Annotated in this window: 46 protein-coding genes (1 of these 46 only partly in view); 32 read left to right on the top strand and 14 right to left on the bottom strand. The window is 38.7% G+C overall.

Annotated features, from left to right (window positions below):
- Nucleotides 1–763: 763 nt before the first annotated feature.
- Nucleotides 764–1,399 carry an isoprenylcysteine carboxylmethyltransferase family protein gene (locus J8L73_RS13260; protein WP_210999899.1) on the top strand — a complete coding sequence of 212 codons (636 nt, stop codon included), beginning with the start codon at nt 764–766 and terminating at the stop codon, nt 1,397–1,399.
- Nucleotides 1,400–1,469: 70 nt separating this feature from the next.
- Here J8L73_RS13260 and J8L73_RS13255 read toward each other — a convergent pair whose 3' ends face one another.
- From J8L73_RS13255 to J8L73_RS13245, 3 genes are read right to left on the bottom strand one after another with little or no spacing between them, the layout of a single operon-like run.
- A complete protein-coding gene (locus tag J8L73_RS13255; RefSeq protein ID WP_211017774.1) occupies nt 1,470–3,485 on the bottom strand; it encodes an EAL domain-containing protein in 2,016 nt (671 codons plus the stop codon).
- Between the two features lie 4 nt (nt 3,486–3,489).
- On the bottom strand, nt 3,490–4,017 hold the full coding sequence (locus J8L73_RS13250) for a YfiR family protein (RefSeq protein ID WP_210999897.1): 528 nt from the start codon (nt 4,015–4,017) through the stop codon (nt 3,490–3,492).
- Nucleotides 4,018–4,026: 9 nt separating this feature from the next.
- Nucleotides 4,027–6,087 (bottom strand): TonB-dependent receptor, encoded by a 2,061-nt coding sequence (locus tag J8L73_RS13245; protein WP_211017772.1) that lies wholly within the window; start codon nt 6,085–6,087, stop codon nt 4,027–4,029.
- 387 nt (nt 6,088–6,474) lie between these two features.
- Between J8L73_RS13245 and J8L73_RS13240 the strand changes: the two genes are divergently transcribed.
- The 3 genes from J8L73_RS13240 to J8L73_RS13230 all read left to right on the top strand — a co-directional run bounded on the left by J8L73_RS13240 (nt 6,475) and on the right by J8L73_RS13230 (nt 9,129).
- Entirely contained in the window at nt 6,475–7,491 is a 1,017-nt protein-coding gene (locus tag J8L73_RS13240; RefSeq protein WP_211017770.1) for a kelch repeat-containing protein, read from the top strand.
- Nucleotides 7,488–8,204 carry a Sir2 family NAD-dependent protein deacetylase gene (locus tag J8L73_RS13235; RefSeq protein WP_211017755.1) on the top strand — a complete coding sequence of 239 codons (717 nt, stop codon included), beginning with the start codon at nt 7,488–7,490 and terminating at the stop codon, nt 8,202–8,204. The genes J8L73_RS13240 and J8L73_RS13235 overlap by 4 nt, the downstream gene beginning before the upstream one ends.
- 127 nt (nt 8,205–8,331) lie before the next feature.
- A complete protein-coding gene (locus tag J8L73_RS13230) occupies nt 8,332–9,129 on the top strand; it encodes a response regulator (protein ID WP_210999893.1) in 798 nt (265 codons plus the stop codon).
- A gap of 231 nt (nt 9,130–9,360) precedes the next feature.
- Here J8L73_RS13230 and J8L73_RS13225 read toward each other — a convergent pair whose 3' ends face one another.
- Nucleotides 9,361–10,674: a M20/M25/M40 family metallo-hydrolase gene (locus tag J8L73_RS13225; RefSeq protein WP_211017753.1), complete on the bottom strand. Its 1,314-nt coding sequence runs from the start codon at nt 10,672–10,674 to the stop codon at nt 9,361–9,363.
- Between the two features lie 226 nt (nt 10,675–10,900).
- Between J8L73_RS13225 and J8L73_RS13220 the strand changes: the two genes are divergently transcribed.
- Complete coding sequence (locus J8L73_RS13220) at nt 10,901–11,431, top strand: GNAT family N-acetyltransferase (protein ID WP_210999891.1); 531 nt, start codon at nt 10,901–10,903, stop codon at nt 11,429–11,431.
- A gap of 232 nt (nt 11,432–11,663) precedes the next feature.
- The gene (locus J8L73_RS13215) at nt 11,664–12,044 is read left to right on the top strand and encodes a VOC family protein (RefSeq protein WP_211017751.1); all 381 of its coding nucleotides are present in this window, start codon (nt 11,664–11,666) and stop codon (nt 12,042–12,044) included.
- A 123-nt stretch (nt 12,045–12,167) separates the two neighbouring features.
- Here the strand turns inward: J8L73_RS13215 and J8L73_RS13210 are convergent, their stop codons facing one another.
- The gene (locus J8L73_RS13210) at nt 12,168–12,848 is read right to left on the bottom strand and encodes an SDR family oxidoreductase (RefSeq protein WP_211017749.1); all 681 of its coding nucleotides are present in this window, start codon (nt 12,846–12,848) and stop codon (nt 12,168–12,170) included.
- A 231-nt stretch (nt 12,849–13,079) separates the two neighbouring features.
- Complete coding sequence (locus J8L73_RS13205; RefSeq protein WP_211017741.1) at nt 13,080–13,760, bottom strand: SDR family oxidoreductase; 681 nt, start codon at nt 13,758–13,760, stop codon at nt 13,080–13,082.
- Nucleotides 13,761–14,042: 282 nt separating this feature from the next.
- Here J8L73_RS13205 and J8L73_RS13200 point away from each other — a divergent pair, with 282 nt between their 5' ends.
- The gene (locus J8L73_RS13200) at nt 14,043–14,900 is read left to right on the top strand and encodes a mechanosensitive ion channel domain-containing protein (RefSeq protein ID WP_211017739.1); all 858 of its coding nucleotides are present in this window, start codon (nt 14,043–14,045) and stop codon (nt 14,898–14,900) included.
- A 284-nt stretch (nt 14,901–15,184) separates the two neighbouring features.
- Here the strand turns inward: J8L73_RS13200 and astB are convergent, their stop codons facing one another.
- From astB to J8L73_RS13185, 3 genes are all read right to left on the bottom strand, one after another.
- Nucleotides 15,185–16,531 carry an N-succinylarginine dihydrolase gene (gene astB, locus J8L73_RS13195; protein ID WP_211017737.1) on the bottom strand — a complete coding sequence of 449 codons (1,347 nt, stop codon included), beginning with the start codon at nt 16,529–16,531 and terminating at the stop codon, nt 15,185–15,187.
- Nucleotides 16,532–16,943: 412 nt separating this feature from the next.
- The gene (locus J8L73_RS13190) at nt 16,944–18,047 is read right to left on the bottom strand and encodes an L-dopachrome tautomerase-related protein (protein WP_211017729.1); all 1,104 of its coding nucleotides are present in this window, start codon (nt 18,045–18,047) and stop codon (nt 16,944–16,946) included.
- Nucleotides 18,048–18,049: 2 nt separating this feature from the next.
- Complete coding sequence (locus J8L73_RS13185) at nt 18,050–19,060, bottom strand: zinc-binding alcohol dehydrogenase family protein (protein ID WP_211017727.1); 1,011 nt, start codon at nt 19,058–19,060, stop codon at nt 18,050–18,052.
- Nucleotides 19,061–19,170: 110 nt separating this feature from the next.
- On the opposite strand from J8L73_RS13185, the gene J8L73_RS13180 reads away from it, so the two are divergent.
- Entirely contained in the window at nt 19,171–20,070 is a 900-nt protein-coding gene (locus J8L73_RS13180; RefSeq protein ID WP_247659655.1) for a LysR family transcriptional regulator, read from the top strand.
- On the opposite strand, the gene J8L73_RS13175 is transcribed toward J8L73_RS13180, so the two are convergent.
- A complete protein-coding gene (locus J8L73_RS13175) occupies nt 20,059–20,517 on the bottom strand; it encodes a MarR family transcriptional regulator (RefSeq protein ID WP_211017725.1) in 459 nt (152 codons plus the stop codon). The two genes, J8L73_RS13180 and J8L73_RS13175, sit on opposite strands and share 12 nt — an antisense overlap.
- A 135-nt stretch (nt 20,518–20,652) precedes the next feature.
- Here J8L73_RS13175 and J8L73_RS13170 point away from each other — a divergent pair, with 135 nt between their 5' ends.
- The 5 genes from J8L73_RS13170 to J8L73_RS13150 all read left to right on the top strand — a co-directional run bounded on the left by J8L73_RS13170 (nt 20,653) and on the right by J8L73_RS13150 (nt 26,139).
- Nucleotides 20,653–21,081, top strand: coding sequence for an organic hydroperoxide resistance protein (locus tag J8L73_RS13170; protein ID WP_138612389.1), 429 nt, complete (start codon nt 20,653–20,655; stop codon nt 21,079–21,081).
- A 183-nt stretch (nt 21,082–21,264) separates the two neighbouring features.
- Nucleotides 21,265–21,618, top strand: a complete 354-nt coding sequence (locus J8L73_RS13165) for a metalloregulator ArsR/SmtB family transcription factor (RefSeq protein ID WP_211017723.1) — start codon at nt 21,265–21,267, stop codon at nt 21,616–21,618.
- Nucleotides 21,619–21,656: 38 nt separating this feature from the next.
- Nucleotides 21,657–22,667 (top strand): ArsJ-associated glyceraldehyde-3-phosphate dehydrogenase, encoded by a 1,011-nt coding sequence (locus tag J8L73_RS13160; protein WP_211017722.1) that lies wholly within the window; start codon nt 21,657–21,659, stop codon nt 22,665–22,667.
- A 29-nt stretch (nt 22,668–22,696) separates the two neighbouring features.
- On the top strand, nt 22,697–23,920 hold the full coding sequence (arsJ, locus tag J8L73_RS13155; protein WP_211017720.1) for an organoarsenical effux MFS transporter ArsJ: 1,224 nt from the start codon (nt 22,697–22,699) through the stop codon (nt 23,918–23,920).
- Between the two features lie 98 nt (nt 23,921–24,018).
- On the top strand, nt 24,019–26,139 hold the full coding sequence (locus tag J8L73_RS13150; protein WP_211017718.1) for a methyl-accepting chemotaxis protein: 2,121 nt from the start codon (nt 24,019–24,021) through the stop codon (nt 26,137–26,139).
- A 94-nt stretch (nt 26,140–26,233) separates the two neighbouring features.
- Here J8L73_RS13150 and J8L73_RS13145 read toward each other — a convergent pair whose 3' ends face one another.
- Nucleotides 26,234–26,821: a TetR/AcrR family transcriptional regulator gene (locus J8L73_RS13145; protein WP_211017716.1), complete on the bottom strand. Its 588-nt coding sequence runs from the start codon at nt 26,819–26,821 to the stop codon at nt 26,234–26,236.
- Nucleotides 26,822–27,132: 311 nt separating this feature from the next.
- Between J8L73_RS13145 and J8L73_RS13140 the strand changes: the two genes are divergently transcribed.
- Nucleotides 27,133–27,675: a carboxymuconolactone decarboxylase family protein gene (locus tag J8L73_RS13140; protein WP_210999876.1), complete on the top strand. Its 543-nt coding sequence runs from the start codon at nt 27,133–27,135 to the stop codon at nt 27,673–27,675.
- Between the two features lie 60 nt (nt 27,676–27,735).
- On the opposite strand, the gene J8L73_RS13135 is transcribed toward J8L73_RS13140, so the two are convergent.
- The gene (locus tag J8L73_RS13135) at nt 27,736–28,266 is read right to left on the bottom strand and encodes a hypothetical protein (RefSeq protein WP_211017714.1); all 531 of its coding nucleotides are present in this window, start codon (nt 28,264–28,266) and stop codon (nt 27,736–27,738) included.
- A 54-nt stretch (nt 28,267–28,320) separates the two neighbouring features.
- Between J8L73_RS13135 and J8L73_RS13130 the strand changes: the two genes are divergently transcribed.
- Nucleotides 28,321–28,698, top strand: a complete 378-nt coding sequence (locus J8L73_RS13130; RefSeq protein WP_211017712.1) for a DUF1294 domain-containing protein — start codon at nt 28,321–28,323, stop codon at nt 28,696–28,698.
- 52 nt (nt 28,699–28,750) lie between these two features.
- Here J8L73_RS13130 and J8L73_RS13125 read toward each other — a convergent pair whose 3' ends face one another.
- On the bottom strand, nt 28,751–29,107 hold the full coding sequence (locus tag J8L73_RS13125) for a PEGA domain-containing protein (protein WP_211017710.1): 357 nt from the start codon (nt 29,105–29,107) through the stop codon (nt 28,751–28,753).
- 153 nt (nt 29,108–29,260) lie between these two features.
- Nucleotides 29,261–31,234: a serine/threonine-protein kinase gene (locus J8L73_RS13120; protein WP_211017701.1), complete on the bottom strand. Its 1,974-nt coding sequence runs from the start codon at nt 31,232–31,234 to the stop codon at nt 29,261–29,263.
- A 493-nt stretch (nt 31,235–31,727) separates the two neighbouring features.
- Between J8L73_RS13120 and tagH the strand changes: the two genes are divergently transcribed.
- The 17 genes from tagH to J8L73_RS13035 all read left to right on the top strand — a co-directional run.
- A complete protein-coding gene (gene tagH, locus J8L73_RS13115; protein WP_211017700.1) occupies nt 31,728–33,038 on the top strand; it encodes a type VI secretion system-associated FHA domain protein TagH in 1,311 nt (436 codons plus the stop codon).
- A 15-nt stretch (nt 33,039–33,053) separates the two neighbouring features.
- Entirely contained in the window at nt 33,054–33,518 is a 465-nt protein-coding gene (tssJ, locus tag J8L73_RS13110; RefSeq protein ID WP_211017698.1) for a type VI secretion system lipoprotein TssJ, read from the top strand.
- 15 nt (nt 33,519–33,533) lie between these two features.
- A complete protein-coding gene (tssK, locus tag J8L73_RS13105; RefSeq protein WP_211017696.1) occupies nt 33,534–34,862 on the top strand; it encodes a type VI secretion system baseplate subunit TssK in 1,329 nt (442 codons plus the stop codon).
- A gap of 21 nt (nt 34,863–34,883) precedes the next feature.
- A complete protein-coding gene (gene tssL / locus J8L73_RS13100) occupies nt 34,884–36,164 on the top strand; it encodes a type VI secretion system protein TssL, long form (protein WP_211017694.1) in 1,281 nt (426 codons plus the stop codon).
- A gap of 9 nt (nt 36,165–36,173) precedes the next feature.
- Nucleotides 36,174–39,689: a type VI secretion system membrane subunit TssM gene (tssM, locus tag J8L73_RS13095; protein ID WP_211017692.1), complete on the top strand. Its 3,516-nt coding sequence runs from the start codon at nt 36,174–36,176 to the stop codon at nt 39,687–39,689.
- Nucleotides 39,671–40,399: a type VI secretion system-associated protein TagF gene (tagF, locus tag J8L73_RS13090; RefSeq protein WP_211017690.1), complete on the top strand. Its 729-nt coding sequence runs from the start codon at nt 39,671–39,673 to the stop codon at nt 40,397–40,399. Before tssM ends, tagF begins: the two co-directional genes overlap by 19 nt.
- Nucleotides 40,392–41,189 (top strand): protein phosphatase 2C domain-containing protein, encoded by a 798-nt coding sequence (locus J8L73_RS13085; RefSeq protein ID WP_211017689.1) that lies wholly within the window; start codon nt 40,392–40,394, stop codon nt 41,187–41,189. Before tagF ends, J8L73_RS13085 begins: the two co-directional genes overlap by 8 nt.
- Before the next feature lie 219 nt (nt 41,190–41,408).
- Nucleotides 41,409–42,524: a type VI secretion system protein TssA gene (gene tssA, locus J8L73_RS13080; RefSeq protein ID WP_211017680.1), complete on the top strand. Its 1,116-nt coding sequence runs from the start codon at nt 41,409–41,411 to the stop codon at nt 42,522–42,524.
- A 16-nt stretch (nt 42,525–42,540) separates the two neighbouring features.
- Entirely contained in the window at nt 42,541–43,044 is a 504-nt protein-coding gene (gene tssB / locus J8L73_RS13075; protein ID WP_211017678.1) for a type VI secretion system contractile sheath small subunit, read from the top strand.
- Nucleotides 43,041–44,531, top strand: coding sequence for a type VI secretion system contractile sheath large subunit (gene tssC, locus J8L73_RS13070; protein WP_211017675.1), 1,491 nt, complete (start codon nt 43,041–43,043; stop codon nt 44,529–44,531). Before tssB ends, tssC (J8L73_RS13070) begins: the two co-directional genes overlap by 4 nt.
- A gap of 36 nt (nt 44,532–44,567) precedes the next feature.
- Nucleotides 44,568–46,094, top strand: coding sequence for a type VI secretion system contractile sheath large subunit (gene tssC / locus J8L73_RS13065; RefSeq protein ID WP_211017673.1), 1,527 nt, complete (start codon nt 44,568–44,570; stop codon nt 46,092–46,094).
- 2 nt (nt 46,095–46,096) lie between these two features.
- Entirely contained in the window at nt 46,097–46,864 is a 768-nt protein-coding gene (locus J8L73_RS13060; RefSeq protein WP_211017672.1) for a type VI secretion system accessory protein TagJ, read from the top strand.
- 17 nt (nt 46,865–46,881) lie between these two features.
- Complete coding sequence (tssE, locus tag J8L73_RS13055; RefSeq protein ID WP_211017670.1) at nt 46,882–47,367, top strand: type VI secretion system baseplate subunit TssE; 486 nt, start codon at nt 46,882–46,884, stop codon at nt 47,365–47,367.
- Nucleotides 47,364–49,190 carry a type VI secretion system baseplate subunit TssF gene (tssF, locus tag J8L73_RS13050; protein ID WP_211017668.1) on the top strand — a complete coding sequence of 609 codons (1,827 nt, stop codon included), beginning with the start codon at nt 47,364–47,366 and terminating at the stop codon, nt 49,188–49,190. Before tssE ends, tssF begins: the two co-directional genes overlap by 4 nt.
- Nucleotides 49,187–50,176, top strand: coding sequence for a type VI secretion system baseplate subunit TssG (gene tssG, locus J8L73_RS13045; RefSeq protein WP_211017666.1), 990 nt, complete (start codon nt 49,187–49,189; stop codon nt 50,174–50,176). The genes tssF and tssG overlap by 4 nt, the downstream gene beginning before the upstream one ends.
- Before the next feature lie 22 nt (nt 50,177–50,198).
- Entirely contained in the window at nt 50,199–52,802 is a 2,604-nt protein-coding gene (tssH, locus tag J8L73_RS13040) for a type VI secretion system ATPase TssH (RefSeq protein WP_211017664.1), read from the top strand.
- A 250-nt stretch (nt 52,803–53,052) separates the two neighbouring features.
- Nucleotides 53,053–53,279, top strand: the 5' portion of a protein-coding gene (locus J8L73_RS13035) for a type VI secretion system tube protein Hcp (protein WP_024594574.1). 253 nt of this gene lie beyond the right edge of the window; the window shows 227 of its 480 coding nt (coding positions 1–227); its start codon is at nt 53,053–53,055; the stop codon falls past the right edge of the window.

Here is a 53,279-nt window from a genome sequence, read left to right as displayed (position 1 = left end):
GATGTGACGGGTTTTTTGCTGTCTGGCGTTTAGTAAATAGCCAAGAGCCCATGCCGAACTCAGTAGTGTCCGCTCTCGTACATCCTGTACTCCACGGCATTTGTATTCCTATACATCAAACAAAACAGCTCGAAGGCGAGCTCCGGCCAATGATAGTATCCCATTTGCTATGTGAAAGTAGGACATTCTACTGCGTAGCGCACCGACTTCAAATTGTAGAAAGCCCGACTAGCAATAGTCGGTTTTTTTACGTCTGCAGAAAAGTGAAAACAAAAACTGTAGCCAAGACTCTATACCGAACTTAGCAGGAAAGCAAAGCAGCTTGAAGGCGAGCCCCGACACAAAGGTAGTGTAGCATTTGTTATGTGGCTCTCTACCGCTGTGGGCACTACGACATCACCAGTACTTAAATAAGAGAAACCCGTTACAACTATGTGACGGGTTTTTTGCTGTCTGGGGTTTAGTAAATAGCAATATCCCATGCCGAATTTAGTAATGGCCGGTCTCGTACATCCTGTACTCCACTGCATTTGTATCCCTATAACTAAACGAAACATCTTTAAGGCAGCTCAATGCACAGTAACATTCTGCTATGGCACCGTGCTCTACAATATTAGCGAAAAGAAGAACCTAAAAGCGCGAGGGTTAGCAGTACACTTAATAAATTTATCTCAAAGTAATTACTTCCCTTGTTTGTATGGCGTATGAATACTAGTATGTGCATATTACTTTAGTATTAAATATGAATGAGAGTCCAACCTCCATGAACCAACCACTGCTTTTAGATGACTCTGCATCTCTTCTCGAGTTTACTCGAATATACCTCGCACTTTTTTATACTTTTGTCGCAGGTTTTTACACTTTCAGAATCATTTATAAGAATCGCTCTACGCCGAAAGGTGTTATTTTTCCTGGCGAGCAATTTTGCTCTAGTTGGTGGAACCATATGGTGTTTAAGTTTTTCAGAGCTGCTATATGGTTTGTCTGCGTGCTTAGAGTATTTATTCCTGAGATTGATGATTATCTCGGTTTGCTAAATGTGTTGAATGGCTGGCCAGGTGTTATGTTTGGAAATATTTTATTAACGGCTGGTTTTGTCCTGACAATGTTTGTGCATTTTCATATGGCCTCGCTTTGGCGGTCAGGAGTAGACCCTCATGGCCCAAGTGAGCTCAAAACGAATGGCCTGTATGAATTTTCAAGGAACCCAATGTACGTAGGTGTGGTAGCAGCTCAAATTGGTTTCTTTTTAGCGTTACCAAGTATTTTTAGTCTAATTTGTTTAGTGGTTGGCATGATTGCGGTATACAGACAAACTTTAGTTGAAGAAGCTCATCTTGAGCAGCACTTTGCTGGGGAATATAAAGAGTATAAACAATTAGTACCGCGTTGGTTGTGAGCCACTGCTTAATTAGCTATATATTACAAAGTAAATAACCTGAACTTAGTAATTTGAGCTCAGGTTACCTTTAGCCAATATCTTTCGTGATATATTTCTCTATAAACTCTTTTTTGGTAATTGCTTTTGAAAAAATATAGCCTTGAATGTAATCGCAGTGAAGGTGTTTCAATAGTTCATACTGCCTACTTGTCTCCACCCCTTCAGCCACTACCATAACATCTAAATTATGCGCCATTGTTATAATCGCTTTTACTAGTGCAATACTGTTGTCGTTTGACTCGATATCTTGAATAAAGGAACGATCTATCTTTAGAATATCAACGTCTAAGCGTTGTAAGTAAGCGAGCGATGAATAACCAACACCAAAGTCATCAATAGCTATATCAATATTTATACCACTTAAACGTTTTAATTGACGTTGTATTAATGAGTCGGGATCCATTAATGTATTTTCAGTGACTTCAATAAGTATGGTGTTGCTAGGTAGCTGATACTCTTCAGTTGCAGCTATCCAATCATCTACCCATTGCCCAGCCCTATCAATTTCTAAAGGTGATGTGTTCACACTAATTTGTATTGTTTTATCACTGAGCTTATTAAATTCGATAGTATCTTTAATTGCTTGAGATTTAACCCACTGCCCAATATGGCCTATTAAACCGTTTTTTTCTGCTACAGATATAAATTCGTTAGGACCGATTATACCGCGCTTAGGATGATTCCATCTAATCAAGGCCTCTGCTTTTGGTACTGACGAGCCGTCTATTGAAAAGATAGGTTGATAGAATAACTCAAATTGCTTCTGAGCAAGTGCAGTCCTTATCTCTTCAATCAATCGGCGCCTTTGTGTTGTTCTTTCTTCAATTTCGTAAGAAAAAAATTCATAACGATTACGGCCTTTATTTTTAGATAAATACATTGCTTGATCAGCTCGTTTTACAAGCTCCTCAACGGTTCTTCCATCAACAGGGTAAAACGTTAAGCCTATACTTGCTGTTACATAGACCGTTTCGTTTTTTATTTTTATACTTTCCATTAAGCTATTTTTTACTGTTTCAGCAATTTTTGATGCCTGCTTTGAGTCGCTAATACCCTCTAAAACTAAAGTAAATTCATCTCCTCCCAATCGAGCGACAGTGTCTTTATCCGTTACGCAATTTTGCAGCCTTGTAGCGACTTGGTGTAATAATAAGTCGCCGTAATCGTGTCCAAGGCTGTCGTTAACTTCTTTAAAACCATCTAAATCAATAAAGATAAGTGCAAATGTCATATCTTTTACATTTATTAAGCTTTGCAGTTTTTCGTAAAAATAACGCCTATTAGGTAAATCCGTTAGACCATCTTGGTAGGCATATTGGTGTAATTGAATATTGGCGCTTTGAAGCTCATTAGTTCTGAGCTTAACTTGGTTTTCCAGAGAGTTATCTCGCTGCTCAATGTTGTATAGCATGTCGTTAAAGCAGGCTGTGAGCTGACCTACCTCATCTTTAGATAGTTGTTTAGCACGTAGGCTGTAGTCATGGGATGTCGTTATTCTATTTGCGGTTTGCGCTAAGTAAAGTATAGGGTTTAAGAAGCGACGTCTTAATAATAAAGATAAAATTAAACTTATAGCAAAGGTAAAAACCATCAAAACCACTAAAAATTTAATATAAAAAGAAATTTTGTTTTGGATATAGCTATCATTTGCCCTAATTTTTAGTAAACCATAGTTATTTTTTTCAAACTTAAGTGGCGTGTTTACTTCAATATTATGATCAAGCGCTTGAACGGTTGATAGAGCGATAGCAAGTTGTTCATCACTTTGGTTATACACCGTTATACTGATTACGTCTGAGCGCATTAATATTGGATTTATCAGTTCTTGTACTGCTTCTAGATCATCAAACATAAGAGCGGTTGTGATATTTGGTGCTAGCATTTTCGAGAGAGAGTCTAGGCTCTCTACTTGCTCTTCTTTTGCGCTATTTATCTCATAAGCACTAAATACAATGGTAACTGTAGCGGTAGAGACAAGTGCAACGCTCATTAAAATAACTAATAATTTTTTACTGATCGTGTTTAGTGCAAATAATTTTCTCATTAAATTACCTTTGCACAACGCGAGCAAGACGTAATACTTTTGAGCTCATTGTTATGTTTGCTTCCTTGAGTTGTTTAGGTGCAATTTCAAAACGAATTTTCCCTCCTGAAAGAAAAAACCTAATATGCCCGCCGCTTTCTATAAATAAATCGCTTTCACCTATTACCATTATATTTTTTAGATTGGTGATTTTAGCTGATTGCCATTTTTCAAAGGAATTAGAAGTAACGAACAGGAGGTTGCAACCTTTTAAAGAGGACTCATTAAATGTAATAAGTTTATTATGCAGTGGTAAACTTTTTATAGTTCTGTTTTTTAGAGCACCATTAGCCACTTCTATAAAGTGTTCGTCGGAACTACATATAGTAAATTCCTTGAAAGAATTTAAAGGCTGCTCCCAGCTCCCAAACCGAGCAAAATTGTATAAGAAGCCTGCCTTTAGCATATATTCTTTTTCTGCAGCACTAGCACAAACACTAAACAGCGTCAGGTTTATTAAAATACTATGGATTAAGCTTCTTAGTTTAAACATTGTGCCTGCTTAGAAGGTTGCCGAAACAGTAAATGTTATGCATTCATCAATATAGTTTGGTAGCGTGTATGTTTCGTTACTATTATTATATTCAATGTGTGAGCCAGCAAATAGATTCTTACCGGATATTGCGGTGGCCCATACAGGGCTCATTTGCCAATTCCATGTAATATCTAGTGTGGTGTAATTTTCTGTATTGTATGCATCTGAGTTTTCTGCGCGCAGTGTTGCAAGTATATTGTGATTAGTTAAAAAAGTATAATTAGCCTTAGCAAATAGCTGCCTGTTTTTTGAGTCATAACCTATGGCAGGCTCTACTCTTGGCGGTAAGTCGTAAGTATATTTGGTGTAACTATACCCTAACTCAGTACTTAGTTTATCTAATGGTTGCCACGAGAGCAGCACATCAAACCCTTTCGTTGTTGTGTCTGCAACTGATGCAAAATCTAGGTCTACACGAGTTGTTTTTAAAGCTTGAAATACCTCAGGTATTCTTCCTGCAAGAAATAAATCAAGTATTGGAGAAAATTGTTCGTCGTGTTTATTCATATCTATTACAGCTACATTTTTAGCATCTGTATAATAAGTCGATAGATCCACTGACCAATCATTGTCGCTAAAGCGATAACCTAATTCGTAAGACAGGTACTTTTCTGATTTTACTTTATCATTACCATTTAAGTAGGTGGCAATTCGATAATTGTCTAAGGCTTGAACGCCTGAACTCATAACGGCAAGATCTTTTACTTTTATACCATTCACTTTAAAGTTATCGTTAAATTCAATTAATGTAGGGGTTCTAACACTTTGAGATACAGCACCCCACGTTAAGTGGTTTTGAGCTGGTTTATAGATAAATCTGACTGAAGGTTGATTTTCCCAGCCGGTTAAATCGTTATGGTCAGCTTTAGCGCCAATAATAAAATCAAGCTTATCTGGCGTTATATTGTATTGTGCTTGAATAAACACACCAAATTGCATGAGATCGTCAAAGTCTCTATCACTATCTAAAAATAAACTATCTGCAAATGAAATAGAGTTATAACGGTAATTTAATCCCCAATCGAGTTGTAAAGATTGGTATATAAAATTCATTTGATAATCAATATCTATCGACTCAAAGTCTTCTTTTATATAGTCTTGCGATCCGTTTTGTTTAAGCCAAGATAGCTGCAGCATTTGATTGGCATCTGGAGACATTCGGTTTTCTAGTCGAGCCATAATACGTGAGTCAGTTCGCTCCAACTCATCTGAAAATGCAATGTTCACGTTAGTGTCGTCTATCACGCCACGGTAATTTTGCCCGAGTGTTGAGTGGATATAATCACCTTGTATTAGGCTTGACCATTCGTCACTGTGGGTAAAGTCTGTTCTAAAGCCTAGTGAATGCTGTTTAGTTGTATCGCTAGGGGGGAGTGAAATCCCTTTTTTTGACTTTTTGGCGTTTTTTAGGTGGCCGTACCAACGATAACTACCCTGATTACTAATATCACCACCGTAGCGTAAATTTATATCAGCATTAATCTGGTTACCCGTTGTGACATTTGCAAAGCCACCTCGAGTATCAAGGCTATTTTTGGTAATAATATTAATAACGCCATTATTTGCATCACTTCCCCAAAGTAATCCGCCTTGGCCTCGTATTACTTCAATGCGTTCAATATCATATAAAGGCACATTCAGGGTTTCCCAATATACGGCTGCAAATTTTGGTGTATATAAACTTTGTCCGTCAATCATCACTAGTAGCTTACTAGAAAAGCGAGAAGCAATACCTCTTGATGAAATAGCCCATTGGTTATTATCGAGCTGTCGTACTATTAACCCAGGCACCATTTTTAGTGCTTCTGGCACTGATGTAGCACCTGAGTTAGTAATTTGTTCTTTACTTAATACATAAATAGATGACGCGGTATCAAAAGCCGATTGTGCTCTTTTCATGGCTGATGTTGCTTGTACATCCATTCCCATAAGGGCATCGAGGTCTAAATCTTCATCTTTGAAGGGGTCTGCTACAGCAATGGGGCAAATTAAAAGTAATGGCCATAAAAAGCGTTGTGATAATTTCACCAATATCTCCTGCACAATCAAAACAATCACTGTTTTATAAAATCTTTGGTATTACACAATGTTAACATGTATTAGCGCTCTAAAAGTAAAAAATCAGACTAAATAGTAATAAAGCGCTTTTACTTAATTTAAACAGCATATTATTTTTGTTGGTCACGTGGATCATAAGTGCACTTTTAGTTGTCACGGGAAAATATTAGTTAGCTTTATACATATCCCCTAAAAATATAATGCACCAAAGAGACGCTGCTTATTTAAGTCGTTATGCACTGTTGAAATATGTATGAAATTTCTAAAATGAAGTTTTGTCATAGGGGCATCATACTGGTTCATAAAGACAAAATAATTTACCCTAAGTATATTAATCACTATTAAATAATTTATCTTATGAGCTTTCTTTTTTCTGTCGCGTTAGCAAGCCTTCCTGCTTTACCCGAACCCGTTGCTAACAATGCCGTAGCTAAGGTTACTGTTGAAAACCAAAACTACTTTTTAAGTTTTATGGGGCTTGGTAAAAACAAACAACATACTGATGTACACAACAAGGTGTTTTCACTTAAATTAAGTGAGAGCGCATGGCAGCAACAAGCGAGCGTGCCTTCAAGTTTACCTTTAAAAGGGCGTTTAGCGAGTACTGCTATAGGCTTAGGTGAATACGCCTATATATTTGGTGGATATACAGTAGGCGGCGATCATAGTGAAATTTCAAGCCCCGATGTGTACCGTTTTGATATAAAAAGCAATACATACACACGCCTTGCAAGCATGCCGGTACCGGTAGATGACAGCGTAGCGCTAAGCTACAAAGAGCGTTACATATACCTTGTTAGCGGTTGGCATAACGATGGAAACGTAAATTTAGTACAGGTATACGATACCTACACCAACACGTGGCAACAGGCATCACCTTTTTTAGGTGAGCCAGTATTTGGTCAAGCAGCTGCTATTAGCGGTAACACCATTGTTATATGTGATGGCGTTAAAACCCAAGCAAACCCAGATTCACGCCGCTCGTTTACAGGTATTGCGCAGTGTTTAAAAGGTACTATTAACGCAATTAATCCGCTACAAATAGATTGGCGTACGTTACCTCATCCTACAGGTGAGTCGCATTATCGCATGGCTGCTACTAGCTACAATGGCAACATTTACATGATGGCAGGCTCTAACAACCCTTATAACTACGATGGTATTGGCTACAATAAAAAGCCAGCACCGGCAAGTAAACACGTGTGGCGTTTTAATATTGAGCAAGATAAATGGCAAGCTTTGCCGCCTTTAGCTGTAGGCAGTATGGATCACCGTGGATTACTTGAGCACAGCGGGGCTTTGTATCGTATTGGTGGTATGAACAATCAGCAGCAAGTAACGAGCGATGTAATAGGGTATGAGGTAACACAGTGAACACGCTTTATATTACAGGCGCAGGTGTAAGCGCTGCCAGTGGGATCCCTACATTTAGAGGCGAAGATGGCTTTTGGACCATAGGCAGTAAAAATTATACACCTATGGAAATGGCTACGCGAGCTATGTATCAAAACAACCCGCGAGAGTTTTTAGCTTGGTATTACAACCGTTTTGCAACGTATCGTAATCATGGTCCTAATGAAGTACACCACTGGCTTAGCGATAAAAACCTTATCACCCAAAATATAGATGGGCTTGATGGCAAAGCGGGTAACAAAAATTATATTGCAATACACGGCAGGCTCGATCAAATGACATTATTTCATGAACAGGGCGAAGCAGTTAAACCGCTAATGACCCCATGGGATAGCGTAGATGAAAGCCGCCTTCAAGAATCTCTTTTTGAGCTATTTAATATTCAAAACCAAGCACCTGAGCTAAATCATTCATATAAGCCGTTTGTTTTATTGTTTGACGAATACTACACCGATCTTTATAGAATAAGCGAAGCGCAACAGCGTATGCTAAATGCCGAGAAGATTGTATTTATGGGCACTTCATTTAGCGTTAATATCACTCAAATGGCAATTGAAATAGCGCAAAATTACAATATACCCGTTGAAGTGGTTGACCCTGAGCCTGCACACATTTTGCACACTAACGTTACATATAAAAAAATGAATGCGTTAGATTACATTCAATCTAATTAATAAGTGCTATATTTAAAAAGGATTGATAATGTTTTCTTAAATATTACAATCTATTCATATAATATTAACGGAGTATAAGTGTTATTATTATTTTGATTATAACAATACCAATACCAAAGAGATCTGAATGAGCGACTTAACTGCAATAGTAAACTTGTCAATATTACTTGTAGAACCTTCAGAGGTTCAGCAAAAAATAATAATAAAATCGCTTTTAGAAAGCGGTGTAAAACAAGTTGAAACTGCAACAACACAAACTCAAGCGCTTAGCTTATTAGCAAGTTATCACCCCGACTTAGTAATAAGCTCTATGTATTTATCAGACGGGACAGCCGACTCACTACTACAAGAAATACGGTCAAACCCCGTCACTGAGCATCAACCTTTTATGCTTATATCGAGCGAGCGTAATAAAAAATACCTTGAGCAATTACGTCAATCGGGCGTGTTGGCTATTTTACCCAAGCCTTTTAGCGCAAAAGCGATTACCCGCGCACTTAAAGCAACCTTAGATATAATAAGCGAAGAAGAAGTAGAGCTTGATCATTTTGATGTAACGTTACTGCGAGTTTTAGTGGTAGACGACAGCCGTTTTGCACGTAAGCACATAATACGCGTTTTAGCGGGCATGGGTATACCTGAGCCTGTAGAGGCTGAAAACGGTAAAGAAGCAATTGAGCACCTTAGTGAACAGTCGTTTGATTTAATCGTTACAGACTACAACATGCCGGAAATGGATGGCCGCCAATTAACCGAAACAGTACGTGGCTCAAATGCTTACTCGCATATTCCTATTTTAATGGTGAGCTCAGAGGCAAACGACACCCACCTAGCTAATATTGCACAAGCGGGTGTAGATGCAATTTGTGATAAACCGTTCGAACCGGCTACAGTGCGAGAATTACTGTATAAAATAATGTCTTAGCAGTTCAAAAAATGGCTAACATATCATAAGTTAAAGCAGCGGTAGTTAAACACGTAACTACTGCCGTTTTAACTTATGGATTAAGCACGTTAAACAACTGAAACGCTATAAAACATAAAATAACGGCTACGCGCTATCAAGTATTCGCCATCGCAAAGGAAATCTTAAAACCATTTTTAATTTTGGCGCAAACAACACTAAGCTACTTATTGGCAAACCGAAAGCCTGCGTTTATAACTGCCCTAATCTGTATATAAGTAACGCTGTTTTAGCAGTGTTTTTATTTAGAGAGGTTAAATCAGCGGTTTCGTTTTTAGTGTGCGCGCCACTGCCCATTAGGCCAAGGCCATCAAGCGCCATATCAACATGGTTTGCAGCAAACGAAATATCAGCAGCGCCGGCATTACGAGGGTTTGCAGCCACCACTTTGTTATAACCTAAGTCTTGGCTTGCTTGGCTATATAGCGCAAGCAGCTTTTTATTGCCCTCGGTAAGCCCCATTGGTGGGTAGCCATCTTCAAAAATAAGTTCAGCTTGGCTGCCATTTAAGCTTTTAGCCACTATTTGCTGCATCACTTTTTTAGCGCCCTCTACCTGCTTTGGCGAAAGCGCACGTAAATCACCCGCCACATGCACGGTTTGCGCAATAACGTTACTTTTACCAAACGCCGTGGCCGACGAGTTGGCACTGTCGTACTGTGCATCAGTGCCGCCCACAATAAGCCCCGGGTTAAAGGTTAAGTTAGGCTCTGTGGCAAGTTGCTCTCTAAAATCATTTAAAATACGCGATGCCTCGTAAATAGCACCATAACCTACACTGTCACTAAATATTTGCGATGAATGTGCAGCATTGGCCGTTACATTTAACGTCCAGCCGGTATAACCACGGCGCGCTGCCATCGCGGTTTTAATATTGTTATCGCCATTTTCATAGCCAAGCGCTACGTCAGCCCAAATTGCGCCATCAACAATAGCTTGTTTAGATAAGCTAAGTGGGCGACCGCTGCTTTCTTCATCGCCCGTAAGCAGTACTTTAATGCTCACGTTTTCAAGTAAATTAAGGGCTTGTAAGCTTTTAAGCGCGGTAATTATTATCGTATTACCGCCTTTCATATCGGCAACACCTGGTCCGCTCGCGGTGTGTTCATCAATTTGTTTATAAGTAGTAAAGTTATCGTGTTTGGCAAATACGGTATCAAGATGGCCGATCATCAGTATTTTTATTGCATCGGGGTTTTTACTCTTATAGGTTGCGAGTACATGCCCTGCACGGTTAAATGCGCTGCCATCTAACCACTCAACCTTAAAACCAATGGCTTTTAATTGCTCGCTTGCCAGCGCGCCTACCTTTTTTACGCCTTCAATATTCAGTGAGCCGCTATTAATGTTTACCGCTTGTTTTATCTCTTCAAGCGCTTGAGGAATATTTTGCTCAACCTGCTTTACTATTTCACGCTCGTTTTTATCAAGCGCCGCATGGCTTGTAAGCGGTAAGGTACTCGCAAGGGTGAGAATAAGTGCATGGCTAAATTTTAAAAATGACATAACAGCCTAATAATTGGAGAGTAGTTCAGCTAATATGAAGTAAAAATACAGAGTATTCAATAGGTGTAGTTTATGACTTTTATAAATAATAACGAGTTACAAGTTTAAAAGTCATGGAGTGTGCGCATTATAAAATTAAATAGACACCCATCCTAAGTTTTGCATTAAGTGAGCCGCCAGATTAAATAAAGTGGGTGTCATCTTAATTAAAAGGAGTTGAGTAAATTTGCTAGAAACTAAAAGGCTTTTGCTTCGTCCATTAACTAGTAACGATATTAAACCTTTATCACTAATTTTATCTGATCCTGAGGTTATGTTGTATTCTTTAAATGGTGTTATGGATGAAATAGCAACATCAAATTTTGTCCAATGGTGTCAAAAAAGCTATAAAGAATATGATTTTGGGCCTTGGGCAGTAATTGATAAGAATAATAACAAGTTGCTTGGTTTTTCAGGCCTAAATAAAGAAGCATATAATGATAAGCTAGTCGTAAATTTGGGATATAGGCTTGGCAGAGAACATTGGAATAAAGGCTATGCCACTGAAGCTGTTTGTGCAGTTTTAGAGTTTGCTTTCACTAATTTAAATATTTCAGAAATAATTGCGATTGTGGAGCCTAAAAATACGGGATCAATTAGTGTTATCGAGAAGCTTGGGTTTGGTGTGTATGAGCTGGGCCAATATCACAAAAAGACAGTTAAACGGTACACCTTAACCAGAAAACAGTGGCGATGCTTTAGTAACTCATCGGATTAGACGCTTTGCTACTGCAGCGCTTATGGTGTCAGGTAGGCAGCCGTCATATCCCAATGGAGAATACATTGTAGTGAGTGATTCATAATAAAACCCATTAAACTATTAACCATTTATAGTTTTCAATTTGATAGGCTAAGCCTTAGGCTTTTGTTTGTATAAAAAGTAAGATATTACATGGCAGTGCATAATCAACTGACAAACTTGTCACCTTTAATTTTTACAGGGAAGTTAGATGAACTTAAATCAAATTACATTACCCGTTACAGACATGGAAATTTCTACTAAATTTTATCGCGACTTAGGTTTTACTCAAATTGTAGATACCCCACATTATACTCGCTTTGAATGCCCAGATGGGGATTCAACTTTCTCATTGTCTTTAGATCGAGGTGAGTTTGATTGTGGCACGGTAATATATTTTGAACATGAACAATTAGATGAACTGGTTGAGGCTTTAAAAGTTAAAGGTTTTGTATTTATACAAGAACCTTCAGACCAGAGTTATTTATGGCGAGAGGCCGTACTGCATGATCCGTCAGGTCATAAAATTAAGCTATATTGGGCGGGTGAAAATAGGATTAATCCACCTTGGCGTGTCGAAGTACGCAGCTAATCAGACCTTTAATTATGCAGTGTTCAACTTTACGCTATTAAAATCTAACCTCAAAATACAAACAACCATCAGGTTTAATGCCATTGGCATTAAACCTGACAGCTCAAACTCAACCAATCAACGTTAATTAGTTGGCATTAAATAAATCTCGCGTACGCTGTTGCGCTGGTTTGCTTCTATTGCAAACATTACGGCGTCGGCTACATCTTGTGGGTCGAGCTTGTCGGGCTTAGCTTCATCAAAGAATGGGGTGTTTACCATGCCAGGGGCTATGGTGGTACAGCGACCATTCCACTCGCTCATTTCCTCAGCTAAGTTTTGTCCAAACCCGTAAGCAAACCATTTAGTTGCCCCGTAAATAGAGCCTTTAATTGGCTTACGGCCAGCAGCTGAGCTGGTTAATATAAAATGACCTTTGTTTTGGCGTAAATGGGGCAAGGTTGCTTTTGCCGTCCACAGCAGAGCTTTAATGTTTATGTCTATCATGGTTGACCATTCATCAGGATCGCCTTTTTCGGTGCCTGCGGTTGAAACGCCCATACCTGCATTGGCAAATGCGGCATCTAGTCGGCCAAATTTTTCGAGCCCTTTTGTTACTACGTTTTCAAGCTCGGTAAAGTCGGTGGCATCTGCGGGTACACTCAGTGCGTTATCTTCACCTAATGCTTGTACTAATTTAGTTAATTTGTCTTCGCTTCTGGCTGTAAGTATTACTTTGTGGCCGTTATTAACCAGTGTTTTGGCGGTTGCTTTACCTATGCCACTTGAAGCACCTGTAATGAGGACTATTTTTTCTTTCGCCATGATTATTTCTCCTATGTTTACATATTCAAAATGATAAGAACGGTTTAACCAATATTTGCTGTTTACTGTAACAGTACTGGGTTAACAGGGCTTGAATAAAGGAGCCTGTTTATCTTTTGAGGTTGAGTTTTCAGCTGTGTGCTTGGTATTTAAGCAATAGGCATAAACACAGCGCGATTAACTCTTTCTTGGATAGAGCCAATTTTAATTCTGAGAGGTCAGCAGGCCCCATTAATTGGTTGGCCTTAAGTGAATTTCTCTGATGTTATTGCGCTGGTTTGCTTCAAGTGCAAAGAGTACGGCGTCGGCAACATCTTGTGGGTATAATTTGTCGGGCCTTGCTTCATCGGTAAATGGGGTATTTACAGCACCTGGGGTTATGGTGGTGCAGCGCCCGCCCCATTCACTCATTTCTGCTGCGAGGTTTTGGCCAAAGCCATAAGTAAACCACTTACTTGCACCATATATTGAGCCTTTAACAGCTCTGCGGCCAGTGGCTGAGCTGGTTATAATAAAATGGCCTTTGGTTTTTCGTAAATGGGGGAGGGTAAGTTTAGCGCTCCACAGCAGGGCGTTTATGTTTATATCAAGCATAGTTGCCCATTCGTCGGGGTCGCCTTTTTCTATTCCTAATGTGTTTAGCCCTTTACCTGCGTTTGCAAATGTAGCGTCTAAGCGGCCAAATTTGTTAAGCCCTTTTGTTACTGCGTTTTTAAGCTCGGTAAAGTTGGTTGCATCTGCCGGTACGCTGAGTGCGCTATCCTCGCCTAATTCTTTAACTAATTTTGTTAATTTGTCTTCGCTTCTGGCGGTAAGTATGACTTTGTGGCCATGGTTAACCAGCGTTTTGGCGGTTGCTTTGCCAATACCGCTAGAGGCACCTGTAATAAGGATTACTTTTTTGTTCGCCATGACTATTTCTCCTATGTTTACATATTCAAAATGAGGAAAGTATTTACGGTAACTTTTGTACTAACACTAACAGGGTGTGGTTAACCTAAATTGAATAGTAACGTTAGAGGAACATAGCTTTTATTTAATGCTTTAATTTAATACAAAAACAATAGGTATAACTAATTTATAGCTATATACTCGCGCGGTTTTTTAGCCATTAAGGCTAAATTGTGGGTATGGCGCATTTAGCTTTGCTCATTTTTAAATTGTGCTGAGTGTCAGCCGTTTTTTGGAATATGTATGAAAGATAAACTTATTGTGTTTTGGCAAAGCCATTCTGAAACTATCATCACTTTAGGTTACAAAGTGGTATTAGCCATGGCTATTTTAGTTGCGAGTGCGCTTATTGCGCGTTCAGTAAAAAAAGCGATTAAAAACTCTAAGTCGCCATTAAAAAAAGTAGACGAAACGCTACTGCCGCTTTTATCGAGCATTGCGGGGTATTTAGTTTACATAATTGCTGGGCTGTTTATTTTAGATATTTTTGGCGTTAATACGGCAAGCTTAATAGCGCTAATGGGCGCGGCGGGTTTAGCGATTGGCTTGGCGCTTAAAAACACCTTAAGTAATATTGCCGCAGGCATTATGTTATTAATACTTAGGCCATTTAAAATAGGCGATTTTGTAGATGCGAGCGGCACGCTTGGCACAGTAAAAGAAATAAACCTATTTACGACCATTTTTAAAACCACCGACGGCCTTTATATCGCATCACCTAACGGTAAAGTGTGGGGCGGCAACATTAAAAATTTTACCCGTAACGGTAAAAGGCGCATGGATATAGTGGTGGGGATTTCGTACGCCGACTCTATTGATGTTGGCTTAAATGTACTTAAAAAACTCGCCGAAGCAGAAAGCCGATTACTTGCAGAGCCAGCACCTAAAGTAATGGTTACCTCAATAGGCGAAAGCGCAGTAAACATTCAATTACGTGCTTGGGCTGTAAATGGCGATTACTGGCAAACCGTGTGGGATTTAAATAAACGCGTTAAAGAGGCTATAGAAGGTGCGGGGCTGAGTATTCCGTTTCCGCAGCGAACGCTGCATATATCTGAGTCGATGGCATCGGCAATAACGGTTAATACCAATCCGCAATAATACTTAATCATTTTGCGGGGCTAAACGTGTCGTTACCTGCGTTAAAAAACTCTCATTTACGACTGCATGGATGCAGAAGGTAGAGCAATGCAGGAGCAATTGCCGAGAACAACTAAATAACGAATTTTTTGCCTAGTTATCAACATGTTTTTCCAGCCTCAAAATAGATCACTTAATTAAGCGAATTGGTATAATAAAAACCTTTAAATTCTATTAGAATAAGCACTAATAATAGCGAGCCTTGGCTCGCTATTTTTGTATTAGCCTTTGCGTTGGCTGAGGTATTAACCTTCTAATTGAAAGTCGTACACTGAGCCTAAGTTAAGCAGCTGGGTTAGTTCATCTAGTGCTTGGTAGCTTTCGGTAAGTAGGGCTGAGTCGGCAAAGTCGCTTGCACCTAGCTTATCGCGGTAGTTACGCTTTGCCCAGTCACAAAGCTGAGTGTATTTAGTATCGGTTAAAATAACCTCTGGGTTTACCGCAGCAAGTTCTTGCTCGTTAAGGGCTACACGTAAACGCAGGCAGGCAGGGCCGCCGCCATTTTGCATACTTTGGCGCAGGTCAAAAAACTGTACTTGGTTTACTGGGTTATCCGCTAAAATCATTTCTTCAATGTAGGCGTTTACTGCGTTATTACGTTGGCACTCTTGTGGCGCTACTAATAGCATTGAGCCATCATCTAGGCTTACTAATTGGCTATTAAATAAGTAACTGCTTACTGCATCGCTAATGCTTACTTTATCGGTAGGTACTTCAATTATGTATAGCTGCTTGCTGCCGGTGTAGGCATCGCGAATTTCTTGCAGGGCATCTTGTTGGTTTAAAAATGCTTGCTGGTGGCAAAGCAATACGTTTGCGTTACCTACTGCAATTACATCGTTATGAAACACGCCTTGGTCTATAACATCTGGGTTTTGCTGCAGTAAAATTTGGCTCGATTCTTTTAAATTATGTAATCGGCAAATGGCTTCTGAGGCTTCTAGTGTTTGCCTTGCAGGAAACTTAGCCGGTTTAGGTAATTGGCCGTTAAAGGCACTTGCACCAAATACAAACATTTCTAGCCCTTGCTCGCCGTGGCTGTCGCAAAGTCGGGTATGGTTAGCCGCGCCTTCGTCGCCAAAAAAGCCCTGATCGGGTAAATGCGTGTGGTGCGCAAAGTAGCTATCGTTATTAAACATGGCTTTTAGTAAGCGGGTAGTTGTAGCAGGCTCGAGTGAGCGATGAAACTTATTATTTAAATTAGCTGAGGTAAAATGCACTTTGCCATCGAGGGTATCTGGCGAGGGTGACACAGTAGCGGCATTGGCAGTCCACATTGCTGAAGCCGAATAACACGCGCGCAATAAAATAGGGTCGGCTTTAAATGCTTTATGAATAACTTGCGAGTCGTTACCGGTAAAACCTAAGCGACGTAGTACGTTTAAATCGGGGCGTGCATGGGGGGCAAACACACCTTGTGTTAGGCCTTTGTCGTGCATGGCTTTCATTTTTTCAAGGCCCTGTAACACAGCTTCTTGAGGGTTTGAAAAACTTGCCGCATTATTTAACGAGGCAACATTACCATACGATAAACCCGCATAGTTGTGAGTAGGGCCAACTAAGCCATCAAAATTTACTTCTAAGGCGTGCATACACGTTCCAATTATATTGTTTTTAGTAACTTAACAATACAATGCAATGGCCGCGCTTGCAAAGCCTATAAATACGAAATTTATCGGCTGTAAACTCGCTCTTTGTCGCACGTTGTATGGGTATTGCTCGGATCGTTTACCTGCCATACGCTAATGTCTAAACGCCATAGTAGGTAAAGGGTGTGGTATAGGTTAGCCATGGTATTTTCCTTGAAAGTTTCACTGAACACATATTTACTTTGAAAGAATTATGCCAACTGTTAATTGAATATTTTATGAATACAAATCAGATATTTATTAATACACTAAAAATAACGTTTGAGCGCTTAGCACCATTTTGGAGTTAAAGGGCTTAAAAGTTGCACCAAAAAGCCACGCAGCGGGTGCGTGGCTTATGTTTTATACGCTGTATTTAGCGCCCTACTTTACCTTTTACTAATGGGTCGAACGACAGCACACTAAATTTTCCTTGGCTGGCATTTTTACCTTCATTTAATACTGGCGAGCGATGTAGCTCATCGACAGTAAAATATATTTTATGATCGGCGCCATAACTAAAGCCATCTGGCCAGCTTAAGCGCTCGTCTTTAAATAATACCTGGTATTTACCGCTTGGTTTTACTACGCCAATTGCGCCGTTGGTTATGTCGGTAACATACACATTGCCGCCGCCATCAACAATAATGCCATCTGAAATGGGTTTAGTGCCGTAACGCGTTACTTTACTCTCAAGGGCGCTTGCGCTCAGGCTTTTATTGTTAATATCGCTGGTGGCAATACGGTAAATCGACGTGCCCGACATAGCGCCAAAGTAAAGCCACTGTTCGCTCGGGTCGAGGGTGATTGGGTTTACGCCTAAACGGGCTGGTTGGCCGCCTAGTTTCATGGTGCGTCCTTCAATGACCATGTCGATGTTTTCGGCTGTGGTGTATGGGCTATTTTGTAATACTCTGCGCGCCTCACCTGTTTTTAAATTTACGGTAATAATAGCGGCTTGGCTGCCTTGTGCGGTGTCGGCAATATATACAACACCGTGTTTATTATCGATAACTAAATCGTTTAAAAATGAGGTGTCGGTAATGGTGGGTTTAGCTAAGTAAATTATTTTATGCAGCTGCTCTTTATTAGTATCCCATCCTACTAAACGCCCAGCATGATCAGGGCCTGATGTATCAAGCATCCATAACACGCCATCGGCTGATACATTTATGCCAAGTACATCGTAAAAGCCTTTGCCGTTTTTATACGCGTATGCCCATTTTTCATTAGGGTAGGGCTTGGTGGTGCCATCGCTTAATAGCTCCATAATTTTTTGTTTTTGGCCGTAAAAACCATGTACCGATAAAAACTTACGACCCGATGGCGTAATTGCAATATTACCTGGTGGGTGCTGCGCGTCGAATGTAGCAACTGTTTTTAAATCGGTGTGCGTAGGTTGGGTATTCGCAAATGCACTGCTGGTTAAAAACGCGGTGCTACAGGCTGCTGCTAAAAGTATTTTTTTAATCTGATTCATGTTTAAAAGCCTTCTAAAACAAGTTTACCGCGTGAGGTGTACGATTCTAAAATCTGGTGCGCTTTATATAAATTAGCGGCGTTGATTGGGCCTAAATTTTGTCCAAGTGTGGTTTTAAGTGTACCTGAGTCTATCAGCTCACTAATTTCATTAAGTAAGGTGTGCTGCGCTGTTATATCAGCTGTAGTAAATAGCGAGCGGGTAAACATAAACTCCCAATGCACCGATATACACTTACGCTTAAATTTTAAAATATCGAACGATGCAGGGTCGTCTATTAGCGCAAATTTACCTTGAGGTTTAATACACTCCACTATTTGGTCTTGGTATTGGTCGGTATGGGTTAAGCCAATAACGTAATCAAACTCAGCTAATCCCAGTTCTTTGCGCTGCTCGTTTAAGTTTTTAGAATGATCAAGCACGTGATCGGCTCCTAACTCTTTAAGCCAGGTTACGCTTTGTTCGCGTGATGCCGTACCTACTACGTTTAGCCCAGTAAGTTGCTTGGCAAGCTGCACTAAAATAGAGCCAACACCACCTGCGGCGCCAATAACTAAAATAGATTGCTGAGTATTTTGTTTATTTTTAGGCACTTGCAGGCGATCAAACAGCATTTCGTAGGCGGTTATGCTGGTTAGTGGCAGCGCTGCGGCTTGTGCGTCGGTTAATGTTTTAGGTGCGCGCCCTACAATACGTTCATCAACTAATTGAAATTGCGCATTACTGCCTTGGCGCGATAAATCGCCGGCGTAAAATACGCGATCCCCCACATTAAATAACGATACCGACTCGCCAACGGTTTTTACAATACCTACGCCGTCCCAGCCTAATACTTTGTAGCCTTGTTCTGGCGCTACATTTGCACGTATTTTTGTATCTACAGGGTTTACCGAAATAGCCTTTACTTCAATAAGTAGGTCGTGCCCGTTAGCAGTTGGGGTATCAAGTTCAATTGCTTGTATAGAATTGGGTGTGAGTGTTTTAGTGTTTTTGGTGTAGCCAAATGCTTTCATGTGGGTTCCTGATGATTTGAAGTACTTTTTAATATGTGAACACTATAGCTCAGTTGAAAAATATAAAAAGACATGAAAAACTAAAGCACTTTCAAATTTTAATTGAAAATATGCGATCATTTAACGATATTCAAACTTTTATAGATGTAGCCAGTTGCGCCAGTATTTCTGAAGCCGCAAGGCAAAACGCACAAACCCCAGCGGCGGTAAGTGCGGCTATTAAGCGCCTAGAAAAAGACTTAGGAAACGTGCTGTTTATTCGCTCTACCCGCAGTTTACGCTTGAGTGTGGCAGGGGAGCAGTTTTTAAGTTACGCCAAAGACTCTCTTTCGCTTATTCAACAAGGGGTAGCTGCAGTACAAACCGCAGTAGGCGAAGTAACAGGGACACTACAGGTATCAGCCCCGTGCGATTTAGGGCGTAATAAACTAAGCGAATGGCTTAATGAATTTTTAGCGCAATACCCGCATGTAAAACTTAAATTGCACTTAAGTGACGAAGTAAGCGACATTTATAGCCAGTCGATAGATATTGCGCTGCGCTTTGGCGTACCAAAAGATTCGCAGTTAATTGCAGCGCCACTTTTTTTAAATAATGCGCGTATTTTAGTGGCCTCTGCTGAGTATGTAGCAAACAATGGATTGCTTACACACCCCCTTAACTTAACGCAGCACACTACCATTACGTTTATGCGCTTTGGCGAAGTGTTTAAAGAGTGGCGATTTTATAAAAATGGCGCGGTACAAAAAGTGCAGCTAAATTGCCAACACATAGTAAACGATGGCGAAATGGTTAGGCGCTGGGCGCTAGAGGGCAAAGGCATTGCGTATAAGCCGTACTTTGATGTCATTGACGATTTAGCAAGTGGGGAACTCGTTCATTTATGCCCTGACTGGCAAAGCGATCCGCTACCGCTTTATATGATGTACGCCGACCGGCGCCAAATGACCCCGGTGATCACCGCATTTAGGGCGTTTATTCAACAAAAAATAATCGCGTTAGTTGGCTAACTCATCGTCGCTTTTAGTATTTAAATCGTTTACCACTAAATCAAGCAGCTGCATAAGCTGTTTGGCTTGTGTGGAGTCTACACTTTCAAATTTACATAATATATTTTTTGGAATATCAGCGGCTTCGTTTTTAAGGGCTTGCCCACGATGGGTAAGCTGAATTAGGCGCTTACGCTTATCGTGCTCGTCTTTAATAACTGCTAGCAGAGACTTTTCGGTCATTTTTTTGAGTATTTGGGTCATAGCGCCACCATCAATAGCGGTTTTATCTATTAGCTGCGCTATGGTTACTTCATCTTGCTCCCACAGCGCCATCATTACTACATACTGCGGATACGTTAAATTAAGTGCAGCCAAAGGCTCACGGTAAGCGCGGGCAATGCTATTTGATGCCATATATAACCTATGACAAAGCTGATTTTTTAATTTTAATTGCTCAAACGACATACCCAACTCCTAACGCGTTAATACCTTAAACTCAAAAAACATTTTAATTTGCATGCAAAGTATTTGCAATCTCTAATTACTTGACCTATTATTTTGCATACAAACTAAATTGATTGATAAACTTTGGAGTTCACTATGAATGTATTACAAAACGTTGCTTACACAGCAAAAGCAACTGCAACAGGTGGCCGTGAAGGTGTAGCTAAATCTGACGATGGCCGTTTAGATGTAAACCTATCAACCCCAAAAGGGCTAGGTGGCGACGATGGGCAAGGCACAAACCCAGAGCAGTTATTTGCAGCAGGTTACGCAGCGTGTTTTATTGGCGCACTAAAATTTGTAGCCGGTAGCGAAAAAATTGATTTACCAAGTGATACGCACATTAATTCTGAAGTATCTATTGGCGCGATTGAAGGCGGTTTTGGTATCGCAGTAAAATTAGCTGTATCACTAGGTGATATGGATAAAGCGGCAGCGCAAGAGCTTGTAAATAAAGCACACCAAGTATGTCCATACTCAAACGCTACACGCGGCAACATTGAAGTAGAGCTTTCGGTTATTTAATTAACTGATTACTTAGCATTGTAATAGCCCAGAGGTTTGCCACTGGGCTTTTTTGTGTGCTGAAATTTAGCAAAGTTCATATTAATTAAACCCTTCTAAAAAATATACGGAAAATCGTATATTCACTATTTCATATGTTATCGTTTTGTTTTATTGTATGCACACTAACTAAACGAGGATGCTATGGAACAACTCAATCCACTTCAATTTTACAAATGTTTAGCCGACGATACGCGCTTAAAAGCCATGTTATTAATTAGCCATGAGCAAGAGCTATGTGTGTGTGAACTTGTTGCCGCGCTTGAGCTTAGCCAACCTAAAGTGTCACGCCATTTAGCGCAACTTAGGCAATTTGGCTTATTAAGCGACCGCAAGCAAAATCAATGGGTGTACTACAGCATTAATAAAGCCCTGCCAGAGTGGGCTATTAGCGTTTTAACACAAACACGAAACGAAAATTCTGCGTTTTTTAACGATGATTTAAATCGACTCAATGCAATGGGTAATCGCCCAGAGCGTGCAGCAAGCTGCTGTTAATTAAGCATATTGGCTTAACTTTACTAAAGGTATTTATTATGACAATTAAAGTAGGTATTAACGGCTTTGGCCGCATGGGACGTTTAACGCTGCGCGCAGCATTAGAATGGCCAGAAGTAGAATTTATTAAAGTAAACGATGTTGCAGGCGATGCTAAAACACATGCCCATTTATTAGAGTTTGACTCAGTACACGGGCGTTTAGCCCACAGCGTTACAGCAAACGAAAATAGCTTTAGTGTGGGTAAGCACACTATTGCCGTTACCAATAACAAAACCATTAACGACACCGATTGGTCTGATTGCGATGTAGTAATAGAAGCCAGCGGTAAAATGAAAACCACTGAGCTGTTAAATCAATATTTAGCACAAGGTGTTAAGCGCGTTGTGGTAACCGCACCAGTAAAAGAAGACGGCATTTTAAATGTGGTTATGGGTGTTAACGATGATTTATATAACCCAGATGAGCACAAAATTGTGACAGCGGCTTCGTGTACGACTAACTGTTTAGCGCCAATTGTAAAAGTACTACAAGAAAAAGTAGGCATTAAGCACGGCTCAATGACCACTATTCACGATATTACCAATACCCAAACGATTATTGATGCGCCACATAAAGACTTACGCCGTGCCCGTTCGTGCGGGTCAAGTTTAATACCGACCACAACAGGTAGTGCAACAGCCATTACGCATATATTCCCTGAGCTAAAAGGTAAGTTAAATGGCCATGCCGTGCGCGTACCTTTAACTAACGCATCAATTACCGACTGTGTATTTGAGCTTGAGCGTGGTGTAACAGCAACTGAGGTGAATGAATGGTTTGCTCAGGCGTCTAAAAACGAGCTTGCAGGTGTATTAGGTTACGAAGAAAAACCGCTTGTATCGATTGATTACAAAACCGATCCACGCAGTAGCATTATTGATGCGCTTTCTACCATGGTTATTAATAATACCCAGCTTAAATTATACGCTTGGTACGATAACGAATGGGGTTACGCTAATCGTACCGCCGAGCTTATGCTCAAAGTTGCTAAAAGTGACTTGGTTTAACCACTTGTAAGGTTTTAAGGGCGTAAACCATGTTTGAGCAACTTGCTAATTTACCTACAGCAATAAAACAGTATTTAATTATAACCGGTAATTACTGGGCATTTACCTTAACCGATGGCGCACTGCGTATGCTGGTGGTGCTGCATTTTCATCAGTTAGGGTATGGTGCGTTGGCTATTGCCATGCTGTTTTTGTTTTACGAAATTTTTGGTGTGATCACCAATTTAGTGGGCGGTTGGCTTGGGGCTCATTTAGGCCTTAATAAAACCATGAACTTTGGCTTGGCGCTGCAAATAATGGCGCTTGCCATGTTATGCGCGCCAAGTGAGTGGCTTACAGTGGCTTATGTTATGGCGGCGCAAGCGCTTAGCGGTATAGCCAAAGATTTAAATAAAATGAGTGCCAAAAGCGCCATTAAACATTTAGTGCCCGAGGGCGAAAGCGGCCAAGGCCAGCTTTATAAATGGGTGGCTATTTTAACGGGCTCTAAAAATGCGCTAAAAGGGGTGGGCTTCTTTTTAGGTGGGTTACTCCTTACGGTATTGGGATTTGTTGGGGCTTTAAAAGCACTTATTGTACTACTTACTATTGCGTGGATGATTAGCGTTGTATTTTTAAAAGGCGACATGGGCAAGGCTAAAAATAAGCCCAAGTTTAAAGAGCTATTTTCTAAATCTCGTGCAATAAATTTATTAAGTGCAGCACGGTTATGCTTGTTTGCCGCGCGTGACGTGTGGTTTGTAGTGGCTTTACCTATTTATTTAGCCCAGCAGTTTGATTGGAACTTTTGGTGGGTTAGTGGCTTTATGGCACTTTGGGTGATTGGCTATGGTGGCGTGCAATCGCAAGCGCCACGTATTACAGGCACCAGTAATTCAAACGTTGATACTGTTAAACATGCCTATTTATGGGTATTGCTGTTAAGTGGTGTAACAGCACTTTTAGCACTACTCATGCAATTTGATGTTGCTGTGCATGTCACCTTGATTATAGGTTTACTTATATTTGGCGGTATATTTGCAGTTAACTCATCAGTACATAGTTATTTAATTGTCAGCTTTGCTAAAAGCGATGGTGTATCGCTTGATGTTGGCTTTTATTATATGGCCAATGCAATGGGGCGTTTACTGGGCACCGTGCTTTCGGGGTGGGTGTTTCAGGTTTATGGTTTTGTAGCGTGTTTATGGGTGAGTGTAATTTTGCTTATTTTGGCCTCTATAGCCACTGCTTTTTTAGCCAGTAATAAAAGTTAAACGTTTGTATTAGTTTTTTATTAGTGTAACGATTTTAATAGCTTCATTTTTAAGATCTACTAAACTGTACCCGTAGTTTTAATTAAAGGGTAATTTAAGTGCAAGAAATCTCATTAGCAAAAAAGTTATTGTGGATAACCGTAGGTAGTACATTTTTAACAGTGCTGGTTCTCTCTGGCGTATTGTGGTGGCAAATGTCATCAAACAGTGAAGCGCTCGCAAAAGAATCTGAAGATTATATAGTGGCTGAGGTTGAGCAAAAGCTTAATGCAAATGCTGCTGCCTACGGTGAAAAAATAGCTGGTTTTATAAATGAAGCTTACCGAGTGCCTAATTCTTTAGCCGCATTGCTTGGTGATGCAGCTAAAACTCAAACTCTAAATCGCGATACTGTGGTGAACATTAATCGCTCTATTTTAGAGAAGAATCAATTTTTATCGTCTATTTATTCGCAGTTTGAAGCTAACGCATTTGATGGACAAGACGCGCAATTTACACAAGGTTTTAAACATTCTGTTAATGGCGATGGCACGTTAGAGGTGTATATAACGCGCGACCAAAACGGCAATATTGAGCAACAAAAAGTAGCTAACGCTGCCGATAAATACCTAACCTCTTTAAACGAGTTTGGTATTCGCGAAGCCCATTGGTACCTATGCGCAAAAGATACACTTAAGCCATGTATTATGGAGCCGTACCTTTATGAAATCCCCTCTGGCGATTCTGTTATGCTTACTTCATTAACAGTGCCAATTATTAAATCAGGCCGCTTTATTGGTTTAGCGGGTGTTGATTTAACACTACCAACTTTTCAGGGCCTTACAGAGCAGCTTTCTAGTGAGTTATATAACGGTAAAGCCAAGGTTACGTTGTTAAGTGATATGGGATTAATTGTAGGTAGTAGCCACTATAAATCTAAATTAGGCCGTCCGTTTAAAGAAGCTGTTAGCAGCAATACTGATAGCGAACTTGCTAATATTAAAGGTCAAAACAAGTTAATAAAAACAGCGGATGAATACTTAGTTAATTACCCTATAAATATTAAACTTGCTAACACTCATTGGAGCTTACTTATTGAAGTGCCAACTAACCTAGCACTCGAGGGGCCTAACGCGTTAGCTAAAAATATGAGTGACTCGGCAAATCAGCTAGGTTTAGTTATTCTAATAACGGGCGGTGTGATAGCTATAATTGCCTTTATTGTCATGAAAATAGTAGTAGGTAGCGTGGTTGCACCGCTTGAGCAAATTCAACAACGTGTTGATAATCTTGCCAGCTCTGAAGGTGATTTAACGCATACGCTGCACGTCGATACGCATGCTGAACTTATTGCCCTTGCTGGTGGCTTTAATGCATTTTTAGCTAAGTTAAGAGGCTTAATTGCTGAGCTAAAAGGTGTTTCAGCACAAACTAAGCATCAAGGTGAAATAGCGCAACATATAGCCATTGATACTAAACAAAACGTACAATCGCAATTTCAAGAAATTGAAAGCGTTGTAACCGCCATGAACGAAATGAGCGCAACCGCACTTGAAGTTGCTAGAGCCTCAGAGCAATCATCTCAACAAGCGGATGAAATAAATGGTTTAGTGGTAAGTAGTGAGACGAGCTTATCGTCGGCTATGAGCCAAGTTAAAACCATGTCTGAAGAAATAAAAGAAGCTAACCAAGCGGTTGAAAAAGTAGCGTCGCGCAGTAAAGATATTACTCAAATATTAGATGTGATCAGAACCATTTCTGAGCAAACAAACTTACTTGCACTTAACGCCGCCATTGAAGCTGCGCGAGCCGGCGAGCATGGCCGAGGCTTTGCTGTGGTTGCAGATGAAGTACGAGCCCTTGCTTCTAAAACACGTTCATCTACCGATGATATTAGCCAACTTATTGATAGCTTATTGTTAGAGGTAGGTAACGCATCTACCGTAATTGAAAAAGGCGTAGTGCGCGCTGAAAGTGCAGTAGACGAAACCTCAGTTGCTTTTGAAGCGCTGCATAGTGTTGTAATAAAAGTAGATGAAATTACGAATCAAATTACGCACATTGCGACCGCAGCCGAGGAGCAAAGCTTAGTAACCGAAGAGATAAACCGCAACCTAACGCTTATATCAGATGCGGCAGCACAATTAGCTGATTTATCTACTCAGGCGGGCGATAGTAGTGAAGCGCTTAATGCATTGGTAGCGCAGCAAGATAGCGAGCTAAATAAACTCAAAACGTAAGTAAAGATCGACACTACCTGATAAAAAAGCGGCTAATTCAGTGTGAATTAGCCGCTTTTTTTGTTGAGACTTTTTGTAGTGAGTAATATAAAGCTTATAGCTTTTTGATCAAATCAAACATTTGATTGATCATCGGCTGCGCTAATTGTTCTACACCTGGGCGATTGAAATAGCCACGCAGACCAGTAAATTGCACCTGAAAGAACTGCGCATATTCAAGTGCCGTAAGGTTGCTACTCAGCTCACTATTTTTAATAGCTTGCGCAAATAAGGTGGTTAGGTAGGCCTCAAATTTTGCCGACAAGTCTAAACTCAGCTCATATAACGAGGCATCTTTTTCTGCAAATTCACTGTTTGCTTTTACCAACATACAAATAGCACTTGGGCTACAGTCTTTGGTTTTAATTATTACGTTTTCTACAAACGCACGCAAACCACCTATAACAGTATCAGAACTTGCTAAAAACCCGTCAATTTGGCTTTTCATTTGTACGGTGTAGTCTTTTAAAGACTCGCTGTATAGGCCTTCTTTAGAGCCAAACGCCGCATAAATACTGCCAGGGCGCATATTAATCGCTTCTTGTAAATCGCGGGTTGAGGTAGCTGTAAACCCCTTTTCCCAAAACAATTGGCTTGCAACGCGAATTACATTCTCGCGTTCAAATTTAACTTTGTTAGCCATTTTAATCTCAACTATTTTGAACGTATGTTCAATTTTAACTTGAACAGTCGCTCAAAATCAAATAGTATGTGTCTCGAAGTTATTTAACCTGAATTATGGTTAAGAGATTTACTAACATATTTCTTCATGATGATATTAAAGGTTATTTTCTCTAGCCAGAGGTTTTTAGTGAAAACAAGGCGAATCTACGCGTCAATAGCTAGCCTATTGCAAGTAAATTCAACGCAGTTATCGCTGAAAATAGCTGTTAGAGATAGATTTATTATCCAGAGTTCAGGTTACTCAAACACATTAATTTATTGGAGCAGAACATGGCAGAATTTACGTTATATACTCAAGACAACGCACCTGAAGAATCAAAATCGCTTATGGCTGATTCAGTAGCAGCATTTGGCATGGTGCCTAATCTTCACGCAGTAATGGCAGAGGCGCCTACGTTACTTAAAGGCTACCAAGTACTGCATGAGCTATTTCAAAAAACTTCGTTTAACGCAGAAGAGCTAACGGTTGTATGGCAAACAATTAACGTTGAGCACGAGTGTCATTACTGTGTACCAGCGCACAGCGCAATTGCCGCTTCAATGAAAGTTGACCAAGGTATTGTAGATGCACTGGTAAACAAAACACCACTTGCAGATGAAAAACTTGAAACACTACGCGAAACAACGCTTGCAATGACACGCGATCGCGGCGTAATTAGCGACGAGCAAATTGAGAAGTTTTTTGCAGCAGGTTACGCTAAGCAACAACTACTAGAAATTATTGTTGGTTTATCGCAAAAAGTAATGAGCAATTACACAAACCACCTTGCTGATACACCAGTTGACGAACCATTTAAAAAGTTTGCTAAATAATACCAATTTAATAAATAACAAAGGCAGCCTAGGCTGCCTTTTTGTATTTTAAATACAACGCTATTTAAATTTAACGGCTTTTGAACTGCGAGTATAAATACGCTGCTCGGGTTTAGTCCATTCACCCTTTTTTAAATAAGAGGTAGAGACTACAAATTTACCCTCTTTAAAATCACTCATCGATTTAACTTTAGTTATACCTTCTTTACTGCCAGTGACTTCTTCATACGCCACAAACTGAGTTGGGCTCAAAACTTTGATAGTGCCTTTTGTATAAAAACCAGCGGTAGTAAAATAGTAAAAAACCAATGACTCTTTTTTACTGTCGTAAAAAATCATCGACTCTCCGCCGTATTCGCCTTCGTTAATAGAGTGCTTGGTATGAATAGCTTTACCATTTAATGCGCGCTCCCATATACCAATATCTTGTATAGGCTTTTCACCCTTAGGCACTTCAAAATCAGCTTGCCAAGTACCTAAATAGGGTTTGAAAACGGCAAGCTCTTTATCAAGATTGGTGGGTGTATCGGATGCATAGTTGTTAAATGTGAATAAGCATAATGCTAAGAATAGCGCTTTAAAATATGTCATAATTTGGCTCTTATTATTTTTTGTTTAACAACTTTTAGTATAGGCGATTATTAATTGATAAAGAAAATATTAATCACTCTTTCATTACTTTTATTAGCAGCTATTTGGTTAGCATATTTTTTTCAATACTTGCCTCTTTATGTACCAATATACTTACCAACTTACGTCAGTATATTGAGCGTTATTACTTTTGCTATGTACGCATGGGATAAGCGACAAGCAAAACAGTCAGCATATAAAAAAGTAAACCGCACGAGCGAGCGAACACTGCAGTTATTATCATTATTCGGCGGCTGGCCCGGCGCACTTATTGCACAGCAATGGCTTAGGCATAAATCTCAAAAACGGCGTTTTATAGTGGTATTGTGGATGTGTATTGTTATAAATGTGAGTGGGATAGCTGGTGTGTGTTATTTTTTGATAAGCGGTTAAAGTTATGCCTTTAAAAAGCTTTAAAGGCATAATTAACAATCCTATTTAGTGCCTAGTTAGCTGCTTCAGTTGCTGCTACTTCATCTAAATTTATAGTTAAAATAGTCTTTTTATCTACAACAACCCATTTGCGGTAAGTTAGGTAGCCAGATTTGCTTACTTCAACGTCGTATTTACCTTCGTCTAATACAATAGCGTCTTCGTATACAGGCTTTATGTTCATTATGCGTACGCGTGCATCTCTAGGGTTAGTGATTACAGTTAGTGAAACAGGAGCTACAGCTTCAACAGTTTTTTCTTGTATTTGAACAGCCTCTTCTTTTGTCATTTGCTGCATTTTGTCTACTGATGATGTAGTAGAACAACCACTTAGTAATAACAGTGTTGCTAGTGTGCTTATCTTCTTCATAGGTACTCCGTAAACTTATTAAAATAGTAATAATTACGAAAAATCTTGGAGGAGTTGGTGCAAAAAGGTCGCTGACCCCGTCATCCCTGACTTTCGTATATTAGTTAAATATGTATTTCTATATTTATTTGATGGGACTCATCAAATAAATATTTAAAGCATCACATTATCAAGAGACTGAGTAATAGCTTCGCTTCTTTCAACTAGCTGTTCTGCTGTGCGGTACATCTTTCTTTTCATTAATGTATTTGCCATAGTGATGTAGCGTCTAGATAATTCTTGTTTTAAAGATACCAGTAAAGAAAAGTCTTTTGGCAATGCAGCAGACTCAGTATTAATTAATTCTTCAAAATTTAGCAACTCTTTGTACTCTTCAATCGCCTCTAGTTTTTTTGTATATCTGTCAAATCTAGGGCCGTAAAAAACAATTGCATCTTCAGTCGGAAAATCAGCTTCTTCACCCAAATTTATTTTTTCTTGGTAGAACGTTAAAGCATCTATCGCCGACTCTCTTTTCAAAAGGTCTGCAAATCCAAGTTCATTTTTTTGATTATTAGTAAAAATAACTTTACCCACATCAAGTAAAGATCTTTGCGTGATAACATCATCTTCTTCAATAGCTTTATCTAAGGCAAGTTTGTAGTTATCAAAATGTACTGCAGACGGGCGATAAACGTAGGTACTGTCTACTGTGTTTAAATCATTGATTAATTGAGGGATACTATTGTTGTCCAGCTCACTGTAGCGGGATTGTTCAAGTAACAAATCAATGCGAGAAGTAATATCTGAAATTATTGATTGGCGCTCTCTTAAAATACTTTCAAGTTGTACAGATAGTTTTTCTGAGTCTGGGTAATACTCTAGTGCTTTACTGTAAACATTAATTGTTTCATCAAAGTCTTTAAATTTGTTGGCGATTGTATTGATCTGATTAGCTCTGTAATCGAAGCTTTGTAAGATATTTTCTTGATTAGCCCTTAATAAACCTTGCTTTAGTACCTCGTACTGAGGAGGAATTTCTGAAAGTTTATTTAAAATTTCAGGCCCACTCCAAGACATCCAAGTTTCTACCTGTTGGTTTATTGCTTTAGCATTATCTAACTTAGCTTCAAGTTGTTTAATATTGTTAGTGTTTGTGAGAAAGTACTGACTGGCTAAAAAGGCTAAAACTACAGTGCTGGCTACAATCGCGATTGCTGGCTTAAAGTTACTTTGAAGCTTAGCTAAAATAGGCTTTAGTGAACCAGTTCTTTTAGCGGCATCTAAAGAAATTGCTTCACTAAGTGAACTCCACAGCCATAATGGACAATTACTAGGACGTCTTACTGATGTATCCTTAGGGAGTGTATCTGCTGCAACACGATTATATGGATGTTTGCTACTTAATAATTCTAGAGCAATACACGCATAAGAAAAAACGTCATCTTTAACAGATGCTGCAGCACCTTTAAGTTGCTCTGGGCTTGCATAGGTCGGGGTATAACCTCCGATAGCACCTGACGTTGATTCACTTTTTACCGCATAGGCATCTTCAATGGTTTTATGTTTTGCAATACCAAAGTCAAGCACTTTAAGGCTACCATTAGAATCAAAAATTATATTCGATGGTTTTAAATCATTGTGAATAACACCACGAGCATGAGCATAAATTAATGCATCTGCAAGTTGATTAAGAATTACATTCGCTTTTTTGAAAATCATTCCAGAAGGCTTATTGCGTTTAATAATTTGCTCTAGTGTTTCGCCTTCTACTAACTCCATAGTTACGTAATGCAAACCCTTATCGAACCCTGCTGAATATACTTTTACGATGTTAGGGTGAGAGAGCTGCTGTGTTTTAGTTGTTTCATCTTTTAGAAGCGAAATAGCGTCTTCAGAATTTGAAAACTCTTCTAACAATACTTTAATTGCGACGAAAACTTCTGGGCGACTCGCGCTTTCTAAAAACAAATCCCTAGCGCGGTAAATATAACACATACCACCTTGGCCGATAAGCTCTTCAACTAAATAGCGGTCTGATATTTTTTTACCAACGAGGTTTAATTTATTTACTGATTTTGGTGTGCGAATATTTGATTCAAGCGAAGCTATTTGCGTTTTATCATTAGAACTGTTTACACCGCTCATTATAAATCCTTTTATTGTATATATTTAAATAATCGCAAAGGTGAGTTTTTTTATTTTTATCAATTCTCCCTTTGATATGCTCTGTATTTTTACAAATATCACCCAACTTAGCAATGCTTCAATAGCAGAACTTTCATTCAAATCTTTTAAAAGTTAATAGCATTTATATTAATAATTAGAATATTGCTTAATAGTTATTTTAATTTACACGCCGTTCTGAGTTAAGAGTATTGTGCCACAAGGTTTTAAGGCGTTATAGACAAAAAAGTAATGTAGGGATAAAAATTAATGACACCATAAATAGGAACATACAAAATATGCTTTTGGGGTTTTAAAAAAAGCATTATAAAGTAGACATTTTTTAGATTAGATTAATTTAAATTCACCTTTTTAATCTCGGAGTATATTCTCATATATTAATTTCAATGTTGACAATAGTTTCTCTTCTACTTTATCCTAATAAAAATGTAGATTTATGGGACTAACTTATCAAATGGAACTGATACTAAATATCACTAGTTATCATAGACTCTCTCCAGAAATTGAAGCTACTAAAACAGTAAAAGATTCTCTAATATTTGGCCGCTCAGAAACATGCGATTGGCATTTTCCTGATCCTGAAAAAATCATTTCTAGTAAGCACGGACGGATAGTAAAAGAGGGCGATTCTTTTTATGTTTACGATACATCTACGAATGGTACTTTTGTAAATTTTGGCGTAGCTCCATTAGGTCAAGGCAATAAACAACGCTTGTCTGATAGCGATACGATCACCGTGGGTGATTTTCAAGTTGAAGTAAAATTAGCTACTAATGATAAAACGTCTGACACTGATCATGGTAATTTAGGCGCAGCTGCTAGTTTAAGCCAAGAGCCTGAAAGCGCGTATCAACATCCTATTGAGTCTTTTTCTGAACCAGAACCGTATTTTAATGAGTCAATAATGGATGAGTCTATGCCCGCAGTTTCTATGACTCAGGCCAGTGAAGATAATTCAGCAAACCAAATACCGGAGAACTGGGATGAGCTTGCTCATTTAATGAATCCAGAGGTAGTAACTCAACAATCACCTGTTGTGAGTAAGCCACAGCCAAAACAGCCTGTTAAACAACAAGTTTCAGTTGAGGCCGCAGTACTTGATACACCTGCAAACAAACCTCAAGCTGTAAAGCCTGTTCATAAGCCCGTTGTACAAAAAAATCCAACATCACCGACTGAAGATACTGCGTTAACCGATGCTTTTTTAAACGGGTTAGGGATTAAAGCTGAGTTACAAAATTCGCTAAACTCGCAAGAACTTTGGTTTGAAATGGGCCAAGGGTTAAACTTATTACTAACAGAGTTGATGGAGTCCCTTCGCCAAAGAGCACTTGTGAAAAACCAATTGCGTTTAAACCAAACAATGTTTCAAACTCAACAAAATAATCCAATCAAGTTTTCGGCAGATATTGATGATGTTATTCAGAATTTATTCATCAGAAATAGTGCAAGCTTCCTGTCGTCTCGAGAATCAATCAAAGAAAGCTTTGTTGACACTCGAAGACATGAACATGCTTTATTAGCAGGAGCTGATGGCGTATTAAAAGGGATGTTAGAGCAAGTTTCTCCCCAACACATAAATCAACAAATAAATGATAATTCTAACGTATTAAAAATCATCCCAGGCCAAACAGAGGCTAAGTGCTGGAAGCTATACCAAAATTTATATGATGAGTTATCTCATGATGTAAATAGTAAGGGAGCTATGGCATTGTCAGATGATTTCTTAAAAGCATATAACGATAGAATTAAAGAATCGTTCTAGAAAGGAAGGTAGATAATGAACAAGTTTAAGCTCTTTTTAATGAGTTTCAGTTTACTGTTTTTAGCCATGGGTTGTTCAACTGTTAATAAGTTTGTACCGCCTTCTACAGATCTAAAAATCAATGTGTCTAAAAATGTTAATCCGGACACTTCGGATAGGCCTTCACCGGTAGTAATGAAAATTTTTGAGCTTAGCTCACGAACAATTTTTGATACTCAGGATTTTTTTAGTTTATACGAATCACCTGAAAAACTATTAGGCCCAGACTTATTAAAAAAAGATGAATTAGAATTACAGCCAAATTCTGTTCAAGAATATAAAATGAGCTTAAACCGCAATACGCGATATGTTGGCGTTGTTGTTGCGTACAGAGATATCGACCAAGCCCGTTGGAGAGCTGTAATTGAAGTTGACCCTACAGGCTATGACGATATAGATGTAAATGTTGAAGCCATTGCTACATACATGAGAGAGCAATAAAAAAGGATTTGTATAATGAGTGATAACACTCGTGTTGCCTGGACCGAAGGAATGTTCTTAAGGCCGCAACACTTTCAGCAGTCAGATAAGCATTTTTCGCATTTAATAAAACAAATTTGCAATGGGAATTTAGCAGATCCTTGGGGCATACTTGATATAAGTATCGACACTCAGTTATTAAGCTCAGGTCAATTTGCGATTGAATCTTTGTCAGCTATTACTCCTGATTTGCTACCTATTGATATGCCTCAATCAACCTCTTTACCTGAGCCATTAGTGGTTGGTAAAGACGTTTATGATGAAATAATTTACTTAGCGGTTCCTGCTCTAAAAACAAGTGGTATCAATATTTCCTCTTCAGATGAGGATATTGTTACACGTTATAAACTTAATGATTTATCAGTAAGTGATGACTCTTTAGGTGCGCAAGCTCAAGAAATTATTCAAGTAGCTAAGGTATTTAGTAAGCTAGTATTGTCATCAGACGATCATGCTGGCTATATATTGTTGCCATTAGCACGCATTATTGAAGTAAGTAGCGAAGGACAAATTAAGCTCGATTCCAAGTATATTCCTGCATCATTAAAAGTAGGCCAATGTAAGCCATTACTTGGTTTAGTGAGAGAGATTGGCTCAATGATAAAACAACGCTCAGAGAGTATTGCTGTTCGGTTGTGCCAAGGCTATGCAGGAAGCACATCTGTAGCCGATTTTATTATGCTGCAAACACTTAACAAGTACGATGCTGTGTTTGAGAACTTATTATCAGTTAATAACCTTCACCCAAATATTCTTTATACACGCTTAATTGAACTTGCCGGTGAGTTATCTACTTTTAGTACAGCGAACAAAAGAGTGCCTAAATTACCCAAATACGATCACAAAAATTTAGGTCCGGTATTTAGTGAAGTAGTAAATTTCTTATACCAATCTCTAAGCCATGTAATCGAGCAAACTGCGACAGAAATAAAGCTAGAGCAAAGCAAGTTTGGTATTTCTTTTGGTGCGCTCAAAGATAAATCGATACTTAGCTCTGGTCAATTTGTATTGGCTATCAAGGCGAGTGTTCCTCACGAAGAGCTTCGTAAGATACTCCCTTCTCAAATTAAGATAGGCAGTGTTGAGACAATCCGAGATTTAGTAAATAATCAAATCCCAGGTATTACAATTAGTAACTTACCAACGGCACCGCGTCAAATTCCTTACCATGCAGGTTTTCATTATTTTGAATTAAATAAACATGGCGAGCATTGGGCAAAACTCCATTCAAGTGGTGGTATCGCTATTCACTTGTCTGGAAATTACCCCGAGTTACAATTAAGCCTGTGGGCAATAAGAACTTAACTTTTAAAAGGAAGAGTTTCAATGGACGAAACCATTATAAAACCACGTCCTGGTCGATTAGGGCGTGATGCCTCGAATAATAATCAAGTAGATAATGATCCAGACAAAACAGTCATGTCTGTTGAACCTGCTGCAAGCAGTATTCCTAGTACCACTAAGGTCTCTATATTTAAAAACCCTTTAATGGAAGCTGCGACAGACTGTTTTTCATTGGTTATTTCAATTAGAAAATCAGTTGAAATGACTAACTTGGCTGCTTTAAAACATCGCTGTGTAGATGCTATTAAACGATTTGAAGTCGAGGTTCGTAATCAAAATTTATCAAAAGATGTAATCAAAAACTCTCGTTATTGTTTATGTGCAATTTTAGATGAGTCTGTTTTAAATTCTAAATGGAGCTCCATGGAATGGGCTGACGAAAGCTTGCTTTCAACATTTCATAAAGAGACCTTTGGCGGTGAGTACTTTTATACTTTACTTGATAATGCATTGACCCAGCCTGAGCAACACAAAGCCTTTTTAGAGCTGCAATACCACTGTCTAAATTTAGGTTTTAAAGGTAAGTACAGATTAGATACTGTGGGTGATAATAAAGTAGAAGAATACCGCTCACAGATGTACCACCTATTAAATCAATTAGACGGGCCAATCAATAATAAGCTTTCTCCTAACTGGAAGCAAAGAGTAGCCGCTGGCGTAGAATTAAGAAATCAGGTGCCACTGTGGGTTATTTTTTCTGTTTTAGGCTTACTTTTACTTACCGTTTATTTATTTATAAATATGAAGCTAAATGATGATGTTACGGCTATTAATGACAAGCTTGCCATCATACACCCTTTAGCAGAAGACCAAGCAGTAGACAAAAAGGATCAGCAGCTACTTGTATTAGAGCAACTATTACAAACTGAGATTCAGATGGGGATTGTGAAGATAAAGAAAAATATCGATAGAATCAGAATTTCTATTAATAGTGAGAGCCTCTTTAACCAAGGTGACTCTAAATTATTACCTTCATTTCAGCCTATTTTAGAAAAACTAGCGTTAAGTCTTGAAGGAACAAAAGGGCGTATTTTAATAACTGGTCACACAGACGATACACCAATTAAAACTGATAAGTACCCTTCTAATTGGCACCTTTCTTTAGCGCGTGCAACACAAGTTGCAAACTCTATGGCTAAAAGTACAAACCTCAGTGGGCGTTTATGGCCCGAAGGTAAGGGCGCAGCAGAGCCTATCGCCAGTAATTCAGATTCAGTTTCTCGGTCACTAAACCGACGAATAGAAATCGATTTATTATTTTAAGAGGCTGAAATGAGTTTTTCACAAAAAATAAAAAAAGTGACCTACGCACTTACATCTCGTACGGCAATGTTAATTATAGGCTTTTTGGCTTTATCATTACTAATTTGGTTTGGTGGCCCATTAATCGCAATAGCTGACTATGTACCACTACAAAGTATTGCGGCAAGGCTGTTTACTATTATATTGGTTTTATTAGTTTTTTCTGTGTCTAAAATTTATCGTCTTATGCAACAAAGCAAGCGAGACGAAAAGATGGCTGATGAGTTAATTGATAGTAATAGCGATACAAATAGCTCTGAAGTAAATGAAGAAATTACTACACTTAAAACGCGAATGAACGAAGCTATCGATCTTTTAAAAGATGTAAAGCTGTTCAAAGGTAAGAACATTTACCAGCTGCCTTGGTACATAATGATAGGGCCGCCAGGGGCTGGCAAAACTACCGTTATTCATAACTCAGGGCTTGATTACCCACTAAAAGATAAACTGGGAGTTGATTTAGTTCATGGTGTTGGCGGTACTCGAAATTGTGATTGGTGGTTTACCAATAAAGCTGTTTTAATTGACACCGCAGGGCGCTACACAACACAAAGCAGCCATGCAAAGCATGACTCACGTGCATGGGAGGGCTTTTTAGGATTACTTCGTAAGTACCGCCCTCTTAGACCGATTAATGGTGTAATGATCAGTATGGGTATTTCTGAGCTTATGAGCCAGACCAAAACTGAAAGAAATCTACATGCTCGTGCTATCAAACAACGCTTACAAGAGCTACAAAGCCAATTAGGCATGACCTTTCCTGTTTATGTTATTTTTTCTAAAGTAGATTTAATTGAAGGGTTTAGAGAGTTTTTTGGCGAATTAACAGAGGAAGAGTGCGAGCAGGTATGGGGCGTAACCTTCGAACTTGATTTAGATAAAGATACGCAAGTAGATGCATTTAATAAAGAGTTTCACTCATTAATTTCTAAATTAACTGAAATGTTAAATCGTAGATTGATTAATGAAAGAAACGAAGAAATTCGCGCTAAAATATTTGAATTTCCTAGACAGCTTCGTGTTTTGCAGGGCGTAGGCGATGCTTTTTTAAAAGAGATATTTACTCCTAATGCTTACGAAGAACTACCAATGTTTCGTGGTGTTTACCTTACAAGTGCAACACAGGAAGGGACACCATCAAGCTTTTTAAACGAAGTCAATGCGGGTGAATCTGGATACATTAACCAATCAAAAAGCTTTTTCATAAAAAACGTACTAGAAGGCGTAATTTTTCCAGAACAAAACTTAGCAAGCACTAACAAACATCACGACAAACAGAATAAATGGCTTCGTGTTGGAAGCATATCACTTGCATGCATAGCTTTATTTGGTTTTTCAATATCGTGGTACTTTAGTTTTGCTTGGAATAGTAACTTAATTTCAGAGACTGAGGATGCTATTGCAACGTATCAGGAGCTTGACTCGGCCTCATTTGACCGTAATAACCTCCTTGTATTAAATGATAGGCTAAAGGCTCTAAGAAACCTGCCAGCAAGTAACCTTAAACTTGTAAATACGCAAGAATCTAAATCAATAGGGTTTAACAAATTAGATGAGATAAAGTTAGCTTCTACAAAGGCTTACGACCGTTCATTGCAAACGTATTTAGAACCATTTATCGCAAGCACCTTAATAAAAGAAATGGAAGCTCATCCAGAGCACCTAAGTTATTTGTATGAAACCCTTAAGTGTTATTTGATGTTGTTTCAGCCGGAATACTTTGAAGGCGAAGATATAACCGCTTGGTTTAACGCTTATTTAGAGCGAAATTTGCCTGGCGATAAAAATATGCAAACCAGAGTAGAGCTTATGGAGCATGTTGCTGCATTACTTGAAAATGGTATAGGTCAACAAACACAGATTGATAATCAAGCCGTGCGTGTTGCTCGTGCGGAGCTAACTAAACTGCCCATTGCAGAGCGAGCCTATCAACGATTACAAGCAGACTTCTTAGACAGTAGTATCCCGCCATTTAGGCTTACAGATATTATTAGTTTTGAAAGTGCACAAAAGTTCACTTTCAGAAATGGCGGTGAGCTTACGCGTAGCATTCCTGGCTTATATACATTTAATGGTTTTCACGGCATTTTTAATGTTGAGAAAAGTAAAATGCTTGGAAATTTAATGGCAAGTAGCTGGGTATATGGGGAAGAAGCTACTGGCACCTACGATATTTCTAAAGATGAGATTGAAAAGAAGCTAGAGCAGCGATATTTTCAAGATTATATCTATTATTGGCAATCATTTATTGATGATCTGAGCCTGAATCAATATAGCTCCCCGGCTGAGGGGGTTAATATTACTGATGCCTTAGCAGGCTCTGAAGCGCCTATTAAAAATATTATCACAGCAGTTCAAAAAAATGTGCAGCTAACTAAATTACCAGTATCTGATAATCAAAAGGCTGCAGGTAAAGTGGCAGCAAATGCCGCTGAAATAGCGATGCAAACCAAAGCTAATCGTATCAAGCGATTTTTACCTGACGAAGCCCCTAAATTTGATATTAAATTACCGGGCCACCAAGTTGAAGAAGCCTTTGAAGATGTAATAAAAATTGATGCTCAACAATTAGATAATATTCAGAAAAATCTAAGAGAGCTAAACGTTTACTTAACCAAACTTGATAGAGGCGATCAGTTAAAATCGTCAATTAAAGACCAAATTAGCGGTAAAAGTAAGCCTAGCTTTATTCGTCAGCTTGAGTTTCAAAGTCGAGATTTACCTTACCCGTTTAATAGTTGGCTGTTAGATATAAGTAGAGATACTAGTAACATAACTAAAAATAGTGCCAACAGACATCTAAACGAGATGTGGAAAAGTAAGGTGTTACGCGAATATAACGCTGCAATTGTTGGCCGTTATCCGTTTTCTCCATACGCAGATAAAGAAGTGAATATGAAAGATTTCACTCGATTTTTCGGCCCAGATGGAACAATTGATAGCTTTTTCACCAACTATATTGCGCCAAGTGTAGATATGAGCTCAACGCCATGGAAATTTGAAAAAGATATAGGTATTAGCCGAGATACATTAGCGATGTTTGAACTGGCGAATCAAATTCAAACAGTTTTTTTTGATGGCGGAAGTGCAACACCAAGAATTGAGTTTGGTTTAAAACCATTAGAATTAGATCGTACCATCTCTAGCTTTATGCTCGAGATTGATGGTCAGTCAATGACTTACAGACATGGTCCACTTAGAGTAACAAATTTTGTATGGCCTGGAGCAAGTGGCCAGAGTAAAACACGAGTTGTATTTACTCCTCCAAATGGTGGTCGTTCTATAAATACAACTTACCAAGGTGAATGGTCGCTATATCGCATGTTAGACGAGTTAAGTGCTAAAAGAGCAAAAACACGTGAAGACTTAGAGCTACATTTTTCACTTATGGGAAACGATGCGAAAGTCGAGTTATTGCCTAAATCAATCAGGCATCCATTTTGGAATAAAAGTGTAGAGAAGTTTTCATGTCCGACCCGATTATAAATATTGGTTATCTTGGCAAAGTACCTAGTTTAGGTGATTTTGTACAAGATAACGTATCGAAAGAATTTTCAGAGCATTGGGAGCAGTGGCTGCAAGCAGCCATTGCTGTGAGTAAAGAACAGCTAGGTGAAGTGTGGCAAGATAATTACTTAATTGGACCAGTATGGCACTTTGCATTGTCGCCAAACATTGTTGGTGACAAAGGCGTTATGGGGACTCTATTACCGAGTATGGACGCAGTAGGTAGACACTATCCCTTCACCGTTGCTAGCACACTAGAATTTGCACCTATTGATGTTTTAAACTCAGGCGTGTTTTCTTTAGAGTATGAAGACACTGTATTAAAAGTGCTTGATAGTTCGGTTGATTTATTTTCTTGGCGTAAAGAGGTTGCTAAGTCTCTAAACTCTATAGCAGGAGTTAAAAAGCAGGTTAGTTTTTTAAACTCTGTAGATAAAAATAAAAGTGCAGAAGCATTTGAGTTCTCAGGTGATGAGTTATCAAGTCAAGTCCTCCAAGATGCAATGCATGCTCTTTTGTTAAAAAAACACGGTGATTACAGCGTTTGGTGGACACATGGCTCTTATAATATAAAACCTATGGTGCTCATAACGCCAGGCTTGCCTGCGGTAAATCAAGTTGCAGCAATGTTAGATGGAAGGTGGAAACACTGGGAATGGAACTTTACACAGGTAAAAAATAGTGATTAGCAAGTTTAGTACAAGTTATGCAATTACCCACCGAGGCGCTGTGAGGCAGCTTAACGAAGATGCGCATGTAGAGATAAATAACCATAACTTATGGATTGTCGCAGATGGAATGGGTGGTCACGAAGCAGGTGAAGTTGCCAGTCAGCTTGTTGTAGATGTAATAAGAGCAAAAGTTGAAGAGCTACCACTTGAGAAGCTTGAAGTACCTCACATAGTTGAAGCCATTGAAGATGCAAATAGGCAATTAAACGAATATAGTGCCCAATATTTAGGTAGCAAAACTGCAGGAAGTACAGTTACTGCCTTATTTCTTAAAAATAATAAGTACTATGTTTTGTGGGTTGGTGATAGCAGAGCTTATATGCTTCGAGATGGTCAACTTAAGCAGGTATCGAGAGATCACAGTCAAGTAAACGATTTAATTGATGAAGGGATTATTTCAGTAGAAGAAGCCAAGACACATCCATTATCAAATGTAATCACAAGAGCTGTGGGTGTAACTGCGGATGTTAAAGTAGACGTTATTCAAAATGAAGTAAAAACGGGCGATATATTTTTACTTTGTTCAGATGGGCTCACCGGTGAGTTGTCTGATGAGGACATATGTTTATCACTAGAGCCTAGTAGCATTATTGATTCTGGTATGGCGCTTATGCATTCATCATTAGTTCGAGGTGCAAGAGATAATGTGACCTGTATTTTAATAAAGTACGATGAAGGATACGCTGGTCATAAATCAGAAACATTCAACATTCAAGATGAAGCTACTATCCCGCTTTTTTCTAAATAACGATTTTAAGTTAAAAATTTGGTTTGTATTTTATACTTGAGTTTTTACTTTAATTACATCTATTAATTAATAAGTATATTAAATTTTAATTGTTTATATAAAAGCAATAATTAAGATTTAAACTCAATTGTAACTAGGCTTGTAATTTATTATAAAGAATGTAATATGAAATCCGCTCCGCTTTATTGGAATTTTATGGATAATTATTAGGACGACGGAATGTTTTTATTTGAAGAGTATATTTCCCCTATTTCAGACACCGAAGTTGCAGGTATCGACCCTCGCTCGGATGTGTCTCCTACGTCGACTTATTACGCCTTAAAAGATTTAAGAAACCAGCTTCGTGCAGCAGAAAGAAATGCGTTAGTTGATGAAGAAGGTATTTCCTCACTAGCAAGAGATTGGCTTCCTTTATTAGAGCAATGTAGCAAAGCAATAAAAACACAAAGCAAAGATATTGAATATTTAGCTTGGTTTATCGAAGCCCTTTGTCGAATTCATAGTTTTAAAGGTTTGGCTTTTGGTTTTAAAGTTGCTCATAACTTGCTCGATAATTATTTTGATGAGTTATACCCGTCACTCGATGACGATGATGAAGTGTCAGACAAAGTATCTGCCTTGGTTGGCCTTAATGGTTCAGCAGGGGAAGGTACATTAATAATCCCAATTAAAAGTATCTATCTGACAGACAGTGCCAGTATGGAGTCATATTCTTTTTGGGAGTATCAGCAGGGCTATGATATTTCTCGTTTAACGGATGAGAAAAGAGAAAAAAAGCTTAATTTAGGTGCTGTTGATTATGAGCTTATTGAAAGAAGCGCTGCAGAAACCAGTACTGAATTTTTTGTTACTTTAAAACAAGACATTGAAAACGCGATTGAGCAATTTGCCTTATTAAGCGAAGTAATGGATAGAGTAACGGGTCAGCCCCAGCCCACTTCAAATATAAAACAAGCATTAGAACTAAGCCTTGCTGCTGTTGAGCATGTTGCAGCAGATAAGCTTGAAGCTGCTGAAAAAGCCAAAGCGGCATTAAATGAAGTGCAAGAAGTGGTGCAAAGTGAGGACGACGAAGGTCAAGGTGTTGCATTACAAGCTGTGCAAGTTAATAACGAAATTAACTCAAGAGAAAGCGCGATTAATAAACTCAAAGAAATCGCTACTTTTTTTAGAAAGACAGAGCCGCATTCACCTATGTCGTACACCATAGAACAAGTAATTCGATGGAGCGAATTGTCGCTGCCTGAATTATTAAATGAATTAATTACAGATAGTGATGCTAGGACGGGGTACTTTAAGTTATCTGGCATTAAAATCAGCGAAACTGAAACATAAGTAAAAGGAGTTCTCTATGAGTATCCATGATAAATTAAAACGAGTTCGTAAGCCTCGCGTACACATCACTTATGATGTGGAAACTGAAGGCGCGGCAGTAAAAAAAGAATTGCCATTTGTTGTTGGTGTTATGGGCGACTTCTCTGGTGATAATACTGAAGCATTAAAACCACTTAAAGATAGACGATTTGTACAAATAGATCGTGATAACTTTAATGATGTTTTAAAGCGTATGAGCCCTTCACTTAGCTGGAAAGTTGAAAATACATTAACGGACGATGGATCTGAATTTCAAGTTGATCTTAATTTTAAATCTATAGAAGACTTTGAACCTGCTGCTGTTGTTAACCAAGTTGAGCCATTACGTAAATTAATGGAAACACGCAACAAGTTGCGCGATTTAATGACTAAGATTGACCGCTCAGAAGAATTAGAAAACGTACTTGAAGAAGTATTAAGCAATACCTCAAGCTTAGATACAATCGCAAAAGAGCTTAAAATAGAGGAGACTGAAAAATGAGTACAGAGCAACTAAGTACTGAATTAGAGTCTACCTCAGAAGCGACGTCTTCACTATTAGAACAAGCAATCGGTGCGACTAAGCAAACAGATGCAACCCGCGCAGAAGAGCTACTAAAAACACTGACAGAAGAAGCCTTAAAAGGGACTGTTCAGTGGAATAAAAACATGACGGTGACGTTTAATGAAGCAATTCAATTAATCGATCAAAAAATCTCAAAACAGCTAAGTGTAGTAATGCACAGCGAAGAGTTTCAAAAGTTAGAAGGCTCTTGGCGTGGATTACACCATTTAGTAATGAATTCTGAGACAAGCTCTACACTTAAAATCCGCATGCTTAATATGAAGAAAAAAGAGCTTCATAAAGATTTAAGTAAAGCGGTTGAGTTTGATCAAAGCCAAACATTCAAGAAAATTTATGAGTCTGAGTTTGGTACGCCAGGTGGCGAACCTTACGGTACTATCGTAGGTGATTTTGAGTTTACTAACCATCCTGAAGATGTCGAAACACTGAGCCTAATGTCTAACGTTGCAGCAGCTGGTTTCTGTCCGTTTATTGCAGCTTCATCGCCATCATTATTTGGCTTTGATAACTGGGAAGAGCTAACTAAGCCTCGCGATTTAGAAAAAGTATTTGAATCTTTAGAATACACTAAGTGGCGCTCATTCAGAGACAGTGATGATTCACGTTTTGTATCATTAACTATGCCTCGTTTCTTATCCCGCTTACCTTACGGTGCTGCTTCTAAACCTGTTGAAGAATTTAACTATGAAGAGTTTGAAGTTGAACCAAAAGATGGCCGTTCAGTAAGTACTGACAACAGTGATTACTGTTGGAGTAATGCTGCTTATGCAATGGCAACCAATATGACCAAAGCATTTGCTCAATATGGTTTCTGTACTGCAATACGTGGCGCTGAAGGTGGCGGTAAAGTAGAAGGCCTTCCGACTCATATTTTCACTAGCGATGATGGCGATCCAGATCTTAAATGTCCGACAGAAATAGGCATTACAGACCGTCGCGAAGCTGAATTAAGCAAGTTAGGTTTCTTACCTCTTTGTCATTACAAAAATACAGATTATGCTGTATTTTTTGGTGGCCAAAGTTGTCAAAAACCACAAGTTTATTCTACTCCAGATGCAACAGCTAATGCGGCTATATCTGCACGTCTACCTTACCTTATGGCAACGTCTCGTTTTGCTCATTACTTAAAAGTAATGGCGCGTGATAAAATTGGCAGCTTTATGGAAGCTGAAGACGTTGAGTCTTGGTTAAACCGTTGGATCCTATCGTATGTAAATGCGACTGAGGGTGGTGGTCAAGATATCAGAGCACGTTATCCTCTAGCTGATGCAAAAGTATCGGTTAAGGAAATTCCAGGTCAACCAGGTGCATACAATGCAGTTGCATGGTTACGACCTTGGCTACAAATGGAAGAGCTTACTTCTTCTTTACGCCTTGTAGCTAAAATTCCAGAGATCGGTTAATAAACTGATCTTTAGCGTTAAGGATAATGCAGTAGAATGAATCACGAAGAGTTTTCATTTATAAATCAAGACTTCGCTTTTGTACAAAAAGCGCAGTCTAGAATAAGTGATAATGAGGCTTTACTCGATAGGTTTTTATACGAAAAAAACCTAGATAAAGCCCTGTTATTATGGCTTGAAGGCTCTTCAGATTCACCTATCTCATGGACTAAAGAATCACTGGGTCCCTATTTACAACGTGTAATTGTGGAGCTCGATCAGCTCATTTCAGATCAATTAAACCTGATCATTCATCATGATAGATTTCAAAAGTTAGAAGCCAGTTGGCGTAATCTTTGGTGGCTAATACTTCAAAGTGAACAATACGACAAAGAAAATAAAGTAAAAATAAAAGTATTGAACTGCGATTGGGCTACACTCTCTAAAGATGTAAACAAAGCCATTGATTTTGACCAAAGTTTATTTTTTCAACTGCTTTATCAAAGTGAATTTGATAGCGCAGGTGGCGAACCGTTTGGTGTTGTTATAGGTGATTACGAAATTAGTAACATGTGCTCAGCGGGCACAATTTATAATGACATAGACACAATAAAAGAAATATCTAGAACCGCTGCAGCAGCTTTTTCCCCATTTATTTGCTCCGCTTCTCCTAACTTATTTGGTGCAGATAACTTTTCTGATTTAGGCTATTACGCCGACTTGTTTAATCAGTTTGAACAACCAGAGTATGCTAAATGGCAAAGCTTTAGAGCGATGGAAGAGTCTCGTTTTATTGGGCTTACGCTTCCTCATGTATTAGTTAGGTCGCCATATAGCAACGATGGTAAACGTCATCAAGATTTTTACTTTAAAGAACAAATTAAAGACCCTGAAAGCGATATGCTTTGGGGCAATGCAGCCTATCAATTCGTATCTACCATAATAAGAGCATATTGCGATAGCGGCTGGTTTGGGCACATTCGCGGTATTGAACCGGGTAAAATTTCAAAGGGATTGGTAACAGGGCTGGCTAAAGACAGTTTTGCAAACGACACATATCAAAAAGAAGCAAAGCCACCGCTAAACCTACTAGTAACAAGCAAATTTGAAAAGCAATTTTCTGAACTTGGCTTTATTCCAACATCTTCAGTAACTAATACAGAGCATATTGTTTTTTATAGTAATGCATCGGTTCAAAAACCCAAAAACTATGAATCGAGTGCCGCTAATATAAATGCACGTTTATCATCAATGCTGCAATATATTTTATGCGTATCTCGCTTTGCCCACTATTTAAAGTTATTAGCTCGAGACCGTGTCGGCTCTTACAACACGGCACAAGCTTGTGAGCGAGACTTACAAGCGTGGATAAATAATTATACAACTGCTTCAGACTCGGCCTCCGAGCATATAAGAAGTAAGTATCCATTAAGTAATGCCAGGATAAAAGTTAGTGAAAATAAAGCAAATCCAGGGCATTACTTTTCTGTTTTACAATTACAGCCACATTTTCAATTAGATCAGATGATCTCCAGTATTAAATTAATTACTGAGCTCAGTCCTCATCATAAAATAAAGGAATAGTCATGAAAAAAATACATAGCTTAATGCGCGAGGGGAAACTTACTGATGCATTATCTTTTTGTGCTAAAGAGCTTCAAGATGAGCCACTAAATTTTGATATCAGAAGTATTTATGCCGAACTACTTTGCATCAATGGTGAGCTTGAAAAAGCCGATAAACAACTAGATTTTATGGTGCAAAAAAATCCAGAATTTGCAGTAGGCGCAGTAAATTTAAGACACTTAATTCGTGCTCAGCAGTCTCGTGTAGATTTTTATCAAGGTAAAGGTATTCCAAAGTTATTTCATGATGCGAATGAATTAGACACACTATTTTTGAAAATGCATGTTGCTCTGATAGAAGGCTCAACCGATGAAGCAGCTCAGATAGCTCAACAGATGGAGTCTTTAAGAGTTAGCACAGACGAGGCATCAACAAGAGATCTTGATGATTGCTTAAATCCATACCTAGAGGTGTTAGGGACTAATGGTGAGTTTTATTTAGCTAACTTTAACGAAATCGAATCGTTAAAAATGGAGCCAGTAGAGTCTTTATTAGAAAGTATTTGGTTACGTGTTGAAATTACAATTAAAGATGGTCCATCTGGTACTGCTCATTTACCACTTGTTTATATTAACTCTGAATCGGAGCTTGAAAAGCTAGGCCAAGTGTCTGACTGGGTAGAGCTAAAAGATGAATTTATTATAGGCAAGGGAATGAAAATGCTGTTTGTTGATGATGAAGCGATCACCATTCCAAATTTAAAAATCAACTCACTTGAAGCAGCTTAATTTAAGTTTTAGCAACCATGATAGAGCATAAGCAACAGCTTCAAGCATCCATTATAGATAGGCTCATTGATGATGAGCCTGATTTCCAGGATGCGCCATCACGTACCGAAGGGATCACTATTAGTGAGCTTAGAAAAAACGTGCGCAGAGATATTGAAGCTTTGTTAAATGCTCGAATTCAGTGGCATACATGGCCAATTCAATACAACGAGCTGGCTACTTCATGTTTGTCTTATGGCTTACCTGACTTTTCGAGTATGTCTGTAAGTTCTCACGAAGGTCGCGCATTACTGTGTGAAACCGTAAGAAATACAATTTTAAAGTTTGAGCCTCGGTTTCTTGAAGTAGAAGTGTTTACAGATGAAGAAGTGCCTGTAAACAGAGTGTTAAATTTAAGAATAAATGCGCTTTTATACGCCGATCCTGAGCCAGAATTTATTAGTTTTGATTCAGAAGTAGAACCCGTTAACTTGGGTATGAAGATTATTGAGGCATCATTATGAACGATGAGTTATTAAAGTATTACAATCGTGAATTAGCATTTGTGCGTCATTTAGGTAAAGACTTTGCTGAAAAATACCCAAAAGTTGCAGGGCGTTTAAAGTTAAGTGAAGATCATATTGAAGACCCTCATGTATCAAGGCTAATTGAGTCTTTTGCATTTTTAACCGCCAATATAAGACAAAAGCTCGACGATAGCTTCCCAGAGCTAACAGATGCTTTGCTCGGGCAAATGTTGCCAGATTACCAAGCACCAATTCCATCAATGTCGGTTGTTAAACTTGAAGCCGAGAACTTATCTACGGCAGGGGTTGTTATACCAAAGGCAAGTGAAGTAGAAACTAACGTTGACTCTATGAAGCAATGTAAATTTCAAACATGTTATGAAACCTACCTTTGGCCCGTTGAAGTTACAAATGTGCAATTTGATAATAGCCCGTTTGTAGCGCCTAAGCCCCGTTGGCACGAAAAAGCAAAATCTATTTTTAAGATAGAGTTAACCGGTGAGTATAAAGGAGTTTCGCTTGCAGAAACTGGCCTTGAAAAACTACGTGTTTTTATAAATGGTCAGTGGCACCATACACTTAAAGTGTACGAACTCCTGTTTAAGCATAGTATAGGTATTGCTATAGACAATGGTGATGAAGGTATTAGGTACCTGTCAAAAAACCAACTAAAAGTAGTGGGCTTCGATTCTAACGAGGCTGTGGTCCCTTATTCGCAGCGCTCATCTGCCGGATACCGACTGCTCGTTGAAAATTTTACTTTTCCCGAAAAATTTCGATTTTTTGAGCTTGAAGGCATTCTTTCATCACTCCCTAAGCAATCGAATAAATGTAGTATTTATATTTACCTAGATACTGAATCTGCTGAGCTTGAAAAGCAAGTAGATAAAGATATGTTCTTATTAGGTTGTACCCCAATAATAAACTTATTTGAACAAGAGCTTGAGCCAGTAAGACCTGAGATCAGTGAATATGAGTATAAATTAACACCGCGTTATATGGATTCGGAAATATCAGAGGTAATTGGTATATCGGAAGTTATTGCATTTGATCATAAAGGCAATAAGCAAATTGTTTCGCCTTTTTATGGTCAAACACATCCTAAATATCATGGGCATGATGATTTGTTTTGGCACATTCGTCGAGAAACTGCTTCTTGGGCTGGCGGTTATGTAGAGTCAGGCACCGAAACGTTTTTATCGTTAGTTGATGCTACTTTTGAAAATAGTGCGATGGAGTATGGCGACGGAAACTCTGTACTTACTGTGCGCGCAAATTGTAGTAATCGAAATCTACCGGCAAGTATGCCTTTTGGTGATGACGAACTTGGTTTATTAATGCCTGAGCGCGGCGATGTAATAAAAAAAATAAGATGTTTAACGCCATTTACTCATGCAGTAAGACCTATACTAGCTGATGCTACACGGTGGCAGTTAGTTAATCATTTAACGCTTGATAGCTTCAGTGGTGAAGATGCATGCAATAAGCTTAAAGAGGTTTTACGCTTGTACGATTTTAGAGCATCGCCACAAACTAAAGGCATGATAGATAACATTTATAGAGTGGTAATAGAGCCCTCAACAGCACGTGTTATTCAAAAAGGCAAAGTGAGCTTTGCAACAGGCAGCGAAATAGAAATCACATTCGCTAACGATGACTTTTCGGGCAGCGGCATGTTTTTCTTTGCCTCAATACTTGATCACTTTTTTGCTCAATTTGCAGCTATAAATAGTTACACACGTTTAAGCTTAAGGCTTAAAGAGCAAGAGCAAATATATTATCAATGGCCTGCTAGAGTGGGTGACAGTCCGTTATTATGATTAAGCAAATAATCTCTCAAGCTTCTCAAATTGACTTCTATAAAGCTGTTTTCATAATTGAAAATCAGCTCAAAAAGCGTGGCTTAGATTATCGACATGTTGGTTACGACAGTAACCCAAGGCAAGAGCTAATTAATTTTACAGCCACACAAAAGTTTGGTTATCCAGGAAATGCAATTACCAAATTAGAAGAAACTGGTTTTGAAGACGGTATGCATAAAGTAACAATGCAGGTTTCTTTTATGGGATTGACGGGTTGCTCCGGCGCTTTACCGCAGTTTTATAGTGAACTTGTGATGCAGCGTTTGCGTTATAAAGATACAACCATGCGTGACTTTTACGACATGTTTAATCATCGTTTAATCTCACTGTATTATCGCGCCTGGAAAAAATATAAGCCTTCGCTTAATCACGTAAATAAAGAAAAAAACAAAGACCCATATACACAAATACTCGGTTTATTAAGTGGTGGATATAACGAACATCAACTGCATTTTTCGGGTTTATACAGCCGTAAAATTAGAAATGCCTTTGATTTAAAAAACGTACTTTCGTCATACTTAGGTTGTGATGTATCAATTAAACAAATGGTTGGCCAATGGCACGAGCTAAAAGAGCAAGAACAAACCCGCTTAGCCAGCCAAGCATTATATGAAGGCCAACATGCCCGATTAGGTGTTGATACCATGATTGGAAATAAAGTATGGGATGTCTCTTCTAATATCGAAATCCATATAAAATCAGATGATCCAGATCAAGCAAAACAACTTTTGCCTAAAGGTTCGCTTTTCGAAATCGCGAATAAAATAACAAAAGACTATGTTGGCAATGCCATTAACTTTCGCTTAGTCATTGAGTCAAATTTTCAAAATTTAGGTGCCGCTAAACTTTCAAAAAATGAGTATCAGTTAGGCGCCAATAGCTTTTTATCTGTACAAGATAACAAATTAAAATCTAATCCTACTAAGTTATCGTTTAAGGGATAATTAAAATTAAAAGGAACAAAGTATGTCGTCGATGACACTAAATAAACTAGTTGAAAAACTGAGTCCTGATTGCCGAAAAAGCCTAGAAGGTGCTGTTGCTATATGTAATAGCCGCAGTCATTTTACAGTTGAGCTCGAGCATTGGCTACTTGCTATGATTGAGCAGCAATTAGATGATGTTAGACTAATTTTTGGCTCGTTCGATATAGATATTGATAAAGTTCAGCAGGATTTAAACCAATCACTAGAGTCGTTTAAAACGGGTAGTGAGTCATCCCCTAGTTTGTCAGTGCATGTAACGAGTCTGCTTAAACAGTCTTGGTTAAGTACCAGCATTGAGTTCACAGATAACCAAATTCGTAGTGCGTACGTTATTTATACCCTAACTAAAGATGATGCATTATCTAGCTTAGTAACTCGTTGTAGTAAGTTATTTAATAAAATAGAACCAGGTCAATTGCTGCATGCGTGGCCTGAAATAGTCGCGCAATCTCAAGAGCGCAACCATTCAGTACAAAATGCATCAACTCAGGCAAATGCTGGCTCTAAAACCCCAAGCTTAGATCAATTCACTGTTGACTTAACTGCTCAAGCACTTGCTGGAAAAATAGATCCTATTCTTGGCCGTGATTTCGAAATTCGTCAAATGGTTGATATTTTAACTAGACGTCGTCAAAACAACCCAATTTTAACGGGTGAAGCTGGTGTAGGTAAAACAGCAGTCGTTGAAGGGCTTGCGTTACGAATTGCTCAAAAAGACGTACCGGCTGTATTACAAAATGTAAAAATTCACAGTTTAGATTTAGCATTATTACAAGCTGGTGCAGGTATGAAAGGGGAATTTGAAAATCGCCTTAAATCACTTATTAATGAAGTAAAGAATGCGGTAAACCCGGTAGTTCTATTTATTGATGAAGCACACACCATGATTGGTAGTGGTGGTGCTGCAGGTCAAAATGATGCGGCAAACTTATTAAAGCCTGCTTTAGCGCGTGGTGAATTACGTACAATAGCGGCAACGACCTGGGCTGAATACAAGAAGTTTTTTGAAAAAGACGCGGCATTAACACGCCGATTCCAAGTTGTAAAAGTTGAAGAGCCAACTCCTGAAAAAGCGGTAGCAATGTTACGAGGCTTAGTGCCAGTAATGGAAAAACACCACAAGGTGTTTATATCAGAACAAGCGCTCGAAGGCGCAGTGCATTTATCACACCGTTATATTACAGCAAGGCAATTACCAGACAAAGCTGTAGCATTACTAGATACAGCGTGTGCACGCGTAGCAATGAGCCAAGCATCTACTCCAAATACTATTGAGCAGCTTGTAAACCGCTTAAGCGAAATAGAAACACAAGTAAAAATGCTTAATAGAGAGCAAAAAACAGGTTTAGATCACTCGCAGCAGCTAGACATATTAAAAGCAGAGCTAATTACAATTGAAGAGCAATTAGCACCTTTAAATGAACAATTTAGTACTGAAAAAGAAATTGTAACTGAGCTTAATCAAGCTTTAGAACTTATTAACTCTCAAGACGATGAGTCATCACAAGAGATACTTGATAAGCTAAAACTTAGCAAAGAGAGGCTAGCCTCTTTTGAACATAATATGGTTCATTGGCAGGTTAACGAAGAGCTTATAGCGCAAGTTATTTCAGATTGGACAGGCATACCTGTTGGTAAAATGCATGAAGATGAAATTCATGGCATTTTAAATTTAGCACAGCAAATGAAACAAAGAGTTGTAGGACAAGACCACTCACTTGATTTAATAGCTAAAGTTGTTCAAACGTCTCGCGCTCAACTCGCTGATGAAAGCCGTCCTAACGGTATATTTATGTTAGCAGGTCCAAGCGGCGTAGGTAAAACAGAAACCGCGCTTTCTTTGGCCCAAGAAGTGTATGGTAGTGAAGAAAACGTCACTGTAATTAATATGTCTGAATTTAAAGAAGAGCATAAAGTATCTTTACTGCTTGGCTCACCTCCAGGGTATGTAGGTTACGGCGAAGGAGGCATACTAACCGAAGCAGTAAGAAGAAAGCCATACAGTGTTGTACTTTTAGATGAGATGGAAAAAGCACACCCTGGCGTGCAAGATATTTTTTATCAAGTATTTGATAAAGGCACAATAAAAGATGGTGAAGGCCGCGATATCGATTTTAAAAACACCATTATAATTATGACCTCAAATGTGGGCACAGACACCACAATGAGCTTATTTGAAGACGAAGAAAGTAAACCAAGCATCAAAGGTTTATTAAAGGCATTACAAGATGATTTACTTGCTTCATTTAAACCTGCATTTTTAGGTCGTATTAATGTAATACCTTACATTCCATTAAGTGACGATATTCTTACTGAGATTGCCGCTATTCAAATAAATAAAATAATTAAACGTGTTAAAAAACATTACAATGCAGAGTTAATTTATAATGACGATGTAATTGAATATATTATTGCTAATTGCCAAAATGCAGGTTCAGGGGCACGTAACATTCACACTATACTTCAAAATAGAGTGCTGCCATTATTGTCTGAAGTTTTACTTTCTAGCATGATTGACGACAAAGAAATTAATAGTATATCGCTATTAGTAAAAGATAATGAATTTGAACTAGAGCTGAATTAAAGGTTAATTAAAGTTAATTTGAAATAACTTGTTATTAAGGTTGTTTCTTTAGTTTGAGGGCATTATAATTTTGGTGCCTGATATCACTACATGGAATTTTTGAGACATTGTCTTCATCTAAGGAAAGGAATCAGAAGGCCTTTTCATTGCTGTATTAAAGATAATGGTTTCAAAGGAATTTTGGTATATACCAAAGTAAAGAATCCAGTATTAATGGATAACATTGTTTAATAAAAAGGAGCATTATCAAATGCAAGCAAATACATATTTAAAATACGGTTCAATCAAAGGCGAAACTACTGCTGAGTCTTTCAAAGATTTAATTACAGTTTTATCTCTTGATTGGAATGTAAGTCGTGAAATTAGCTCAGCTACTGGTACAGCGATGGACCGTGAGTCAAGCTCTACTCGCCTTGGCGACGTAACAATCACCAAACTTCAAGATAAAGCATCTCCGGATCTTTTCAAAGAAGCGAC

Origin of the sequence: Pseudoalteromonas sp. MMG006, from assembly GCF_018101025.1 — a bacterium.
Taxonomy (GTDB): Bacteria; Pseudomonadota; Gammaproteobacteria; order Enterobacterales; family Alteromonadaceae; genus Pseudoalteromonas.
The sequence above is the reverse complement of the archived record's forward strand: the minus strand, read 5'-3'. Positions and strand labels throughout refer to the sequence as shown.

Bases quoted from the DNA above. Each gene is read 5' to 3' on its own strand.
- J8L73_RS13250 (WP_210999897.1), bottom strand. From the start codon at position 4,017: ATGTTTAAACTAAGAAGCTTAATCCATAGTATTTTAATAAACCTGACG.
- J8L73_RS13120 (WP_211017701.1), bottom strand. From the start codon at position 31,234: ATGAGCGGTGTAAACAGTTCTAATGATAAAACGCAAATAGCTTCGCTT.
- tssM (WP_211017692.1), top strand. From the start codon at position 36,174: ATGAGTTTTTCACAAAAAATAAAAAAAGTGACCTACGCACTTACATCT.
- J8L73_RS13210 (WP_211017749.1), bottom strand. From the start codon at position 12,848: ATGGCGAAAGAAAAAATAGTCCTCATTACAGGTGCTTCAAGTGGCATA.
- J8L73_RS13185 (WP_211017727.1), bottom strand. From the start codon at position 19,060: ATGAAAGCATTTGGCTACACCAAAAACACTAAAACACTCACACCCAAT.
- J8L73_RS13175 (WP_211017725.1), bottom strand. From the start codon at position 20,517: ATGTCGTTTGAGCAATTAAAATTAAAAAATCAGCTTTGTCATAGGTTA.
- tssF (WP_211017668.1), top strand. From the start codon at position 47,364: ATGAACGATGAGTTATTAAAGTATTACAATCGTGAATTAGCATTTGTG.
- tssL (WP_211017694.1), top strand. From the start codon at position 34,884: ATGGACGAAACCATTATAAAACCACGTCCTGGTCGATTAGGGCGTGAT.
- tssB (WP_211017678.1), top strand. From the start codon at position 42,541: ATGAGTATCCATGATAAATTAAAACGAGTTCGTAAGCCTCGCGTACAC.
- tssA (WP_211017680.1), top strand. From the start codon at position 41,409: ATGTTTTTATTTGAAGAGTATATTTCCCCTATTTCAGACACCGAAGTT.
- J8L73_RS13135 (WP_211017714.1), bottom strand. From the start codon at position 28,266: ATGACATATTTTAAAGCGCTATTCTTAGCATTATGCTTATTCACATTT.
- J8L73_RS13165 (WP_211017723.1), top strand. From the start codon at position 21,265: ATGGAACAACTCAATCCACTTCAATTTTACAAATGTTTAGCCGACGAT.
- J8L73_RS13240 (WP_211017770.1), top strand. From the start codon at position 6,475: ATGAGCTTTCTTTTTTCTGTCGCGTTAGCAAGCCTTCCTGCTTTACCC.
- tssC (WP_211017675.1), top strand. From the start codon at position 43,041: ATGAGTACAGAGCAACTAAGTACTGAATTAGAGTCTACCTCAGAAGCG.
- J8L73_RS13140 (WP_210999876.1), top strand. From the start codon at position 27,133: ATGGCAGAATTTACGTTATATACTCAAGACAACGCACCTGAAGAATCA.
- J8L73_RS13215 (WP_211017751.1), top strand. From the start codon at position 11,664: ATGAACTTAAATCAAATTACATTACCCGTTACAGACATGGAAATTTCT.
- J8L73_RS13180 (WP_247659655.1), top strand. From the start codon at position 19,171: ATGCGATCATTTAACGATATTCAAACTTTTATAGATGTAGCCAGTTGC.
- tssG (WP_211017666.1), top strand. From the start codon at position 49,187: ATGATTAAGCAAATAATCTCTCAAGCTTCTCAAATTGACTTCTATAAA.
- J8L73_RS13255 (WP_211017774.1), bottom strand. From the start codon at position 3,485: ATGAGAAAATTATTTGCACTAAACACGATCAGTAAAAAATTATTAGTT.
- tssJ (WP_211017698.1), top strand. From the start codon at position 33,054: ATGAACAAGTTTAAGCTCTTTTTAATGAGTTTCAGTTTACTGTTTTTA.
- tssE (WP_211017670.1), top strand. From the start codon at position 46,882: ATGATAGAGCATAAGCAACAGCTTCAAGCATCCATTATAGATAGGCTC.
- J8L73_RS13190 (WP_211017729.1), bottom strand. From the start codon at position 18,047: ATGAATCAGATTAAAAAAATACTTTTAGCAGCAGCCTGTAGCACCGCG.
- tagH (WP_211017700.1), top strand. From the start codon at position 31,728: ATGGAACTGATACTAAATATCACTAGTTATCATAGACTCTCTCCAGAA.
- J8L73_RS13060 (WP_211017672.1), top strand. From the start codon at position 46,097: ATGAAAAAAATACATAGCTTAATGCGCGAGGGGAAACTTACTGATGCA.
- J8L73_RS13260 (WP_210999899.1), top strand. From the start codon at position 764: ATGAACCAACCACTGCTTTTAGATGACTCTGCATCTCTTCTCGAGTTT.
- J8L73_RS13200 (WP_211017739.1), top strand. From the start codon at position 14,043: ATGAAAGATAAACTTATTGTGTTTTGGCAAAGCCATTCTGAAACTATC.
- J8L73_RS13230 (WP_210999893.1), top strand. From the start codon at position 8,332: ATGAGCGACTTAACTGCAATAGTAAACTTGTCAATATTACTTGTAGAA.
- J8L73_RS13225 (WP_211017753.1), bottom strand. From the start codon at position 10,674: ATGTCATTTTTAAAATTTAGCCATGCACTTATTCTCACCCTTGCGAGT.
- J8L73_RS13205 (WP_211017741.1), bottom strand. From the start codon at position 13,760: ATGGCGAACAAAAAAGTAATCCTTATTACAGGTGCCTCTAGCGGTATT.
- J8L73_RS13125 (WP_211017710.1), bottom strand. From the start codon at position 29,107: ATGAAGAAGATAAGCACACTAGCAACACTGTTATTACTAAGTGGTTGT.
- J8L73_RS13145 (WP_211017716.1), bottom strand. From the start codon at position 26,821: ATGGCTAACAAAGTTAAATTTGAACGCGAGAATGTAATTCGCGTTGCA.
- J8L73_RS13170 (WP_138612389.1), top strand. From the start codon at position 20,653: ATGAATGTATTACAAAACGTTGCTTACACAGCAAAAGCAACTGCAACA.
- astB (WP_211017737.1), bottom strand. From the start codon at position 16,531: ATGCACGCCTTAGAAGTAAATTTTGATGGCTTAGTTGGCCCTACTCAC.
- tssC (WP_211017673.1), top strand. From the start codon at position 44,568: ATGAATCACGAAGAGTTTTCATTTATAAATCAAGACTTCGCTTTTGTA.
- tagF (WP_211017690.1), top strand. From the start codon at position 39,671: ATGTCCGACCCGATTATAAATATTGGTTATCTTGGCAAAGTACCTAGT.
- tssH (WP_211017664.1), top strand. From the start codon at position 50,199: ATGTCGTCGATGACACTAAATAAACTAGTTGAAAAACTGAGTCCTGAT.
- arsJ (WP_211017720.1), top strand. From the start codon at position 22,697: ATGTTTGAGCAACTTGCTAATTTACCTACAGCAATAAAACAGTATTTA.
- tssK (WP_211017696.1), top strand. From the start codon at position 33,534: ATGAGTGATAACACTCGTGTTGCCTGGACCGAAGGAATGTTCTTAAGG.
- J8L73_RS13160 (WP_211017722.1), top strand. From the start codon at position 21,657: ATGACAATTAAAGTAGGTATTAACGGCTTTGGCCGCATGGGACGTTTA.